Raw genomic sequence first — 57,080 nt, 5'->3', positions numbered from 1 at the left:
GCTTCCACATCTGGAACCTGACCGGGCATCCGATGAAAGTCGACAGCATCAAGGGCAACGCCCAGTATGAGGGACGCCCCGACGTCGGCCACATCCTTCAGCCTGGTCAGATGGACGACTGGGAGGTCCAGTTCGAAGACGATTACGACTCCACATCCATTGTCAGCTACTCCATCCTCAACAACGACGGCACCGTCGCCGGCTCCTACGTCCCGACGATGACCGTCGGATCGACCTATGGTTTCCCCAGCTACACCGCGACAGTGACCAACGGGTATGTAAAGTCCGGGCTGGGGATGGACCTGGTGGTGATCGGCCCAGACGGCGCCGTGACCAACCCGACGGCCCAGGCCTACATGCTGCGGTCACTGTGCAACAACGGTTTGGCCGCCTGCACATTCACGGACACCAAGCGGGAACAACTCTCGACCCCGAAACACCAAGTGTGGCAAGGCACGACCGTGGGCGCGGACGGTCCGGGCACAGTACCGATCGCGGTATCGGACACCACGAACATCACCACCAATGTCAACACGCCGGTGACCGTGGACGGCCCGCTGTTCAAGGCGATCGCGAACGGAATCAAGGCGCAGTACAAGCAGGACTTGACCGGCACGCGCACCCAGACCGCGAACGTGAATGTTCCCATCAACGCCACGTCGGTGATCTCGGCGGTCGCTCCTCTCTACCGCGACACCGGGACCATCACCATCAAGGCCGAAGGTCACACTTGGACCCTGCCCGGCGTGTCGTTCGACAGTCCGGACACCACACGCACGGGAACCTGGATCGTCGACACGAGCCCGGGGAGCTGAGCCGCAATCAAGTCGGGGCACAGTGTGCATGATTCGCAGAATCTGCCACACTGTGCCCCGACTCGACGTCGGTGGCACGGTGCCCGCATCGCCGGCCCACCGCATCCGGCTTGGAATTGCCGACGCACCGTACGCGGGACCGCCCTAACGACGAGCGACGAGAGTCATCGCGAACGCGTTGATAGCGGCAGCGACTACCTCTGGCCGATCGAGCCAAGGAAAGTGCGAACCGCCGTCGATCAGCGTTCGGTGGATATGAAGCCCGGCGTAGCTGGGATCAACCCAGATGGTTTGGTCGATCACGTGGTCGGCGGTGCCGCTGATGATCAGGGTGGGAAGGGCGGCAGGCCACCAGGTGGCCTCATACACGTCGTCAAAGTGTGCACCCGACCATTCCACCGCAGCATTATTGAACGGTAGACGCTCCAGCATTGTGGCCGCTGCGGGCAATGACTGAGCCCCGACATTCCAAGTCGCGGTAGCAAGGGTAAGTTCTCGCACGGTTTCGTCCGACGGATTCGAAGCATACCGTTGCTCGGCCGCACGGATCTGCGGTGACGTGTTCTTTGCCGCGAACTCCCCGAACTTTTCCCGCCACCCGGCATGGGGGGCGGACTCAATCAACACGAATCCGCACAGCAGAGGCTCGAGGCCTGACACCGACAACGCATACATACCCCCTGTTGAGTGGGCAACCAACACCGGGAACGCGACCGCTTGCGCTGCCTCGACAAGAACATCTGGCCACAACGCGTAGGGGTCTGCGGGTGCCCCAGGAGCGTCCCGATTAGAGCCGTCACCAGGCAGGTCAACCATCCAAAGGTTCCCGGGGACTTCCACCGCTTTGGCCAACCCGAGCAGGCTCTCCGATCCCAGACCGGGACCGCCGGGCAGCAGCAACCAATCCAGACCCTCACCGGCCGAATACCTGCGAAGGCGCACACCCGACGGCGTGTAGAACTCTTCGTTCCTGGCATCTCGCATAGCTCGAGGCTATCGAAGAAGGGTCGACAGGCCGCATGCAAACCGTGCCGTTCTGCATCCTGTCCACTGTCCACTGTCCACGTCTCCGTCGGGTCAGGCAAATTGGGCGGCCGCGCGCATCCGTAACACTTCGCCCCGAACCGACGTTGCGCTCTCAGAGAGCGACCGCCATCCGCTACGCGATCGAGTACGACGAGGACGCCTGGGTCGAGGCCGACGGTAAAGTGGCCGGCCGGGTATGGATCACCACGACCCGACCGGGCGAAGCCGCCAGCCGCATCCAAGTCGTGCTCATCGCGGCCTTCGAGGACGGGCGAATCCGACGCCTGTGGGAGCTGACCTGGCCCAACTGGGCCGATCTTGACGCTTTCAAGAACTACAGCACCGACGGATAAGCCAGACACGGCAGCAGGCGGCGGGCCTCGGCCGCGGTCATCCGTGGCAGCCGCGTGTTACGGCCACGTGGCCTGAATTCGGCGCGCAAGCACGCACGTGTCCTCCGATTGGGGGATGCGCGCGTCATCCGCACGATCCGCCGATCGGCCGACGGGGCCAAACCCGGCCAGAGGCGAACCTTGAAGTGAGGCCGCAGATCGGCAGCCTCATCGAAGAGGAGGTTCTTGCGATGTTCACCACCCGCACGCACATCGAGCAGGTCAGGCCGTCGCGCGACCACAGCCGTCAGACTCAGCAGAGAACAGACGCAGTTGCCAGCACCGCGCACGTCTCGCGCAACTTCCACATCTGGAACCTCACCCGTCACCGGATGATGGTCGACAACGTGAGAGGCAATGCGACTTTCGACGGCCGCCCGCCCGCCGTCGGCACCATCCTGAAGCCGGGTCAGATCCACGAGTGGCGACTGCAATTCGACTTTCTGAACGCTGTCGATGCCATCGTCGATTACATGATCCTCGGCGATGACAACTCGCTGGCCGGCCGCTATTCGACACTGATGCACATCGACGCGCTGACCACCGTTCCGCGCTGGAGCGCCACAGCCGACCATGGCTTCGTCGGGTCTGGCATCGGGATGGACCAGATCGTCATGGATCCCGACGCCATTGTCACCGACACTCAGTTGCGGGCTCAGGCGTCCATGCTGCGGGCGCTGGACAACGGCTGTCGCACTGCCTGACTGCGCTGGCGACTGCGTTCGCGACAGTGCTCGCGACATGGCCCGCTGCAGCGCCCGCTACAGCGCGCGCACCTGATTGTTGCGCGCGTCGTGCGTCAGCTCGACCAGCCCGAGCTCTTCGAGCAACGGCGGCAGATACATGCCGAACCGACCACGGTAGCCGTTGCGCAGGCCGTACCAGCCGCCGACCGGATTGGAAGCCGATCGGCCCCAGGCCTCGACGGTGCCCTCAACGACGGGCTTCTTCTCATCGGCAGCACCAAGCGGAACCCAGTCGCCCTGCTCGCGCAGCCAGGCGTGAAGATCGTCGATCGCTCGCAGGTCGTACTTCAACGTCGTCGACCCGACCTGGCAGACCAAAACCGGCGGATCAGCCTCGCGGTCCGCATACATCGTGTACTGCGACGACCCGGGGGCGGTCGTCAGCTCCCACGGGTCAGCTTTCGTTCCAGCAGCCATTTCTGCCTCCTTGCAGTGCGCTCAGTTTAGTGCGCGATCGTGGTGTGCACGCCGCCCTCAACGACCCGCTCGTGCGCTGGCACAAAGGAGTTCACACTGGAGAGTACGAGACGCTCGAGCGCAACCTTCGGGCTCAAATGAACTTTCCAGCCCGGCGCCTCGTGCAACTGGTGAACGCACCGCGTTCGCCGATGCTGAGGTGGGAGGAGGCGCGTATGGCCGACGACGAAGCCGCGCTGCTCCGCGCTCTCCACGACGAGCACGCCGCTCCGCTCTGGCGTTACGTCGTGCACCTCACCGGCGACCGAGCGCTGGCCGATGACATCGTGCAGGAGACGCTGCTGCGCGCGTGGCGCAAGCCGTCCGTGCTCGACCAGGGCGAGACATCCGCTCGGGCATGGTTGTTCACGGTGGCGCGCAACCTCGTGATCGACACTAAACGCAGCGCCCGCAACCGCCACGAGTTCGGCACGGACGAACTGCCCGAGCAAGCGACGGCGGATGAGACGGATGCCCTCCTCGACTCCTGGCTCGTCGCGGATGCTCTCGCCTCGCTCTCGCTCGAGCACCGCGCCGTGATCGTGCACGCATACTATGGCGGTCGCTCGGTGGCCGAGATCGCTCGTGAGCTGGATATTCCGGCAGGCACCGTGAAGTCGCGGATGCATTACGGCCTGCGCGCACTCAAGCTTGCCCTGCAAGAGAACGGGGTGACCCGATGATCGACCCGACCGCAGGCGCTCACGACGCCTATGCAGATCGCGACCGGTACGCGGAGTGGGATGCCGCATATGTGCTCGGCGCGCTGTCGCCGAACGAACGGCTCGAGTTCGAAGCCCACCTGAGCGGATGCGCCCGCTGCGCAAGCGCGGTCGCCGACCTCGCCGGTCTCCCCGGTTTGCTCAGCGCGCTCGACGACGACGAAGCGCTCGTAATGCTCGATGCGGGGCCGCGTGCACACGCTGTGCAGGGGCTGGATGGGCGCCGAGCGGATGCCCGCAGCGCAGATGTGCGCTGGGCGGATGCGCGCTGGGCGGCATCCGAATCGATGCCCGCCGATATTCTGGCAGGCCTGACCGCGCGGGTTCGGCTGCGCAGACGCCTGCGATCGGCGCTCGTCGGTGTGACCGGGGCCGTTGCAGCGGCCGTCGTAGCGGCGGCGATCATCGTGCCGCTCGCCGTCGGAGGCGGCGGCGGCACTGGCGGTGGTCCGGGGCCATCGGGCCTGCCGACCTTCGCGGCGCCAGCGCATCCGACGGTGTCTGCCGCGCTCGACGCGGTGGTGCCGAGCTCGATCACCGCGAGCGTCGGTCTGACCTCCACCAGCTGGGGAACGTCGATCGCACTCTCGTGCCAGTACAAAGACGTGTCGTCTGCGCAGACCGGCACCGGTTACGCGACGCCTGCGCAGTTCGCGCTGTACGTGACCGCCCGCGACGGAACGACTACAGAGGTCTCCAGCTGGAGCGCCGGCCCGGGCGACACTGTGCACGCATCCGCATCAATCGCCACACCGATTGCGGACATCGCCGGAGTTCAGTTGCGATCCGTGAGCCCGAATCAGACTCTGCTCGCGCACTCGTTCAGCTGATCGGATCGCGGGCACGCCTGATGCGATCGTGAGTGTGAGCAGGCGCGCATCGGGAGCGCTCCTCTATATGTACGGATATATCTACGCAGTCGTAGCGGCGAGCGCGTGGGCGACGTCGCGAGCGATGACCCGCTGACCCGTGGCAGTGGGGTGCACATCGTCTGCCTGTATGAGCTGCGGATGCCCTTCCAACGGCTGCCCGATGCTCAGAGAGACCGCACCGATCGAGGCGGCAACGTTCGCCACATCCTGGCCGAACGTGGCGAGCTCTTGCGGCTCGGCTGTTTCGTTCCAGACCGGGCTGACGACCACGATCTTCGCGTTCGGCAGGTCGGACCGCAGCTCCTGCATCGCGGTGGCGGTCGCGGTGGCGACGGTCGGTTCGGGGTCACCGAGGTCGTTGCTGCTTGCTGAGATCAGCACGATGGAAGGGTGCAGCCGGACTGCCACGGCGACCTGGTCGACGAACGTATCGTCGTTGTTGCCGACGGTGACAAAGCCAGACCCGTCACTTGCGAGGTTGGTGAGGTCCCAGCCGTACTGTTCCGCGACGACAGCGGGCCATGCCTGATCCGGTTGCAGGCCGTGGCCCTCCATGATGGAGTCGCCAATGGCGACGACGACCGGGCCGTTCGGAGCCGCATCTGTGACCCGTTGCACGATTACGGGCTGCGCACCGGCGGCCGCGGCGCCGGTGAGCGCCATGGTCAACCCCAAGGCCACACTCGCCGCCATCGCCAGCGCTTTCGGCATCTGCGAGAACATCATGCCGGCAGGCTAGGCGCGCAGTGCTTCAGTCTGCTGTGGCTGACCTATGCCTCGACTATGACCTCTCGGCGATGCCGTTAGGCGCGCGGCCGACGAGGCCGACGGCGCCGACGAGCCCCGCCCCCCCCCCCCCCCGCTGAGCCGGGACTGCCTGGGTGCGCTACTCAAAAGACACGAACCGCACTCCTTGTGGCGCCGACCGAATCATCCGCTGATCCAACGTCAGGATCGGTGCGTCGACGGCAAGCGCGCACGCGACGTAGAACGCATCGGCGACCCGAACGGAGTGCCTGAGCTGCCAGGCAAAATTCATGAGATCGTAGTGCGCAACCCGGTGCAGCGGCAGCTCGCGGTACAACGCCAGTGCGCGGTCGGTTTCCGCACTTGTGACGAGATTCGCACGCTCCAATCGCGCCATCGCGGAGCACACTTCGACATCGACGATCTCCGGCGCGATCAGGTCCTGACCGCGGATACGATCGAGCACAGCCGCTGAATTCGGCGAATCAGTGATCACATCGACGACGGCACTTGCGTCAACGAGGAGCATATTCCTGCCGCACCTCATCGAGGAGTGCGACGACATCCACGTCGATCCGCGGCAGTGCGGCCGCGTCGCGCTTTGCGATCCAGGCATTCAATCGGATGCGCGCAAGCTCGCGCTCGATCATTTCTGTCGCAAGGTGGCTCATGGTGACGTGCTCCTCGCGTGCCCGCTGGCGCAGCGCTGCGTGCATTTCGTCAGGAAAGTCCTTGATCTGCAGGTTGGCCACAGCATGATTTTAGCATGCTGATGTCATGCTAGTGCGAGAGTGCTGATGGTGAGTGCTGATGGTCATCGGTTGTACCACCCGCCGCCGACGCGTTCGGTGAGGCGCCAGCGGAGCACCTGCGCGAGCGAGCCGGTCGCATCCGCTGTGTGCTGCGCGATCTGTTGCGCGAGTTCCGCGTCATCCGCGGTGAAGCGCACTGTGACGCGCGCCGCCCCAGAGACCACGGCCACATCGGATGCCTCGACCGTCGTCAGCTGCGCCGCGGCGCGTTCCGCAGCGGGCACGACCTGGGTCGGCGCCACACCCGGTGCAAGCGCACCGATCGTCATCGTCACGCGAAAAGAAGGCACGGACTCAGCGTATGCGGTGGCGGCTCACAGCGCCGTTTGAGCCGGTCGGCGATGCCCACTCGACTGAAATCTGTTCAGCGAACATTCACGCGGCGGGCACGATCAACAGCGTGCACGCGCGCGATTCGTCTTGCAGCATCGGGTGCAGAGACGACGACTGGCTCGAGTACTTCGCCGAGTACGCGGCATCGACGGCGGCGATCGCCTCGTCGTCCGTTACGTGCTGAACATTGACGGCGACCTGTCGACCATGCAGAACAAATGCCGCTGCACCGCTGGCAACTGCGCGCCGATACCATGCACCACGCGGGCCGAGCACCGATCGCACGTACGGCTTACCTCCCGCCACCACCGACCAGATCGGGGTGCGTTTCTCCTCGCCGGTCTTCCGGGTGGTCACGATGGTGACCGTGTCCGTGGTGTCGAGATAGTCGGTGAGTGCCGCGAAAGCATCCGTGTCGGCATCGGCATCCGCGCCCGCGTCCATCGCATTGTCTGCATCTGCGTCCATTGTGTCCTCCGCATCCGTGTCCGTGGTGTTCGTGGGGTCGGCAGTTGTACTCGTCGCCGGATACGTTACCCGCGTTCCTTCGACGTGCGCGAACGAGGTGAGGGTGTGCGGCTTCGTCTGCGTCGCGGTCATGATGTCGTCGACTTCGATGCCGCGCACAAGCAGCGCGTCACCGATCAGCGAGCGGTGGCAGCGCCACGGCACCGCTTCAGCGCACATGATCGCGACGGCCTGCGACTTGGGCTGCGCCTGCGCCAACTCGATCAGCCCGGCGAGCGCTACGTCGAACGCCGGTGTCTGCATGTAGTCGGCGTAGCCGCGAAACGAGGCGTTGCGCCACGCACCGTTCGCCGACTTCTTCGTTGTGTGCCGCAGGCCGCCAAGGTTCTCGAGCCGCCTGTACTCGATGCCCGAGGCGGGCAGGCTGATCCGAAGCTCATCCTCTGCGAACTGCGGATTGTGACGTGACTTCGCGATCGTGCGCACATCGGCGACACACGCGACAGCGTTGGCCCGCAGCATCCGAATGAATTCCTCGATCGGATGCGTCGAATGCCCCACCGTCAAAACTCGCGTCGTGCCCATACTTCCGTTCTACTCGCTGCCGCAGCCATTGCTGCGTCTGCTCGCGAACGCTATGCAGACTGTCGCGGTTGCGCGCGGGCGGCCGGCTTATCGGCCCATTCATAGTGCGCGAGGTGTCGGAATGGCTCGGCAATTCGACACTTCGCGCACTATGAACAGCCTGAACACTCCACGCACCCGAGCGATCTCGGGCCGTGCAGCGCGGCGGACCATCGCGCACTCGGCGCTCGGCTTCACGCCCCCTGCGGCGGATGAACCAGCAACTCGACACGCTCGGCCAGGTAGCTCTCGAACGGCACCGTCGCCGCGTCGATTGACGCGGCCCAGCGCACCCGCGCTTCGCCGTCACGCAGCAGCAGCGGTCCGGACGACGAACGCAGGCTGGCAGCATCCATTTCGATCACCGTGGCGCCGAAATTGACCGTTTCGCCGCGCTCGAACGGCCCACGGAATGCGGCACCGCGGTAGTCGCGCCGGGTCTCGGCCGACACCGACTGGAAGCCCCGGTAGAGCGGATCAACCGCCCGCGTCGTCTGGCCGGTGGCATACAGCAGCACGCCGTCACCGGCGGGAACATCGGCAGGAGCACCCGCGCGACCACCCGCCGGACCACCCGCCGGATCACTGGCAGTCGCAGCATCCTCGGCCTTCGAAACGCCGAGCAGAAACACGCCCAGCCGCCAGACGCGGCCGATCGGAATCAACGCCGATTTTCGCATCAGCAGCAGTGCCTGCCGCCGTGCGGGCACGAACCGGGCGAGTGCCTCGTCGCGAGCGTGCACGGCTTCGAGGTCTTCGACTGCCCCACGAAGCAACGAGCGGATGCCTGCGACGGCCGCCTCATCGTCGCACTCTGCGCTCACACCGGCAGTCTACGGCGCACACTGCACAGTACGACGTCGACCAGGAATCGGCTGTCGCACCCCCGTGAGAGCATGGAGGAATGCCGACCGCTCTCGCCCCGCTGGTTGATGTCGCCGACATCCGCAGCCTCGTCGGACCCGGCGCGTTCGAGCGCGCCCGGCCCTATGCGCGAGGCAGTTCTGTGTTCGACCTCGGCTGGGATGAGGGCACTGCGCGGTTGACCTCTCGGGTGCAGGGAACGGATGCGCAGCCGTATCAGTGCAGCATCCAGCTTGCGCCAGGCAGCCCTGGGTATTGGCGCCCGACGCTGGGAATATGCAGCTGCCCGGTGCGCCAGGACTGCAAGCATGTCGCAGCGACTCTTCTGGCCGGGAACGTGGAAGCAGTCCGCGCACGCATTCCGAAGGCCGCCCCGGCCGCCCCGGCCACGCCCCAAGCGGCATGGAAGGTGGCTCTCGGGTTGCCGGCTGACGGTGGGCCGCACTCACCCGCGCGAAACGGCTCCGGGCCGTGGGCAGATCGCTTTGGCACGGGGGAAGCATTCGGCGGAGAGTCGCGACCGCCGGCACCGCTGGCGCTGCAGTTCGAATTGCGCGAAACGGCGCGCCAGTCGCGCGGACGTTGGCAGCGCACGTCGACCATCACCGTGGCCGCGCCCGCGGGCGCAACAGAAAATGTGCTCATCGCCGTCCGGCCAGTCGTGCGAAGTAGCCGCGGGCGGTGGGTGACCTCGAACGTCGGCTGGGGCTCCCTGCACTACCAGATCAATCGCTTGAATCTCGACGAGCGGCAGGTGCGCTGGTTCGGTCAGTTCTCCGCAGTGAGCAGGGCCGTGCACGGCGTCTATCTGGGTCAGGACCCGGAGAGGATCATCCTCAACGACTACACCAGTCCCCTGCTCTGGAACCTTCTCGACCAGGCGGCAAATCTTGGAATCGCTCTGGTCAGCTCGAAAAACGACGGCACGGTCAGCGTCGCGGCGACCGCCACGGTGAGCTTGGATGCGTCGACTGGCGCAGCTGCATCGACTGGCGCAACTGCATCGTCTGGCGCAGCTGCATCGTCTGGCGCAGCTGCATCGACTGGCGCAGCTGCATCGTCTGGCGCAGCTGCATCCGACGCGAGCGGGAGACTCACCCTCACGCCCATCGTGCGGTTCAGCGATCGGCCAGTCGATCCACGCGCGGTCGGCTCGATCGGCGATCACGGTCTCTACGCAGTGGAGTGGAGCACGGGCAGTTCCGGCACGCGCGCACCGACGATCACACTCGCGCCGACTGCCGAACCCTTGACTGCCGAACAGCGCAGGATGCTCGCTGCCGACCCACTTACGATCCCGGCCGACGACGTCGCCGAGTTCTTCGGCGATTTCTTTCCGCTGCTGCATCAGACGATCTCAATGACCAGTACGGATGCCTCCGTCGTCTTCCCGGAAATTGCGCCACCCATTCTCGTGCTCACCGCACGCTACGAACCGAATCAACTGCTTCGACTCGACTGGGATTGGGAGTACCGATTCGGGGAACACATCCTGCGCAGGCCGCTCGAAGCGGATTCGGCGGAGACCGGAACGCGTGACGCCAAGACAGAAGAGCTCGTTCGCACCGGCACGGCCACGGCGCTGGCCGACTACCTGGCCGGGATCGGCGGCGATGCCGCGCTGTCAGACAACGTGACGATCGTGTTGACGCACGCACCGGCATCCACAACGGTCACGCTGCTCGAGATCGATGCGGCGGAATTCACGGTACATGCCTTACCGGTTATACGTGCGCTGCAGGGCGTTCGTGTCGACGTCGTCGGCGAACAACCCGACTATCGCGAGTTGACCGGCACGCCATCACTGACTGTTTCGACCGTCGAAACGGACCAGCGCGACTGGTTCGATCTCGGAGTGCTCGTGCAACTCGACGGACGGAGCATTCCGTTCGGTCCGCTGTTCACCGCGCTGGTGCAGGGCAAGGCGAAGTTGAAGCTGATCGACAATTCGTACTTGTCACTCAGACAGCCCGTGTTCGACCGCTTGCGCGAACTGATCGCAGAAGCCGGCGATCTTGACGAGTGGGAGACCGGGCCGAGAATCAACCGCTACCAGGCGAGCCTTTGGGCCGACTTCGAAGACCTCGCCGACGAATCAGAGCCTGCCGTTGCCTGGCGGGCCGCCGTAGGCGGATTATTGGCACTCGCCGACGCGGATGCCGCACCCGCGCAGAATACACCGCTGCCCGACGGCTTGTGCGCGGCCCTGCGCCCGTACCAAGTCAGCGGCTACGAATGGCTTGTATTCCTCTGGCGGCATAGGCTCGGCGGCATCCTCGCTGACGATATGGGCCTCGGCAAGACCGTGCAGACCCTGGCGCTGATTGCGCATTCAGTCGCGCACGCTAGTCGAGACCAGCTCACACCACCCGCTGGTCGAGTAGCGCGCGAGGGACGAGCACGCGTATCGAGACCCCCGGAAATCGACTCTCCCGGTCTCGATACAGTCGCTAGCGCTCCTTACTCGACCACCGGCAGGGCGCCGTTCCTGGTCGTCGCCCCCACCTCGGTCGTATCCAACTGGGTGACCGAGGCCGCCCGCTTCACCCCCGACCTGGCCGTCACGGCCATCACGAAGACCCAAAAGAAGGCGGGCACCCCGCTCGCGCAGACCTGGGCCGGCGCCGATGTCGTGATCACCTCATACACCCTCTTCAGACTTGATTTCGAGCTGTATCAGGCGCAGGACTGGGCCGGCCTCATCCTCGACGAGGCCCAGTTCGTCAAGAATCACGCGGCGAAGGCCGCCCAGTGCGCCCGCGACTTGAACGCGCCCTTCAAGCTCGCAGTGACCGGCACGCCGCTCGAGAACAATCTCATGGAACTGTGGTCACTGCTGGCGATCACCGCACCCGGACTGTTCCCGTCGCTACGGCGCTTCACCGAACAATACGTGCGCCCGCTGCAGCACGAGAACAGTCGCGGCGACAGCGCAGTGCTGCTCGCGAGGCTGCGGCGACGCATCCGCCCACTGATGATGCGCCGTACGAAGGAGTTGGTGGCGCCCGAACTGCCCGCCAAGCAAGAGCAAGTGCTGCAGATCGAGTTGGCGCCGAAACACCGCAAGCTCTACGACACCTTCCTACAGCGCGAGCGGCAAAAGCTGCTAGGGCTGATCGAGGATCTCGATCGCAACCGCTTCATCGTCTTCCGCTCGCTCACCCTGTTGCGGATGCTCGCCCTCGACGCATCGCTCGTCGACGAACAATATGCGGCGGTGCCATCCAGCAAACTGGATGCCCTGTTCGAGCAACTCGAGGACGTCCTCGCCGAAGGCCACCGGGCCCTGATCTTCAGCCAGTTCACCTCATTCCTGCACAAGGCCAAGGAACGGCTTGAGGCGCGAGGAATCGAGTACGCGTACCTGGATGGGTCGACGCGGCGACGCGCATCCGTCATCAATGGGTTCAAAGACGGCAGCGCCCCGGTGTTCCTGATCAGCTTGAAGGCCGGCGGATTCGGCTTGAATCTCACAGAAGCGGACTACGTCTTTCTGCTCGACCCGTGGTGGAACCCGGCGACCGAGGCGCAGGCCGTGGACCGCACGCACCGCATCGGACAGCGCAAGAATGTGATGGTCTACCGGATGGTGTCCTCCGGCACCATCGAGGAGAAAGTCATGGCCCTCAAGGAGCAGAAGTCGCGACTGTTCGACGCGGTGCTCGATGACGATGCCGTATTCAGTACATCGCTGACAGCCGACGACATTCGCGGGCTGCTCGAAACCTGACCGCGCGCCTTGCCGGTTGCCCGGCCGGCGGCCGTTGCCCGACCCCTGGACTCTGCCCGATCGCGGGATGTTGCCAGGCCGTCGGACTTTGTTACGGCGCGTGACCCGGCAGATTGGCAGACGCGAAATGCGTTTCTAGTCTGGGACCCATCCGCTATCGCACATTCTTGCCAAGCATCCGGCCGCGCTGAAAGGTATCCACCATGTCATCACCCACAACAATTGCCACGGAGATCCCCAATGTGACGGCAGTCGAGCGCGCCGGCCGGCTCACGGAGGCCGGTGCCGCCTGGGGGCAGCGAATCACGACCAATCCGGCGAGTGCACAGTTGACTTATACGGTTGCCGGCCAGGGCGAGGGTTCCGTTGCGTCGGTCATCGCGGCCGGCCGCCACACGTTCGTCGTCGACGAACCGGGCGCACTCGCAGGCGATGATGTGGCGGCGAGCCCGGTCGAGTTCGCGCTGGGCGCCCTCATCTCCTGCCAGATCGTGGTGTACCGGCTGTATGCGCAGAACCTCGGCATCCGCGTCGACTCGATCTCGGCAACGGCGGAGGGCGACCTCAATGTCGAAGGGCTGTTCGGGATCGACGAGTCCGTACGCCCCGGCTTTTCTGCCGTGCGTCTGAAGATCAACGTGACGGGACCTGAGGACGCCGCGCGCTACGAGGACCTGCACCGCGCCGTCGACGCCCACTGCCCCGTTCTCGACCTGTTTGCCAATGCGACGCCGGTGAGCGTGGAGCTCATCGCGAACTGAGGCGCCGCCACAGGCGCGCGGGCGCGCCTAGAGCACCGCGCTCGAGGGCGCCCACAGGTTGATGTCGGCATCCGTCGCGTATTCGTCGATGGCGGTGAGTTCGGCATCGGTGATGGTCAGATTGTCAATCGCAGCGACGTTGGCCTCGAGTTGCGCCACCGATGACGCTCCGATCAACGCTGAGGTGACGGAACTGTTGCGCAGCGTCCATGCGATGGCAAGTTGTGCCAGCGTTTGCCCGCGGCTTGCCGCGATTTCGGTCAGACTCCGGATGCGCACCAGCGTGTCTTCGCTCAGCATCGACCGGTGCGCGGACCCTTCGCGTGCGACCCGGGAATCGCCGGGCACGCCGCCGAGGTAGCGATCCGTCAGCAGGCCCTGGGCGAGTGGTGAGAACGGGATGCAGCCGACGCCAAGTTCCGTCAGGGTGTCAAGCAGGCCATCTTCGATCCAGCGGTTGAACATCGAGTAGGAGGGCTGGTGGATCAGCAGCGGTGTGCCCAGGTCGGCCAGGATTTCGGCGGCACGCCGTGTGCGCTCGGGCGAATACGACGAGATGCCTGCGTACAGCGCTCGGCCGCTGGTGACGGCGGTATGCAGCGCCCCCATGGTCTCCTCCAGCGGAGTCTCCGGATCGGCACGGTGCGAGTAGAAGATGTCGACATAGTCAAGGCCCATGCGCTTCAGCGACTGGTCGAGGCTGGCCAGCATGTATTTGCGGGAGCCCCATTCGCCGTATGGGCCTGGCCACATGTCGTAACCGGCCTTTGACGAGATGATCAGCTCGTCGCGGTGCGGCGCGAAGTCGCGCCGCAGGTGTACGCCGAAGTTCTGCTCGGCGCTGCCGTAGGGCGGTCCGTAGTTGTTGGCCAAATCGAAGTGCGTCACACCGAGATCGAACGCGCGGCGCAGAATGGCCTGTTGTGTTTCCATCGGCTTGTCGTCGCCGAAGTTCTGCCACAGCCCCAGTGAGACAGCAGGCAATTTCAAGCCGCTGCGCCCGGTGCGGCGGTAGGGCATCGTGTTGTAGCGATCATCGGCAGGCAGATAGGTCATTCCGCCATTTTAGGATGCGTCTCGGCTCGTTGTTGAGCTCGCCCTACGGACGCGACTGCGCCGCGCAACGGGACTGAGCGCGACCGCGTCGCGTTCGCCTCTCAGGCACGACGACTTCGCGTCACGGTAGGGGCCGCGACTTGGTTATGTAGCAAGACCGGCCGACGTCACGTCCGGCCGAGGGCGCTTCGCCTGGACTTGCTGGCGCGATGTGCGCCCGCGCGTACCCACTGGCCGCTTCCGCGCATCCATGGAGGTGCCTTCACTTCTGGCATACCCTTGACCATTCGGATAAGCCAGCCTGAAGTCTCAATGGTGTGATGGTGATACCAGCACAAAAGTACGCCATTATCCACATCGGTGGCACCGTGACTCTGCCAGGGAATCACATGATGAATCTCAGCCCACCGGGCCGGAATGTTGCAGCCGGGAATAATGCAGGTCTCATCTCGGGCGCCGATCGCTCGGCGCTGCGCCGCAGTGAAGAAGCGCTCCTTGTCACCGAGGTGCAGAATTTCGCCGTCACCGCCGAGGACGATGGTCTGCATCCCGCCTGCGCAGATCAGTCGTTCGACCGTCTTCATCGATACCGGGGCTTCGACGCCTTCGACCCAGCCCACCCCGTCGTCATTGACGAGATCCACCGCGTTGACGTGAACCATAACCTGCGGGGCAGCTCCACCCATTTTCGGTGTGCTGGCGTCGCGACCTGCGCCGTCGAGGATGCAGCGAAGGATGTCCGCCCGCTTCTGATCGGTCGTCCGAGTGTCGCCGGGAATCCGACCATCAGGAACTCCACCATCGGCGTCCCCCGCGCCGGGCACAATTTCTCCGGATTCCATCCGGGCCTGCTCTTGCGCGCTCGGAAATTTCGTCGACGAATGCGCAGACAGGTAGGTGTCGAACAGCGTATCCATGACACCGCGGAACTCAGGCGTGGCACCGCCACGGAAGGGGTACACCCCATCTTTCAGTCGGCCGAATCCAAGACTGCTTCGTGGCTCGATTGCTTCGTCGCTTGGCGCAGCGCCATCGGGATTCAGGCGAGCCTTCCACATTTCCACCTGACCACGGATGAGGTCCGCGGCGAACGCGAGCCCGGCTCCGGGTAATCCGGCAGTTTCGTCTGTAATGGCACCCGTCGCGCTTGCGACCAAAGCGCGCTCCGCGACAGCCACCTCTGTCGGAGTGCAGAACGGAGGCAACGAGTCGAGGCCGGTGACAATGAAGTCTGCTGCATCGGCGCCTAACATTCCGCGCGCAAGCGCGTCGGCTACTACCGGGAATCGCGCGGGACGAACGCTGACGATGTCGACCTGGTCTGCAACCGCAGCGCCGAGCTTGATTCGCCTTACGGCCTCGCGGCCGGAAACACGTGTGACGCGAGTGACCAAGTCGTTTCCGTTGCGACAGCCTGTGCGCCACGCCAAACCGTCATGACCCAGTATCGGACGAGAGCGGTCTGCCGCCTCGCCTGCAGTTGCGATGCGCGCCGCATCGATCAGCCGACCCGCCTCCTCGATCGCATCCATTGTCGTCAGCAATTCATTGTCGGAGAGCCGCGCCGGATTCGCTTCTGCCATGGCCGCTCGCACTGCATCGGCTGCCACGCGGAACAAGGCAACCGCGGGCGCATCTGCTGCGACTTCGAGAAGGTCATCCATAGCTATGATTATGCCATGATTCGTACATAAATGCTAGTAGATTACCTCATTTTATGGACATAAGTTCGAATATCTCTTCGATTAGAAACTAGTCGAGCACTCGCTCGATCGCCTTCGCCATTGCGCGATAGCCGGCGGCGTTGGGGTGGAAGATATCCGGCCCCGAAGTCGTGATCCATGGCTCTTTGGTGCCGAATTCGTGCCCCGCAAAACTGATGGGCGCGTACGCAACATTGGCGCCGTTCTTCTTGAGTTTGCCGACGGCATCCCTAATCTGTTGATTCATGGATGCGGTCGCCGCATTGACGACGGCAAATGTGGAGAACTCGGGGTTGTCGGTCGGCGGGATCACGAACAGCAATGGATACCCGGTGATCACAATTCGGGCATGCGGCGCCGCCTGCACCACCTTGGCGTAGGTGGCAGCGAGTCGATCGGGCAGCACATTCAGCAGGGTCAGTGATTCCTGGAAGTCCGCCTGACATGACCGCGTGACGCCCTTCGCGCACGTATTAGCCAAGCCTGCGACGTCAAGATCGTTGCCGCCGATCGTCAGTGTGACCAGATCGTCTTCGGTGCTCAACGCATCCAGCTGATCGCGTTGCACGTCGGCCGTCGTGGCGCCGCTGCACGCCGCGGTCCGCGTGAGACGGATGTCTTCGGTCTGCGCCAGCACCTTCGGATAACTTTGCGGACTGCGTCGGCAACGCCCGGTCTCGTTACCTCCGCCCATTCCGGCAGCGTAGGAGTCGCCGATTGCGACGTAGTCGGCGAACTCCGGCGTCGGGGTGGGCGTCGCGGGTTTTGCGCTGCTGGTCGCGTTCGGCTGTGCCGTCTTCGATGCGGATGCGCTCGGTTGCGCCGTCGAGGCGGCATCCGGCGACGGGGCGTTCGGGTGTCGGTCTGCTCCCGCGGTGGATAGCAACGCGGCACCGATCCCGACCAGAACCCCGACCACGACGACGGCAAGGCCGGTCGCGAAAAGGGAACGAATACGCATCTGCTCGAAATTACCGCGTCAACCTGTGCGCCGGCAACGCGTCACGGTTGCTGTGCTCGCCCAGACTCAAGTGTGAGGCCTCGAAACAGAAGCGCGACGGGTTTTCAACTAGGCCTGCGGCGAACCCCTGACATCGCGAACGGACCCGACGAACGTGCTCGCCCACTTCGCCTACTCCGCAGCCACCCGCTTTTATGTGCGATCGTATTACAACCGGTGGCCAACCCGGGCAGTGTGTTCCAGCTGTCGACAGGAGTCACCACAACGACGATTGGAACAAGCCAATGGTGAACAACGATGACGCAATCGTTCAAGAACTGTTCAGCGGACCGGATTTCGTTGCAGGACTGAAAACAAGACGAGAAGTGCTCGGGGCCGCATATGTTGACGCTTCGGTGGCAAACACCGATGCATTCATGGCCGTTTTTCAAAAACTGACAACCGAATGGTGTTGGAATTATGCGTGGAATCGAGAGGGGCTCGACCGCAAGACACGAAGCATGCTGAACCTCGCGATGCTGACCGCAGCAGGCAAACCAGGCGAACTCGCGCTCCATGTCCGTGGCGCCCTCAACAACGGCGTCAGCGTTGCTGAAATACAAGAAATCCTGTTGCAAGCGACGATCTACTGTGGCATCCCGTCCGGCCTTGAGGCGTTCAAAACCGCACACCAGGTACTGCTCGAGGAAGGGCGCCTGAAAGACGCAAGCTCCACGAATGCGAGCGAATGACCGCGTGCCGATGTGAGGCCTTGGCTGGTCTGCTTGAATGCTCAGCTTCTTCGTCAATTTGATGTTGCACGGACGCGTGATCGAACGTGCGTAAGCGATGTTCTGATGCCTCCCGCCAGCACGCAGGCAGTAGTTGTGCTACACCGCGGCGCATGACGACAACGGGTCGGTCTCGTGCGACCATACGACCTGATGCAAAGGACCGCGCCGCACTCTCGTGGCCGCGCAACGCGTTGACCCCGCGCCACTCGACGCTTCTCGAATGATGTTTCTATTGCGTAATGTGAGAAAGCGTTTGTAACATGTGATGAGACGCTGAGTCCAGCGATGTGCCGAAACAGCGAAGGACACCACAGGATGAGTACTTCCAATGGACGCCGTGCGGAGATTTCCGGCGCGGGATTTGCTGGCCTCACCGCGGCTGTGGCCCTAGCCCAGCGTGGTTGGACCGTGCGAGTGCACGAGCGCGGCAAGAAGCTGCGCGAAGAGGGTGCCGGGATCGTCCTCTTTCAGAACAGTCTCAAAGTGCTCGATGCGCTCGGCGTAACGGATGAACTCATGACCGGCTCCATGACTCCTCCCTTCTATCAAACTCGGATGCAGAACCGGATCGTGTCAGACGAAGCATTCGAGGCTTTCAGTTGGCGGACCATGACGCGACCGCTGCTCCACTCCGTACTGCTGAATGCTGCCCGCAAGGCAGGCGCAACCGTAGTGGCCAGCTCGGAGGTGCAATCAGCCACCGCACTCGGGGAGTTGACACTCGGCGACGGCTCCAGCATTGGTGCCGACCTCATCATTGGTGCGGACGGCGTGGGTTCGAACGTGCGCAACTCCCTCGGCATCGAGTACCAACGCGAGCGCTCCGGTGACGGCATCAGCCGCTTTCTGGTATCACGCCACAAGGCCGAGCTGCAAGCGATAGAGCCCGACACGGAGTGGGACAACGTAATCGACTTTTGGAACTTCGAACCACGCGTTTTGCGCGTCCTTTATACACCGGCGAACGATTCCGAACTGTACCTGGCGCTCATGGCGCCTGCGGCGGACAAGGATGGCTCTCGCGTGCCGATCGACCTCGATCTCTGGACGTCGATCCATCCGCAGCTCACTCCCGTGCTTGAGGAGGTTGCGGGCAAGACGGGAAAGCACTACGGCTATCAAACAACGCGCGTCGCCGAATGGACAAGGGGTCGCGTTGCCCTTGTCGGCGATTCCGCGCACGCCATGTGCCCCGCTCTCGCGCAGGGTGCGGGTTGCGCAATGGTCAACGCGTACACGCTAGCCCAGGCAGTGTCCGACGCGGCGCAGAGCGATATACCCGATGCATTGAGTGAGTGGGAACGCCTCGAACGCCCTTACACCGACCGTTGCCAGGAACGTTCGCAGTACTTTGCAGAATCACGCGCAATGTCGAAAGGAAATCAGTTCGTCGGCGAGAACGTGGAAGCCGCCCTCTATGACGCCCTCGACCCACATCGACACGACGCTGTACTGCGGACAAACTGAACAAAGGAGCATCCGGTGTCAGAAGCTGAAGTCGACCCGTACTACCACGTACGCGAATGGTTCGGATTCGTGCAGGAGATCAACCACGAGGGCGGGCCTACGCACGCAGAGCCCTTGTTGAAGGCATCCGCCGGGGTCATCATCGAGAACCCCTTCGCCGGGCGCTGGGTCGAGGACCTTTCACCTCTGACCGCTCCCAGCGCGACTCTGGGGGCCGCGCTCGGCTCGCGCGCGGCGGCACTATTGGGTGGTCGTCCTGTCGAGAGTTACGGCAAGGGCGGAATCGCTGGGACAGCGGGCGAGCAGGACCACGTTGTTGCCTGTGTGACGACGGTGTTCGGAAATGCTTTTCGCGAAGCGGTCGGTGGAGGAGCAGCGTGGATCTCGTCAGCCACTAAGACAGCGGCGGCCGGCACCAGCATCGACATCCCGCTCGCCTTCAAGGACGAGCTTTACGTGCGTTCTCACTACGACGCACTCACCGTTTCCGTTCCGGATGCGCCGCGACCGAACGAACTGCTGATTTGCGTGGCAGTCGCCTCGCGCGGTCGTATTCATCACCGAGTCGGCGGACTCACCCGGCAAGAGGCACTCGCACGACAGTAACAAAGAGCCAGCGTCGATTGTCTCAGCGCCACGGTTAGTCCGGCGCCATCCCTAGTTCAACGGAGAGGTAGATATGAGTTACACCCCAGGTCAGTACCATCAGGACGAGTCGATCGGAAACGCGCTGTACGAGGTCGCTCGGGCACATCGCATCCTTGAACTGGAAGGCCACGGCGACATGTCGATGGGCCACCTTTCCTACCGTGACCCGTTCGGTCGCGGGCTCTGGCTCAAGCGTGGCAATCTCGCTCTATCGGAGGTCGGCGGCGACGACTTCATCCTCATCGACTTCGACGGAAATGTACTGGAGGGCCAAGGGCTGCGCCACATCGAGTGGCCGTTGCACGCCGAAATCATGCGGGCGCGTGCGGATGTGAACGTAGTCGGGCACTCGCACGCGCACTACTCCACCGTGTTTGGCGCTACCGACCTCACGCTCGGGCCTTACAACAACCACGGCGTGTGGTTCGCGAAAGACGGCGTGCCGCGATTCACCGAAACCAGCCATATCATCACGACGGTCGACCTCGGCGTCTCGGTTGCGCAGCAGCTCGGCTCAGCCGAAGCGATCCTGCTTGCACACCACGGCATTGCGTTCGTCGGGGGCGACGTGATCAGCGCCACGCTGGCCGGGATCTTCCTCGAGAAGGCAGCGAAGTTCCAACTCGACCTCATCGCCAGCGCCGCGAGCTTCGATCTTCCAGACCACGATGAAAGCATCGAAAAGTTCAGGCGAATCTACCCCCCGAAAGCACAGCGCAACTACTGGATGTACTTCAACCGCAAACTGGACCGTGTCGAAGCCATGCAAGGTTTCGGTATCGCATCGGTCTGACCGTCTGACGATTCGACTTACCCACCACGGTTCTTACCCAGAAGAGTTTCGTACCCACGACAGAAAGAGAGCAACATCATGAGTCTTCCCACAACCGCCACTGTTGTCGGATCGGGAACGATGGGACCCGGCATCGCGGCCACACTCAGCTACGCCGGCGTGCAGGTGCGCGTCTACGACATCAGCGCCGATGCGCTCGAGCGTGCGGAAAAGGCATGCGCAGTGGCCACCACTGTGCTCGAAAGCATCGGCGGCGACCGTACCGCCGGGGGTTCTGTGGCATTCCACACTGATATCACGCAGGCGCTTGACGGTACCGAGTTCGTCATAGAAGCGGTGCCGGAAATACCAGAACTGAAAAAAACCGTTCACGCACAGATCGAGGACCTCGTTGCCCCCGACGTTATCATCGCCACCAATACCTCTGGTATCCCGATCTCCACAATGGCAGAGTCCTTGAAGCATCCTGCCCGTTTCATCGGGATGCACTGGTCGAACCCACCGCATCTGATTCCGATGATCGAGGTCATCCCCGGCGTGAAGACCGAACAGGGCACGGCCACGCGTGTGCTCGAGATCGTGAAGGCGTTCGGCTACCACCCGGTGCTGGAGAACGAGATCGCCGGTTTCGTTGAGAACCGGGTGCTCTATGCAATCATGCGCGAGTGCCTCTCTCTGCTGCAGGCAGGCATCGTCACTCAGGACGCGCTCGACACCTGCGTCAAATGGGGCATCGGCTACAAGTTGTCTGTTGTCGGCCCAATGCGACTACTCGACATGGCGGGGCTCGACATTTACAAGAGCGTCTCGAGTTACCTCAACAAAGAACTTGACGCGAGCACGGACACCCCCCAAGTGATCACCGACCTGATCGCTGAGGACAAGCTCGGCTTCAAGTCTGGAGGAGGACTGTACCAGTACGGCCCCGGCGACGTCGACGCCACCCGCGCAGCGATCGGCGGAGGACTGGTGGCTGTTCGCAAGGCGCTCGCCACAACCACTCCAGTTTGATGATCGGCGTCACAGCGGACGAGAGCGGCCTCCGCCGCACACGCGGCGCCGAGGTCAATCTTGCATTCCGCACGGTCGGCGCAGGGCCGGCCGTGCTTCTCTTGCACGGTACCTCCGCCAACCACGCGGTGTGGGAGCCGATCGCCGACGCGCTCGCGTCTCGCGCCACAGTCATCTCGATCGATCAGCGCGGCCACGGCCGAAGCGACAAGCCCGAGGTCGGATACGACGGCGCATCATTCGCCGCCGACGTGATCACGGTGCTGGACGCGCTGGGGATCCAGCGCGCGATCGTTGCCGGTCATTCGCTGGGGGCCCGCAATGCATGGATCGCTGCCTCGAGGCATCCACAGCGCGTTTCGGCGGTTATGGCCGTCGACTACACTCCATACGTGGAATCGACTGTGCTCGATGCATTGGATGCGCGAGTCGCAGGTGGCGACCGACGTTTCACCGACATCGCCGCGATCGAGGAGTACCTTCACGGTCGCTACCCTCGAATGCCACCGGCGGCAGTCAGTCGTCGGGCGAAATGGGGCTACCGGCAGATGGAGGATAGCAATTGGGTGCCGTTGGCCCCCGCCTTCGCGATGCGGCAACTCGTTGCCGGTCTGCGCACACCGTGGGATCAGGAGTTTCGCGACGTATCGGTTCCGATGACCTGCCTGCGCGGCGTGGACAGCGCGATTGTCAGCGAGGCCGCCTGGCAGACTGCGCAAGACGCGCGCCCACAAGCCCGGTGGGTCGTCATCGACGACGCAGATCACTATGTCCCAGAAGAACAGCCGGATGCGGTCACAGCGGAACTCACGCGTATCCTCGACACGACCTGGCCATCTCGCTGACTGATGACCTGACGAAAGGAATACCACCATGGCACTCTTCATCGACAAACTCGCGATCGCGAGCCCGACGATCGCACCACTGCGGCGGATCCCCGACGAACACGCAGCCGATGGGAAAAACATCGCTCCCACCCTCACGATCTCCGGCGCACCGGAAGGCACAGTCGAATTGGCGGTCATCTGTCACGACCCCGACGCGCCATTGGCGCATGGTTTTACACATTGGGTGGTGTACGGACTTCCGAAAGGCTCATCCGTTGTCGATCTCACCGTCGATGGAGTGCGCACCGCACCGAACGGGACGGGCGGCTCCGAGTGGTTCGGTCCACAGCCGCCGGAGGGGCATGGACAACATCACTACTACTTCTGGGTGTACGCGCTCAGTCGAAGCGTTTCGGGTGAGCCTGATCGCGAAACTTTCCTCAGTCGGTATGCCGACGCCATCATCGAACAGGCCCGCCTGGTGGGTACATACAGTCGTTAGCCCAGAGCCACCAATACGCTCTCCAGCTTTGCGGCTGCCTCCCGTACGGCGTGGCCGATGGCTTCGCGCTTCTCGATTCCGACGCGGTATGCAGGCGCGACGACCGAAATAGCACCGATCTGCGTCTTACGCACGTACACGGAGGACGCGCACGCCCATACGCCGTCGTCGACCTCCCCCCGGCTTTCGGCGTATCCGCTGAGCCGGATCTGCTCGAGCTCTATGACCAGCTGCGATTGAACCTTTTTCGCAAGCGAAGGCTTGAGTCGGCTGAAATACAGCTCGCGCTTGGCCGGGCTCAGATCAGACAATAGCGTCTTGGCCGCTGCGCCTGCATGAAGCGGCATCATGTGCCCGGGGTTGAAGGAGATGCTAATAGCGTGGTCCGTCTCCTCGATGGCGATGCACACGGCGGCATCGTCGATCCGTCGAAGATACAGCGAGGTCTCGCCGGTTTGATCCGTCAATCGTTTGAGTATGGGCTGCGCTTCCACTTTGTAGTCGAGTGTGGCTTCCGCCGCACGAGCGAGTTGCAGAACCCGGGGGGACAACACGAACGTCCCCTTGTTGTGCTCTTCGATCAGATGCATCTCTCGTAAGAGAGAAATATATCTGTATGCGCTGGGTAGCGAGATATCGTGCGCTTCGAGAAGCCGGTCTATCGTCAATTCCGGCTTGCTGTCGGTGAACTGCAACAAGATTTCAAGTACGCGACGCGCGCTGTCAACACCCTTGGTGCGTTGGGCGACCACCATCATCCCACTTCCTCTTTGCCGGAACAGCTCTTACGAATGAAAAAGAGCGCGGTCGTCATTTCTGTGAACTCAAGACCTCCAGAGCGGCTGCGATCCCTGTGCCGATATCCACCGGCTGGCCGAGATCAACGAGTGCGCGACCGAGCGCGGACAATCCAACTATTGGGTACAGCCCGCTTGCGGTTGGGCCCATATGCGCGATTCTGATGAGATTACCGGCACCCTGACCGCTGGACAACATTACTCCGTAACGATCGCGGATATGGCTGCGCAACTGCAGGGCGTCGACCGCATCTGGCAGCCTGACCGAAGTGACGCACGTCGCGGCAATCTCGTCGGAGGTCGGCCATAACTTGAGCCCCATGCCTCGCACTCCCGCGCGCGTCACGAGTGCCGAATCACGGTGTCGAGCTATCGAGTTCTCCAGGCCCTCTTCCAGCAGCTGATCACAAACGGACTCGAGCCCGTGCATATCCGAGACGGATGGGGTGTACGGGAATGCTCCGCCCTCGAGCCATTTCTCCTTCCAGTCGATCAACGACAAATAAGACGCACGCGGGGCTGCAGCATTGCCGAGAATCGACTCCCACGCAGCGTCGCTGACCGAGATCAACGCGACACCGGGAGGCCCTCCCAAACATTTCTGGGCACCCGCCACACAGATATCGAGCCCCCAGGCATCCGTCTCGAACTCCATGCCGCCGATGCCGGAGACCGCGTCAACTAGCGTAAGCACACCATGCTTCTGTGCAATCGGGCCAAGTAGCGACACGTCGGAGATGGTGCCGGATGGCGTCTCGGACGCCACAATCGTCAACAGCTCGATCTCGGGATGCGCCGTTAAGTATTCATCCACGACGGCCGGGGACACCGCATCGTCATAGCCGACCTCGACCTCGTGCAGCACGGCCCCGAACTCGGTCAGCCAATATCCCATGCCTTTGCCGAAAACTCCCTGTACCAAGTTGAGCACGTGCATGCCCGGCCGGGTCAACGATCGCGCGGCGCCTTCAAGCCCGACGATTGCCTCACCCTGCATCAGGATGACATCGTTGGTCGTCTTGAAAATCTGCGCCACCTTTTCTTGTGTGCGTTGGAACACAGCAAGAAAGTCGGGGTCATAGTGATAGGTGATCGGAGAGCCAAGCGCGGCGAGCGTACGAGCGGAGGCCATCGTGGGACCCGCCGACAACGTGAAATCCAATTGCGACATCTGTGTGCCTTTCTCTTGTGTTCGACGAATAGGTCAGCGGCGTGAGAAGACAACGCGTCATCGAGCGCCGCGGGTGTACGGCGCGGCGAGCGCCGGTGAGATATACACGCTGCGGGCGAAGATGATCAGGACGATCATCACGACAATGTATGGAAGCATCCCGATGACGTCAGTCGGAATGTTCACGCTGGTTAGCTGCAGCACCGTCCCGAATGAGACCGTGAGGCCGAAAAGGAACGACATCGCTGCGACCCAGATAATGCGCCCATTCGCGACCATGGTGACGATGATCGCCACAAAACCCAGGCCATTCGTGATGACCGGTGTGAATGCGCCCGTGGAGATCAGAGAAAGATAAGCCCCGCCGAGACCGGCGAATGTACCGCCGAGCAGCACTGCCTGCGATCGAGTGCGCATGACGCTTCCACCTGCTGCGTCGAGGGAGGCAGGCATTTGACCAGCCGCTCGAATGCTCAGACTCCAATTGGTCTTCTTCAACGCCAAGGCCACAACGACGGCAAGCAGCAAGCCCACCCAGAAGATCGCAGACTGGCTGAAAATCGAATCGCCCAGAACAGGAATCTTTGACAACCCTGGTATCGCCCAATCAACCGGATTGGCAACGCGCGGGCTCTTGGCACCGTAAAACTGATCGTAGAGCACGCTCGTGATGCCTGTGCCGGCCAACGTGATCGCAATTCCGAGAACGATCTGATTCAATCCGAGCCAGACATTGAGCACGAGCATTACGAGCGAAAGGACGGCACCTGCGAACGCGCCTGCCAGCATCCCAAGCCACAGGGAATTGGTACCGAGAGCCACAACGTACCCGACGTACGCACCGACGAGCATCATTCCCTCGATGCCCAGGTTCAGAATGCCAGATTGCTCGCCAATGGTCTCCCCAAGGGCCGCAAGCATCAGGGGCATCGCACCCATAAGGCAGCCGACGATGAAGGTGGCCAGAAATGTGGGTGTCAGCAGATCAGTCATGACACGCTCTTTCTCGTGCGTAGACCTACGGGGTGGCGGAATGCGTTCTTCAACTCGTCAGGCAGGTAGCTTTGGCCAAGATCACGCTTGGTGCCCACATATTCGGTGAGCGTCATGAACACGAGGATCAGCGCTACGACAACCATGAGGAAGTCGACTGAAAGTCCAGCTTGCTGTGAGGCAATCGTTGCTCCCGTTGCAAACACCGAATAGAACGCGATAAATGGGATCGACGCCAGAGGGCTGAGCCGAGCCAGGAACACGAACGGCAATATCGCATTGCCATAGGAAGGGTTCCAGTTGGCCCGTAGGTAACCCCACTGTCCGAGCATGTCGATCGATGCTGCGAGCCCTATCAGCCCGCCGCTGATCAAGAACAGGACAACGACCATCCACCGCGAGTTGATGCCGATGTGCCGAGCGGCCTTGGGATTGGAGCCGTAGATGTCGAGTCGGAGGCCGAACGATGTGCGCGTCAGAATGAACTGGAATACGAGCGCGACCACAATGGCGACGATAAAGCCGATGTGCACCTGGGTTCCGGGGATATAGGGAAGCATCGAGTTCAGCGGGACTTCTGCTGTCTGGGGGGTGACCACCTTCGGATCCTGAAAGACACTCTTGATCAGAATATTGGCGATGCCGACACCGATTGTCGACATGACCAGAGTTGTGATGATCTCATTCGTACCGTATATCGCTTTTAACCAAGCCGGTATCAGTGTCCAGATCGCTCCCACGACGATTGCACCCACGCTCAATACCAAGTATGCAAGCACAAGCGGCATCTGCTGAGTCAGGTATGGTCCAAAGCCGGCGACAAAGACCGCCCCGAGCAGATACTGGCCGTCGTACCCGAGATTCCACAGTTGACCTCGGAACACCACAATCAGTGCAATCCCAATGATCAACAACGGTGACATCATTACAAGGCTGTTCTGCCAGTTGCCGTCGGCGAGACCGTTCTGCGCGATGTCGGCGTAGAAGACCCACGGATTCTTGCCGAGCGCCCACAAGATGATTGCACCGGCCAAGAGCGCTAATACTACTGGTAGGACCGATCGGATGAATAGGTTGACGCCGCGGCGGAATCGTGAAGCGTTATTCTGCGCCATCTTCACCACCACCGATCATGAGCTGGCCGACCCGTTCGGCCGTCTTCCTGTCGTCGTTGTCGACCGTCCCCACAATTCGGCCGCGCGAGATGACACCGATGCGGTGAGACAATTCGATCAGCTCGTCCAATTCGTTTGAGATCAGCAGCACCGCTCCTCCGTCCGCTGCAAAAGCGGTAAGCAGATCGTGCACAAGCTGAACTGTCTTCAGATCCAATCCATACGTCGGTTTGTTGGCCACCAAGACTTTGGCGCCGGTCTCGAGTTCACGTGCTAGAACGATCTTCTGGATATTCCCACCGGAAAGCGCCCCGGCGCGGGTGGCAAGAGTGGGTGTGTGAATCGCATACTCATTAACCAGACGCTGTGCCTCTGCGTCGATTGCGTGCATGTTCGTGCGACCCCAGCGCCAGAACGGCGCTTCTCCAATGCGCTTGAGCATGAAATTGAGTGCGACGCTCAGACCGCCAACGGTTCCCTCGTGCAGGCGATCATCTGTCGCATAGCGGAGCCCTAGTGCCTGGCGCCCACGAACACCGATTGCGGTCACGTCTACCCCGTCCAGGGACACCGTCCCGGACCTGGCAGTGCGCTGCCCCGCGACGACCTCCGCCAGCCCTGTCTGGCCATGACCGTCGATGCCCGCAATTCCGAATATCTCACCCTCACGGATGCGGAGGGTGACATCGCTGACCACAACATCCATCGTCTTGCCGACTGTCGCTATGTTCGACAACTCCAATCGCGTGGGTCTCTTGCTGAAGTCGATCGCCGCGGTTTCTCGCACACTCTCGGCCGCGCCCGCCAGATCCGCGGCGTTTTCAAGGCTGCCGGTCGAACCGAGGTCTTCCCCGAACATGGCAGCAAGAATCGTCGACTGCACTTCACTCTCGGAAAGTGAAGCCATCTGCTCCGGGGAGATGTATCCGACATTCTTGCCCGAGCGCAGCACCGTCACGCAGTCACCCATCATGTATGCCTCGCGTAGCTTGTGCGTGATGAAGACTACTGCCAGGCCTTCGGCCTTCAACCGAGAGATGCTCTCCGCAAGCGAGTCAATGGCCTGTGGTGTCAGCATCGACGTCGGCTCGTCCAAGATGAGGAGTCGAGAACCTGTCCACATCGCCTTGGCGATCTCCACCTGCTGCTGTTGCCCGAGGCCGAGCTCACCGGTACTGGCGTGCGGATCGATCGATGTGCCGAGCAGCCCCGAGAGCTCTTCAAGGCGGGCCGTCGCTCGCTTGACGTTCAACAGAAGCCCGGATTCACCGAGCATCAAGTTCTCGATGATCGAAAGGGTCGGCACAAGAGTCGAATGCTGATACACAACGCCGATGCCATAATTCATTGCCGCCTTGGGCGACCCGATGTGCACAACCTTGCCATCAATCTCAATGGAACCTGAGTCAGGCTGTTGCATGCCAGCGAGGATGCTGATGAGCGTGGACTTGCCTGCACCGTTCTCGCCGAGCAGACAGTGGACTTGCCCATTTCGGATATCCAAGGAGACGTTGTCGTTCGCGACGACGCCGGGGAACGTCTTCGTGATGTTCCTGAGGGATACGACACCGGTATTCGTGGAAATGCCCACCGAAATCCTCCATGTCATCCGCCGGCTCGAGGTGAACCATGCGATGGTTTCGGCAGCGTATCGAGGCGGAATTCTTCCCCGCCTCGATACGCCGCCTAGCAGCTACAGCCTGTAACACACCAGACGGTGCCTACTGATTGAGCAATTCGGTGACTGCGGCCTTGGTAGTCGACGTCTTCACCGTGATGGAGCCATCGATGATGCCCTGCTTTGCCTTGTCCACGGCGGACTTGATCTCGGGTGTCAGTTGCGGGGTGTCCTGCAACGTGAGGCCGCCGTTGGCGACTGTGAGGGTGTAGGGCTTTTTCCCAAAGGTGCCGTTCTCGGCATCCTTGATTGCCTGAACGAAGGAGTCCTGCATGTTCCACCGCACTGAGGTGAGCATGGTGCTCGGATCCTTCAGCAGATCCGTAACATCCCCAATGTCCGCAATGTATTTGACCGGTGTCGGCGCGCTTTCGACTGCAGCGATGTAGCCAACGGTTGAACCGTCACCCATACCGAACACGACATCTGCTCCCGCAGCGATGACCTGGCTGGCAACCTTCTTGCCACCCGCCGAATCGTCGTACGATGCCGCTCCGATGTACGCGATGACGATCTTCACGGCCGGGTCGACGCTGCGCACCCCCTGAATAAATCCACCAGACATGTTGAACCAGTTGATGTCATCGGCGGACACAACAACCCCGACCGTTTTCGTCTTTGTCGTCATGGCCGCCGCAATGCCGGCGAGATATGCGCCCTGCTGCGCCTCGAAAGTCACGACACCCACTTTTCCGGGGATGGCCGCGCTGGGGTTGTCAACCACAAGCATCGGGACTCCGGTCGCTGTCGACGCCCGAGCGGCAGCTGTGGTAAAGCCGCTGGCCCAGGCAATGACCATGTCATTCCCCTTCTTCGCGACCTGAGTCAATATGGTTTGTGTGTTGTCATAGCCGACATTCGTGTTCTTATCCAGCTTGAGATTCAGCTGTTTGGCCGCGCCCTCAGCAGCGGCAATGCCCTGCTGATTCCAGCCGTGGTCCGCTTCCGTTGCAGGAGTTACGACGGCGACTTGCGTGAACTTCTTCGCCGTGGCCCCACTACTTGAACCGGAATCGCTGGTGCGGGATGAACACGCTGCCATCCCGACCACCAGGGCCGCCATACCGGCAAACGCCACGATGCGTTTGAACGTGTGGCCTGCTGGACCTCTGAATTTTGTGTCGCTCATGATCGGGTACTTCCTCTCGGGACTGACCTCTCAGGACCTCACTGTCGCACCGCGATTCACGGTGCAGCGTTCCATACACTTCTTACAGTATGCAATTGTTGATCGATATTATGAGACGATTGGAGCAGTGTCAACGGGTCTGGCGTAATCTTCACACAGGTGAAACGTGGGGCGTCGAAATGTGGAAGTCTCGTGATCGACGCGGTCGATCTCTCACACAAGGAGGCGAAGACATCCGTCAATCGCACGCTCTAGCCGGACTCACCATTGTGATCGCCCTCACTCTCACCGGATGCGCCACGGGCGCACAATCGATGACGTCGCGAACTGCGACCGCCGGCCAGCTAGCCGCGTCGGTGCCCAACGACGCAAGAGATGTGGCGGCGTTGACGCAACTCCGCACGGTCGCGGCCTCGAGCGCGAAAGTCGATGGTTCCGTCACGGGTGTGGACTGCTGGATGCCCTCCGAACACATGGTCGGGGGCTCGGCGCCGGCATCGTTGTTCAGCGTGATCTGTCGTGTGCACTACAACCAGAAGTCGGCCAAACGGTACAAAGACATGCGGTGCATCGGCGACTTCGACAAGAGCCCGATGCTGACCTCGTGCTACCGCTGGGCCTATCACTCGCTCCAGCCGCGGTTCGAGGATGGAGACCGGCTCGCGTCACCCTCACCAACCCCGTAAAACACTTGACAGCGTCGCCATGGTTCTCATAATGTGATCATCAATTCACGGATGGTAAAAAGAAATACAGATCGCAAAAGAGCAACACGGATTGTAAAAAGCAACACTGGGAGGGCAACGTGGCAAACCCGAAAGTCTATTTACTAGACGGCGGAACTCTGGTCATCGACAATTCCGAAGTGTTCTGGCACATCGATCCCGGCAACCCGGTGAGATTTCCGGTTTACAGCGTGCTCGTCGAGCACCAAGACGCCCTGATCCTGTTCGACACCGGCTACGATCTCGAGCACGTCAACAAGGTGCTCCCATTCGAGCTGCCCGAGCAGACCCCCCAGCAGACAATCCCGGCCCAACTCGCATTGTGTGGGTACATGCCCGAGGACGTCGACTACGTCATCAATTCACATCTTCACTTCGATCACGTCGGCGGAAACAAATACCTGACGAACGCGACGACACTGGTGCACAAGGACGAGTTGCGGCACGCAAAAGTTCCCGAATCGTTTGAGCGTCTCGGCTATTCTGACTTGTCGTTCGATTATCCGGGCGTCAAATATCAGCAGATCTCGGGCGACTATGACGTCGTGCCCGGAGTACGACTGTTCGAGACGCCGGGACACACGAGCGGGCACTATTCAATGCTCGTGGAAATGCAGGATGGTCCGTCAATGCTGTTCGCCGGGGATGCCGCGTACACGAACAAGACGTTGGAGGCGGAGATCATCGGCGGATTTCACCTCGATCCGACCGATTCGGTCGAGTCGATTCGACGCCTCAACTACCTGGGTCGCACCCGCGGCGCGGACATCTACCCGTCGCACGAACTCGAACCGTTCCAGACGTGGAAGCTGGCACCCTCCTACTACGGCGGCAATTGACCGATCCGCAGTCGACGGCGACCGCACGACGACATTGCACGATGAAAGAGAGACGAGAACAATGACGGATGCAGCACAGCGCGTGGCGATCGTCACCGGAGCCGCCCAAGGCATCGGGGCCGCAATCGCCAAGCAACTCGCCAACGACGGCCACAAGGTTGTGGTGGCAGACATCAATTTCGAGGGCGCAAAAAAGGTCGCCGCTGAGATCGACGGCCATCCGATCGCGGTCGACGTGAGCAACCCGGAACAGGTTGCTGCGCTCACCGCCGAGGTCATGGCCACATTCGGGCGTATCGACATTCTCGTCAACGACGCGGCCCTCGTGCCTTTCGTCGCGTGGGAGGACATCACGTTCGAAGAGTGGCGTCGCGTCATGTCCGTGAATCTCGACGGCCTGTTCCTGATGACCCGTGCGGTCGGCGACGAAATGGCGAAGGCCGGCTACGGTCGCATCGTCAACATTGCATCGAACACGTTCGTCGCAGGTACCCCGAACTGCGCTCACTACGTGGCAACCAAGGGAGCCTCGATCGGGCTGACTCGTGCCCTGGCGGGTGAGATCGGCAAGAACGGCATCACTATCAACGCGGTCGCTCCTGGACTCACCGCAAGCGAAGGTGTGCTTGCCGGCCCGCATGCGGCGGGCTTTGACTATGTGCTGCCCGCCCAGGCGTTCAACCGTCGGGGGCTGCCACAAGATATCGCGCCGGCGGTCGCGTTCCTCGCATCCGAGGCGGCTGGCTGGATTACCGGCCAAACCCTGGTGGTCGACGGTGGACACACCCGCAACTGACCGACGATGAGCGGTGCCGACGTCTTGATCATCGGCGGCGGCTCCGCCGGTTCGATCCTCGCGAACCGACTGAGCGCCGATCCCGCACGCCGGGTCACGCTGCTAGAAGCAGGAAGGCAGGTCACAGATCCGGATGTCGCTCGGCCCGAGTTATGGCCGTTCATTCAAGGCCGCGACTACGACTGGGCGTACGCAACCGAACCACAGCAGCATCTCGCCGGGCGGACGCTTTCCTGGCCTCGGGGCAAAGGACTCGGCGGCTCGAGCAATCTCCATGCCATGGCGCACATGCGAGGCGCCCGCTCTGATTTCGCGGTGTGGGTCGAAGCGACAGGGTCTGACCGATGGTCATGGGACAGGATGCTCCCGCACTTCCGTGTGCTCGAAAGCTATTCAGGCGGCGCAGATGCCATACATGGCGCCGACGGGCCGATGCCGGTAATGTTGCCCGGTGCTGAGGTGAGTCCGGTCGTCGTCGACTACTTGGCCGCGTGGGAGAGCCTCGGGCTCCGTCGCATTTCGGACCACAACAGCGGTGAAATGATCGGCGCAACGCCCAACTCGCTCACCATCCGTAATGGAAAACGAGTAACAGTCGCCGACGCGTACCTCTTTCCTGTGAAGACCCGTCCGAACCTCACCGTAGTCGAGGGCACGCTCGTGCATCGCCTCCGCCTCATCGGCGATCGCGTGAGCTCTGTCGAAGTCTCCCGCGACGGGCACGACGAGATCTTTCACGCCGACACGGTCATCCTGGCGGCCGGCTCGATAGGCGATCCGCTTCTCCTGATGCGTTCTGGAGTCGGGGACAACGTCGTGCTCGCGGCCGCGGATGTGCCGACCGCCCTCAACCGCCCAGACGTCGGCCGCAACCTGCACGATCACCTACTCGGAGCCGGCAACCTCTACCGTTCGCGCAAGACGGTTCCTCCGACGCGCCTGCAGCTGTCCGAGTCGATGACCTATCTGTCTGCCGAGGGAACCGCCGTGACATCCGGTATCGCAGACGTCGTCGTGGGTTGCGTCGTCGCGCCAAGTGTTTCGGAACGATACCAGTCGGCTACCGTCGGGCTCGGTGCGGGCGACGCGTACACGCTCCTGTTCGGGGTGACCCACCCGACCAGTCGCGGCTCGATTCGCATCACAGGCCCCGATCCAAGCGACGCGCCGGTCATCGATCCTGCCTACCTCAGCACAGTGCACGACCGTGCGATGTTCCGGCGTGCGCTTGAGCTCGCCCGTCTCGTCGGAAACTCGGGCGCGATGGCGCCGTGGCGGGCCGAAGAATTGCTGCCGGGCTCTTCCATAGTGGGTCAGGACGCAGTCGACGCGTTCATCGCCCAGGCGGCCATCACCCACCATCACCCCGTAGGCACGTGTCGAATGGGCGCGGACGACGATGCCGTCGTAGACGGCGACCTACGCATGCGAGGAATTGACAACCTCTTTGTCGTCGACGCTTCGGTGTTCCCGGCCATTACGACGGGCCCGGTACACGCGGCAGTGATGGCCGTCGCGGAATCGTTTGCCGCTTCATTCGTCGGATGACGGCCCGGTGCCCCTCGAAAAGGGCTCTGTGCGATTGACGAGTCGCAGGCGCGATCATATACTGATACATCATTCGCAGAATGTAATACGAATAGGGCTCATGCCTGTACAGTGACGTGCGCGTGCCTCCAAACCACACTGCTCGTCAACAGCTCGGCCGGCCTCGAAAGCGTGGGAGTTGACATGGCGATACCGGATTGTGCCATCACGAGAGTCGGAGTCGCGCTCGCAGTCGTCGACGTCGCCCGGCTCACCGACTTCTACGTCGATCGACTCGGTTTCGGCTTGGAAACCTCGTTCGACGATCCCCCTTATGCCATTCTGACGCGTAACGGTATTCGTTTGTCACTCGCCGAGCAGGGCCACGCGGCCTCCGACCTACCGAGCCACGTGATGACGGTTCAGGCCGATCGCGCCCGACCGGCGACGATGCTCATTCTCGAGGTTGACGATTGCGACGCGGTCAGAGCTCGACTCGAAGACGCGGGTGTCAGCTTTCTATCTGACACTTTCCGTCCTCCGTGGGGAGGAGCTCGCTGCTTTATGGCAGACCCAGAAGGGAACCTGATCGAGCTGGAACAGGTCTCATCGGGGTCCGTCGAATAACGACGATGACGACAAGGACAAGGGATGCCCAGCGACAGCGATGTGCTTGACGCAGTAGATGCGCGGAAAGAAACCATTCAACAGGTGGTCGAGTTCGTACACGCGCATCCGGAACTCGGCCACGCAGAGTACGTGTCATCGGCATACCTCGCCGGCCGGCTCGAGGATGCTGGCCTAACCGTCGAGCGCGGCATCGGCGGAATGCAGACCGCGTTTCGTGCGACGCTGAGCGGAGCGATGCCTGGCAACACAGTTGGGCTCGTGATGCTTTACGACGCTGTGCCATCGGTACAGCCCGATGGCTCGATCGTGCCCGTGCACTCCTGCGGTCACGGCCCGATCTCCGGTGGTGTGATCGCCGCGGTGTCGGCGCTCGCAAGCCTCCGTGAGCAACTGGCCGGACAGGTCATTGTTCTCGGTTGTCCGGCGGATGAGATTCACGCTCCCGCCGCACTCACGCGCGGTGGAGGCAAAGCGATCTCTGCGGCAGCAGGCCTCTGGGACGACATGGACGCGGCGCTTTACGCGCATCCCGAATTCATCAACACGGTGTCGAAGAAGTCACTGTACATGCGTCGAGACACGCTTCACGTATTCGGGTCCCGATCTTTAGCCCGAGGTGTCGTTCAAACTCCGATCGTCGCGCTACGCCAATTGATGGCAGCACTTGACGAGAGCGATCCCGCGAGCGTCATGTTGGAACACGCTCGCCTCGACGGGGATGTCGAAGAAGCAACTGGCCTCGTTTTCGACGCGACGGTGCTCCATTTCGCCGGCACTGCGGCCGAGATCACTGCCGCGGCGGGACGGCTGCGCGAGCGGATGCAACTGGGAGAATGGTCGAGCGGTGAGCTCGTTCTCGGGATCCGGCCGAATGATGCCGTCACTTCGGCGGTCGCCGGGGCTTTCCGGGCGGCAGGTCGAGACTTTGTCTACGATCCACCGCCGCTCCCCTTCGCGACAGACTTCGGCAACATATCGCATAGAGTGCCTGCCGCACTTATCGGTGTGGGGCAACCCGGAGGGTGGAGCTACCACACAGAGGCCGGCGCTGCACAATTTGGCTCACGCGCCGGGCTAGAGGCTGCTCTGGACATCGCACGAGTTCTTGCACTATCGGCCACCCGATTGTCTGCGTGGCAAATTGATGCCGTGCTCTGAACCTAGCGAAAACCACGAGTGCATCGAGTTATTCGCGCGCGGTCTCATCGTGTCTTGGTCTCGATACGCTTGCTGACGCTCGCTACTCGACCACCGACACTTGCTGGCGCCGGCCACAGTCAGAACCAGAGACTCAGCGTCGGCGTGATGGGTGAGCGGAACGCGGTGTCGAAGACATCGGCAGATCCGGGCGCCAGCTCCGTGATTCGCCCGGCGCGCACGAGCGTGCGTGCCGACGCGCCGCCGAGGCTCAGACTGCTCAAATCGGTGATGGAAAGTGCCAGCCCAAACGGCGCAAAGTCCGCGAGGGCGGGGCCGCCCGAAGCATCCGCCGCCGATTCAAGCGCCGCATCCGGCAATGGCGCCACGCCGGCCCGCCCATCGGTTCCGATTGCGAGCAGAATACGTCCGTTCGCGTAGCCGAGCGGATCGGCGATGTCGAGCACGAGCTGCGCAGGCGCACTGTAGCTGCGTGCCTCGAGCATCGCTTTAACGTCGAGAATGCGCAACCACAGCTGATCGCTGAGGCCGCTGGTTGTCACCGCGCGCACATCCGAGAGCTGCCAGATCACCGGCTCGTCGACGGAACGCAGCGGCGCAACAACCGAGGTGACCAGGTCGAGGTCGACCAGAAAATGCCACAGGCCGGCGTATGCATCATCCGTTGCAGCGCACAGGTAGCGCACGGTGACGGTGTGCTGGCTGAAGTCCTCGTCGCCACCGCTGACACGATAGACGGTAAAACCCTGGGCGACGCCCGCGGCATCGTCGTAGCGCACCGCGCGCAGGTGCTTGAGCTCATCCTCGTCGTCGCCCATGACTCCGAGCAACTCAGCCCACAATGCGTCGTCGAGCGCAATCTCGCCGGGTTGCCTGCTTCGGGCGCGTTCGAAAACGGGCCGGCCGTCGGCCTGCAGCTGCTCCAACGTCACAAACCGAACCCGACCGGATGCCGTCGGCCCCGCCCAGCGCGCCCGTCGCGTATCGATCGTCAACTGCGCGGCACGCGCGGCCGGGCCGAACCCGTAGCGCGAGTAGATCGTCGCCTCCGACGCCGTCAGGATCGCCGCAGGAACACCAAGCGCGTGAGCGGTGCGCAATTCCGCCTCGAGCAAGGCACGCGCGATGCCGCGGCGCCGGTGCGTCGGTGCGACGGTGACCGAGCTGATGGCCCACGCCGACATATCGTTCTCGCCGGGCAATGCCAGCGGCGCAGGCCAGCTGGAGACGGTCGCGACCGGGGTTGCGGCATCCGTTTCTGTGTCGTCCCAGACTCCCGTCGTGCGCCGATACGCGGTGTGGGCGAGGAGTGCTTCGAGCTGTTTCGGCGACGTGTGCGGCTGGTAGAAGCCGCGGGCATCCGCGTGCAGCCAGGCGGTGAAGGCGGCACGGTCGGCGGTGTCGACGAGGCCGAGCCGCAAGCCGTGCTGCTCCAGTCGCTCAGCTGATTCCGCGTCGACTGCTGCATCTGCAAATGTCATCGTCCCAGGCTATCGGTGACGTGCGACAGCGCAACGGCACGGCCGGTCGAGCGCGGTGGAGCTCAGGCAATCGCGCCAGCGATTGTGCGACCCTTGTCGCCAGCGAGCCTGCGAGCGAGGATTGGAGCGCCAGCGAGAGTATCGAGACCCGGGTTCAGTTCGACAGGCAGCCAAAACGAACCCTGCAGCAGCATTGTTCGGTGCGGTTACGCGAGAAGCGCCGCCGTCAGCGTTGCGTCCATCCAGTGGACGAAGTCTTGCGTTGAGTAGCCGTTCCTCACCACGAGGAGTTCGTACGACTCGGGGCTGGCGATCACCCAGGCCGTATCGCGGGCGGCTTCACGACTGAGCCCCCGACGCAACGAGTCGTCAGGGATGTGCGCCACGATGGATTCCATGGTGCCTCGACGCAGGGATTGCAATTGATCCCAGTCGGCCGCGATCTCGGTGTCCGTCGCTGCGGCATCGCGATAGAGCTTCCAACCGGTTCCGGCCGCCTCAGCCGTCTTGCCCATCAGCGTGGCCAGCAGCGTAATGACCTCGCGTGCCGTCTTCCCTTCGAAAAGGCCGCCGATGCCCCCGGGGGGCCCAAGGTGCTCTGCCAGGCTGGAGGTCAAGGATGCGCGCAGCAGTTCACGCTTGCTGCCCCAGGCCAGGTAGAGGGTCTGCACGGTGACCCCGGCACGGTTGGCAATGCGACTGACGGTCGCGCCTGCGTATCCGTGTTCTTCGAACTCCTCGGACGCGGCCAGCCGCAACCGGTTCTGCGTCCCCAGCCGGGATGCGGCGCCGACCTTCGCCTGACGACTCAGCTCGCCGTCCCCCGTTGAGGTCATGTTCACTACACTATCGGATGCTATAGAGTGACAGTAAAATACATGCGGCTGCTCGACAACCTGTGACTCACATCGCGGACCCCAGCCCCGAAAGCAAGGTCGGCGCGATGTCGGTTGTTCGAGACGTTCCCTGGCGGCGGCCGGGCCGCGCCGCATACGCGCGCCGGCGCATCCGCAATGCCCTTCGCCCACCGGTAACGGTCGTGCCGGCGTCAGCGGAGGTTGCGCAGGAGCGCGATGTCGAGGTACGGATGTGTGACGGTGTCGTATTGCGGGTCAACATTTACCACCCACAGGGCAACGGGCCGTTCCCGGCGATCCTCTCGGTGCACCCGTATGGCAAGGATGCTCTGCCGACCAAGACGCGTCGCGGCACCCACTGCGCGATGCGTGGTGGGAGTCGTTGACGCCGAAACTCGAAGAGATCACCGTGCCGATGCTGGTGTGCGCCAGCTTCTCGGATGCGAACCTGCACAGCATTGGCTCGTTCCGCGCGTTCCAGAACGTCAGCTCGACCGATCGATTCGGGTATCTGCATCGCGGTCCGAAGTGGTCGACGTTCTATGGCGAGGAGGCCAATGCACCCTGCACTGGGATGCTGACCGCCCGGCACGCCTCGAGGTGCCGGTCATCCCTGGGGAAGTCGTTCCCCGAGAAAAGGAGAAAAGGTTATGAGAAGGCACTCATCAGTGGCGCGGCTGTTCACAGCAGGTCTGCTGGCGTTCACGCTGGCGGTGACCGTAACCGCCTGCACCGGTGAGTCGGCATCCACGTCGGCGACCACTACGTCGACAACTGCATCGCAGTCGGCCGAGTCTCAATCAGCCGAGGGCGCGGCGATCGCCTCGATCGTGCGCAAGGCGATGGAGACGTACCAGCTGCGCGCGGTGATCGTGCGGGTCACGACCGGCGACAAGGTCGTCACGACGCAGGCGTTCGGCGATTCGATGACCGGGGTGCCGGCCACCACGGACATGAACTTTCGCAATGGCGCCGTGGCATTCGCCTACATCGGCACGCTGCTGATGCAATACGTAGAACAACACAAGGTGAGCCTTGACGACACGATCGATCACTGGCTGCCCGACCTGCCCGAGTCCAACAAGGTCACCCTCAAGATGCTCACCAACCAGACGACCGGATATCCCGATTTCGAGACAGACCCCGGCTGGACGGCGGCGTTCAACACTAACCCGTTCCAGATCTTCACGTACGACGCGCGAGTGAAGTACGCGTTCGACCGGCCGATGCAGTTCGCTCCCGGCGCGAATTGGAGCTACGCCCACACGAACTTCATGATTCTCGGCAAAATTCTCTCGATGGTCGGCAAGGCTCCGCTTGACCAGTTGCTCAAGAAGAACGTGCTGGACCCGATGGGGCTGGCCCACACGGCCGCGTACACCAGCTCCTACATCCCAGAGCCGGTTCTGCACTCCTTCAGCTCGGAACGACGGGTGCAATTCGGAATTCCTGCGGGCAGCCCGTTCTACGAGGAGTCGACCTTCTTCAACCCGGCGTGGGGAACCCCGGACGGTGCAGCCGAGACGACGACGATCGCCGACATGACCACCACGGCGACGGCCGTCGGCACGGGCAGACTGTTGTCCCGATCCAGCTTCCATGCCATGACCGATCCGAACCTGCTCGGCTTCGGGTATAAGGAGCAGGTCTGCCTGCCGTCGTGCTTCACCCAGGTTGACGGCTACAACTACGGGCTCGGCATCGTGCGCTCCGGTTCGTGGATCCTGCAGAATCCACTGGTCGGCGGGTACAGTGCCACCGAGGCGTACCTTCCGTCGCAGAAAACATCGATCGCGGTGGTCACCACCTTCAAAGAGGGTGCGTTCGACTGCCAAGGGGTTGAGGCGAACTCCAGCGACACGCTCTTCCGGCTGATCGGTGCATACACGTCACCGAAAGACGCGCCGCCGGTTTCACCCACCATGCAGGCGCCGACCGGATGCCACTGAGCGGGCGTGCGAATTGGGCCTCGAGGCGTCAGTACGCGGTGTCAGTCCGGCTGACCGAAGACGTGCTTCATGAGCGCTTGAACGTCGCGATCGAGATAATCGAAACGCCTCTCAACCGCTTCGAACCGGGCATTCATCTCGCCGCGCAGGCCACCGATCTCACCGCGAAGGCCGCCGATCTCACCATGCAGGCCGCCGATTTCACCGCGCAATCCGTTGATCTCACTGCAAATCACGCGCACGAACAACGTCGACACGACCGTGATCATCCCGAAGACCGCAGCGGCGAAGACGCCGATCAGCGGCCACACCGGAGGTTCGGTCATCCCCAACACCCTTCCATTGTGCTCGATCGCTTGGTTCGATGGTAGAGACGGAGGCAGACCGGAGTGGCCCCGGCGGCAGCAGCAGAAGATGTGCACTCGACAACGAACCGCAACCTGTGGAGTACAGATAGTCAGGCTCCGGTGCTCGGTCGACGTGCCGTTAGCCCTTCTTCAGCTCTTCGGCGAACATCACGATGATGCCGCTGGGGCCGCGGACGTAGCTGAGCTTGTAGATATCCTCGTATGTGGCGACGCCGCGAAGCGGGCGGCATCCGTGCCTCGCGGCGATCTCGAGGGCCTCGTCGATGTCGTCGACGGAGAAGGCGACGCGGTGCATGCCAATCTCGTTGGGAAGCGTGGGCTCGGTTTCAATCGCGTCGGGATGGATGTACTCGAAGAGCTCCAGTCGACCGTGACCGTCCGGCGTCTGGAGCATCGCGATCTTCGCGTGGTTGCCATCAAGGCCGACGGCGGTGTCAGCCCACTCCCCACTGACTGTGTCACGGCCGACCACCGTGAGGCCGAGGTCGGTAAAAAAGGAGATCGTTGCTTCGAGGTCGCGAACGGCGATGCCGACGTTCTCAAGTGTGATGGACATACGTTGCATGCTAACCAGTTGGGCATTTCTGAACGTGCGGCGAATGCACGCCGATGTCGAACATTGTAGACAACGATCGACCGTCGGACGGAGGCGGTGGGTCAAGCCTGCGCGCCATGTCCGGTTCAGATTCGGAGCGCAACCAGACCCTGAGTGAATCCCACCGGTACACAACCGTCCCCGGCGACGGATGCTGCCGCAGAATTGTTGTGTACTGCGGCCAGACGATCGCGCCGATCGGAGGGCCGTCAGGATTCGGGCTTGCGATGCTCACTCCGGCAGCGTTTGCAATGTCGCGCACTCCGAGAAAGGGAAGCCCGGCGACCGCCTGCGGCAGCCGATTCTGCGTTTCCAGCCGCGATTCCGCCCCGACCTTCGCCGACGTCGCCCGGGCCACACAAGCACGACGCACGATCCAAGCTGGCTGATGGCCCGAACGGCACCGACGGCCCCTTACCCGGTCAGCCCGAAGCGCACCAGGCTCTCGGCGCTGGCCAGCACGGCATCCTCGTTCGAGCGCGGTGCCCAACCGAGCATCCGCACCGCCTTCTCGTGCGAGACCTGCTTCGCGTCCCCGAGCAGAGGCGCGACATCCCGAAGCGTCCGGTTGACCGGGGCGAGCGTGCGCACGATCCAGTTATGCAGCGTGCGTGTGGGAACACGCGATGCCTGTGCGCCGAGCCGGTCACGCAGTATCCGAGCCATCTCCGGCAGTTGCAGCGGATCCCCCGCGGCCGCGATGAATCGCTGACCCGCGGCATCCGGATGCGTCATCGCCCGCACGTGCAGGTCGGCGACATCGCGCACGTCGACGGCGGACATCTCAATGTGCGGCAGGGCGGGCACCTTGCCGGCCAGCATTCGCTGCAGGAGTTCGATCGAGGTGGACAGGTCGGGCGAGAGCACCGGGCCGAAGATGGCCACCGGGTTCACCACCGCCAACTGCAGGTCGCCGCGCTCGCTGTCGATGAAGTCCCACGCGGCACGTTCGGCGAGCGTCTTCGACTGGACGTATGGCGAGACATTCGGGCCGGTGAGGTCAGTCCAGTCCTCCTCGGTGAGGGTGTGGTCCAGCCGCCCGTGCCCGTAGCCAACCGCCGCGAACGAGGAAGTAAGCACAACCCGCTGCACCGCGGCATCCCGAGCGGCGCGCAGCACGCGCAATGCCCCGTCGCGGGCGGGCACGATCAACTCGTTCGCGTCCTTCGGCTGCGTGACCGGGAACGGGGATGCCACATGCAGCACGTAGGCGCAGCCGACCACCGCTTCGGGCCAGCCGGCATCATCGGTCAGGTCTGCCGCGACGACCTCAAGAGCGGATGCGTCGACGCCGGCCTCGGTCAGCATCGCGCGCAAGCCGCTCTCGCGGGTCAGCGATCGCACTGTGGTGCGCACCCGGTAACCCTGCTCGATCAGCAGGGCGATGCAGTGCACGCCGACGAATCCGGTGCCGCCGGTGACAAGGACCTGTTCTGTGGGCATGTGTGCCTCCTGGGCCGAGCGTAGACCTGATGCGGCCGGGAGCGGTGCCGCGGCACCGCATGACGATCGACGAGCAGCCCATGCCGTACCCGAGCGACTGATCCCTTAGCAACGCTTCGCACGACAACCCCACTAGTGTCGTCGATTTGCGAACGGAAGAGCCCCGTGCTCAGCCGAAAATGCGTGCAGGTAGGCAGACTCCACAACAGCGGGATCCTGGTCCTGCGTCTCCGCCCACGCGACGAGCAGTTCATCCGCATCTGCCAGCTGCCAGATGGACCGCCCGCCGCTGTGGTTTGGCGCCAGACTGCCGTACTGGCGCAAACGGGACCGCAACCCGCGCGTCGCGTTGGCCTTGCCAATGTATAGAACTTCTGCTTCTGCCAGCCACTTGGTCTGCAAATCCTCGACTGGATAAGACAGATCCAGACCGTCACGCTTGCCAATCCTGCTCAGCGCCATGAAGGTCGGCCCGGTTTTGCTGGTTCGCAGCACCACGTAGATTCCAGGCGTCTTCGGCGGCGGCGAAGTTGCCAATTGCGAGAACGGCCTGAACCCGGCGAACCCAGCATGTTCAAGCCCGGAGCGATTCCACGTGCTCGGCAGCGGCACTGGCTTCGCCGGCTCCACACCTCGCGCGGCTAACTCCAAATGGCTGACGTCGAAGCCGACGTCAGCAAACGCTCGTGCGATGGCCGGCCACGCAGACGATGAACGCATCGCGTCAGACGCTCCGGCCGCAAGCTGCAGTAGCCCTTCCGCCAACGCCTTGTCAGCCTGGTTCAGAACGCTCCGAAAGTCCGGGTCCAGCAGGTAGGTATGGTTGTCTGTCGAGAACGCAAGCAGCGCATCCAAAAAGATCTCGAGCATCCGCGAGGCTTCTTGTAGGCGCTCAGTGCCCGCCCCCATGGGGATCAAATCCAGGTGGCCACTCCAGAGCACCTTGTTGAGCGGATCATCGCCCAACGTCAACGCGGTTGCAATATCCGGTGAGTGCACCCCGCCGTCGGGCAGCGCTCGACGAACATCGTAGATGATTTGTTGAAAGTGGTCGTCAGCCAAACCGAAACCGACGAAGAGCAAGTGGTGCGTGATGAGCGTGGCCTTGACGATCGCGGAGAGCGCTTCGCGGTTGGAGTTGTATCCAAGATAGTCGTCTCGGGTCAGCACAATGCTGGCCGGATCATCCACCGACCCATGAAGTTTCAGCAACCATTTTTCACTGCTCGAGGAGGTGTCGTGCGGAATAATCGTGCGCGCGATGCCGGCATCCGCGGATGCCTGCTCGAAAAGCTCATCGTAGTTCAGCGTAATCGCCTGGTCGGTGCCAAGGCTCGCGAGAAGTGTCGGGGCGAGGCCGTATCGCGTCAGCCGCAATTCGTCGACGATCGCTTGAGAGAATCCGCCGTCCGCTTCAGAAGGATTCAGTTTCGACAACTGGAATTTCGCTCGGAGAAAAGCCGCTTGATCCAAGGCGCTGCGGCCCTCTTTCACGAGGCTGGCGCATTCACCCTCCGTGAGGGTGACTCGGGCAGCGAGCCGCTGAATAAGTTCACTCCAACTCGGGGCCCCTGCACTGACGCTGACGCCAGCCCCCATGAACGGCACGAGCTTGCCGCGACGGGCGAACTGCGCCAACTCCTTCGCCTTGTCAAAGAGTCCGGCGTCCGTTAGCTCGGGCCAGCCATCGGATGCGTCTCGCTTGCGCAGCTGTTGTGCCAGGGCGAACGTCTTCGGTTTCTTGTTGACAACAATCACAACATCGACACCGTGCATTGCTGCAGATCGCCGGGCGGTCGTCAGCAGATGAGTGAGCAGCTCACCCCGAATGCTGCCACCACCTCCACCGTCGGCTCCGAAAACCGGCATCGCCAGCAACGGCACCGCACGAGCCATCGCGGATTGCAAAGGTTCGGAAGCCGACGCACGCCGGCTCTTCGCCTGCGTCGCGCCGACCTCGATGAATTGTTCAACAGCCGAATCCAGATCATCGGCACGGGTTACGCCACCCACGGGAACAGCGGTCAGGACAGGTAGTGGCTTGTCATTCGGCCAATCGGCGACGGCGAGCGCGAGCACTTCACCGGAGGTGAACTCATTGCTGCGCATCTTTCGGGCTCGGAGACCAAGCTCGTTGTCTTCTTGCAGCCACTGCGACTTGATGCGATACTCGCGATCGGTGGGCAACATCCAGGCATCACAATTCACATGCCGCAGGTCGGCGAGAATCACGAATACGTGAGATGTCATCATGAGTGCAATGTGACGAATGTGGAACGAATGTGACGCTTTTGGGACAATACAGGGCTCGGCTTTAAGTTCGTTCTTACGCTGATTGCCACTATGCCACGCCTCGCTCGCGAACCTCGACCTTTCCGGTCACAGCCGCACGAGCGTCTTTCCGATGTTCGCACCGTGCATCATGCCGGTGAACGCGTCGAACGCACTGTCGATCCCGTCGTAAATCGTCTCGTCGTAAACGATCTTGCCTTCGGCAACCCAGCCGCGCATCGCCTCCGCGAACCGCGGGGCGAGATGCTGGTAGCTCGGCATCGTGAAGCCCTTGAGCGAGAGCCCGCGAGTGATGATATTCGACGTGTACCGAACACCGCGACCGGCATCGGTCGCGTTGTACCCGGAAATGGCACCGCAGAGCACCGCGCGCCCGCCACCGTTGAAACACCGCAGCGCCGCTTCGAGATGTTCGCCCCCGACGTTGTCAAAATACAGGTCGATACCGTCCGGAGCGACAGATTTCAGTTGGCCGGCGATGTCGCCGTCTCGGTAGTTGAAAGCCGCGTCGTAGCCGTATTTCGACGTCAGAGTTTCGACTTTCAAAGCTGTTCCCGCACTGCCGACTACCCGGGATGCGCCGAGCAGGCGGGCGATCTGCCCGACCATCGTGCCGACGCCGCCCGCAGCTCCGGACACGAAGACGACGTCTCCCTCCTTGATCCCGGCAATCTCACTCAGACCGACCCAGGCCGTAATCCCGGTCAGGCCGAGAACACTCAGGTAGAGCGACGGCGAGTGTCCGGGAATGGCTGGGACGGAGCGGAAGCTCTCCGCCGACCCCTGGGTGACATCGCGCCAGCCGTGTTGGTGCAACACCAGCGTGCCGACGGGCAGTGACCCGGATGTGGACGCCACAACTTCGCCGACAGCCGCGCCCTGCATCGTCACACCGAGGGCGAATGGCGGAACGTAGGAGCGTCCTTCGTTCATCCGCCCCCGCATGTACGGGTCGACGGAGAAGTAAGTGTTGAGCACGCGCACCTCGCCGTCCCTCAGCTCTGGCAGCTCGACCTGCACACGAGCAACGTTCTGGGCGGTCGGCTCACCCTTGGGACGGGAGACGAGTTGCCACTGGATACTGGAGTTCGTGCCGGTGTTCGAGGTGGGATCTGAGGCCATGCGTCCGATCCTACGTCGCGGCGCGGAGCCCAACGGCCGGCAGTATCACACCGTCGATCAGCGACAGCAGGAAGGCGCGGTCAACCGGCTTTCGCAGGATCATCACCCGATAGGTCGCCATCGACGGGCTGATCAGCGCCAGGGCATCCACGTCGGTGTCCGCCGGGATCTCACCGCGGTCGATCGCACGCTGCAGCAGGATGCGGTTCACCCTCGCCCGCGGTTCGACCAGAGCCGCATTCGCAGCGTCTGCCAGTTCGGGTGCACGCGACAACATCGAGATCACACCAGCCATCACCTGCAGCTTGCGTTTGGCATCGTCAATATTGTGCGGCTTGATCAGCGCGACCAAGTCACCACGCAGCGTTCCGGTGTCGGGCAGATGGTCGTAGTCAATGTCACTGGACTTCATGCACGAGACGGCGTCGAGCACCAACTCGGCCTTGGACGGCCAGCGCCGGTAGACCGTCGCCTTCCCGGCCTTCGCACGGGTGGCGACCATGTCCATGGTCATGCCGTCATAACCGATCTCCGCGAGCACATCGATCGCCGCATCGAGAATCTCGGGGTCACGAGTGTGATCCCGCTTGCGACCGAGCTTCGGCGTCGGCTCGGTGGCCGGCACCGCCGCCGACGCCGCCATCATCCCTGCTGCGGATTGGTCAAGGTCAAGCTGCGCCATTGCGGCCATCCCCTCCTTCAGTTGTCAAGCCCGATCATACCGCATTACGGATATAAAGAGTTTTGGAACTTTCTATATCCGAAACTACTTGGTCTCGTATATAGTAATCGTCATGTCTGAAACTTCCCCAACAACCGGCGACACCCAGGTCGCCGCCCCGCACCGCTGGTGGACCCTCGCCACGGTCGCCCTCGCACAGCTGATGGTGGTGCTCGACGCCACCGTCGTGAACATCGCACTGCCCTCCGCCCAGACCGACCTCGGATTCTCCAACGCCGACCGCCAATGGGTGGTCACCGCATACTCACTCGCCTTCGGCAGCCTCCTGCTTCTCGGCGGACGCGTCTCCGACCTGATCGGCCGCAAACGCACCTTCATCATTGGCCTGATCGGGTTCGCAGGTGCATCGGCCCTCGGCGGTGCCGCCACCTCGTTCGGGATGCTCGTGGGCGCCCGAGCCTTGCAAGGCGCCTTCGGAGCACTCCTGGCCCCGACCGCGCTCGCCGTGCTGACCACAACCTTCACCATCCCCAAGGAACGTGCCCGCGCTTTCGGAGTCTTCGGCGCGATCGCCGGAGCCGGCGGCGCAATCGGGCTGCTGCTCGGCGGTGTGCTCACCGAGAACTTCGACTGGCGCTGGAACCTGTACATCAACGTGATCATCGCGGTGGTCGCAGTCATCGCCGCCTCGTTCTTCGTGCGCAAGGCCAACCGCGTCGGGCCGCGTCCCAAGCTCGATGTACCCGGCACAGTCCTGGTCTCGGCCGCCCTGTTCTCGCTCGTCTTCGGATTCTCGAATGCCGAGACCGACGGCTGGAGTTCGCCTGCTTCGTGGGGCTTTCTGACGGCATCCGCAATTCTGTTGATCGCGTTCGTGACCTCACAGCGCCGGGCGGCGCATCCGCTTCTGCCGTTGTCGATCGTGCTCGACCGCAACCGTGCAGCGGCATACAGCGCCGTGCTGATCGCCGGCGTCGGCATGTTCGCCGTCTTCCTGTTCGTGACCTACTTCCTGCAGGTTTCGCTGCACTACACGCCGATCCAGACCGGCGTCGCGTTCCTGCCCATGATTGGCATGCTCATTCTCTTCGCGCAGCTGTCGACAAACATCTTCGTGCCGCGGTTCGGGCCGAAGATCATGGTTCCGATCGGAATGGTCATCGCGGCGACCGCCCTGGCCTACCTGACTCAGCTGGACCTGAACAGCACGTACGCCGCCGACATCCTGCCGCCCCTGATGATCATGGGCGCCGGCATGGGCACGATCATGCCCGCGTCGATCCAGACCGCGACCCTCGGTGTCGAACGCGGCTTCGCCGGGGTCGCCTCAGCGATGGTGAACACCAGCCAGCAGGTCGGCGGATCGATTGGAACCGCGCTGCTCAACACGATCGCTGCGAGCGCTGCGACCGCATATGCGACGGCACATCTTCCGAATACGCCGGGCGTCGTGGCGGATGCCGCGGTGCACAGCTACTCCGTCGTGTACCTGTGTGCGTCGGCGTTCTTCGCCTTCGGCGCAGTGCTGACCGCGCTGCTGTTCCGTCGACGCAACCAGGGACTGTCGCTGGCGAACGCTGCCGCTGCTGGTCCTGTGGCGCTGGCCGAACCTGTTGCGGTGCGTTAGCGGTTCGTTGGTCGAGCGGTGCGCTGGGCAGACCGCTCGCGGCCGTCTCGACGTGTAGCCCGTGAGGCGCGAGCCGGCGTATAGAGACCTGGCAACCCGGTCTCGATACAGCTGCTCGCCTCGCTCGCGGCCTACTCGGCCACCAGAGGTCGCTGTCGAAGCAACTCAACCACCGGCAGATCGGGCTGCGCCCATTCCAACTCTTGCAGCTGGTTTGGGCGGAGCCACCGCAACACGTCGTGATCCGTGCTGCCGGGCGGCGGCGCATCCGTCAAGCGCGCCTCGTAACTGCTCAAGTCGATGTGCGCAGTGCCGGTCGGCGTTGTGGCTCGATGGATCAGTTTGCCGACCTCGATTATTACGCCGAGCTCTTCGCGGATCTCCCGTGTGAGAGCGTCCTCGGGCGACTCGCCCGGCTCGACCTTGCCGCCCGGGAACTCCCACAGCCCGCCTGCGGACCGGTCCGGGTTTCGCCGACATGCCAGAACGCATCCGTCACGAATGATGACAGCCGCGACAACGCGCACCGGCTCGTCCTGCACCTCGTCTGAGAACACCACCGCGCGAGCCCCGCCTCGCAGTCAACCGAGCAGGTCGCGCAGGATGGCGATCGCCCGAGCGTCGTCATCGGACTGCCCGCCCTCATGGTTGTTGTAGGGCCAGACCGTGATCTCCTTCGGACCGGCATAGTTGTTGAACGCGCCGAACACCGTCGACGGTGGGCAGGTCTCATCCATCAGCGCCGTGGTGAACCAGGCCGGCGCATGCGCGCGCTTGGCGAAGTTGACGCCGTCGAAGTAGCTGAGCACCTCATGGGCGCTCGCGACCTCGTCGCGATGCACGGCGAGATAGTTGCCGATCTCCTTGTACGGATGGTTGTCCGTGATGACCGTGGCGCGTGGAAAGTCGCAGAGAAACGGCACGTATGCGAACGCGGCAGCGACATTCGGAATCAGCCCGGCGGCCGCGAGCGTGATCCCGCCGCCTTGGCTGCCGCCCATGATCACGACACGATCTGAGTCGACGATGTCAAGTGAGCGAGCGGCGTCGACCGCACGCACGGCATCCGTGAACACGCGCCGGTAATAGTAGGTCTCGCGACTGCCGATACCGCGGGTCATGAAGCCCGGAAACTGGGGGCCGGAACCGTCCGGGTCCGCGGTGTCGCCGCGCGACCAGACCGAACCTTGCCCGCGCGTGTCCATCATCACGTGAGCGAACCCAGCGGATGCCCACAGCAAGTTCTCGAGCGCGTGCCCTCGGCCGCCGCCATACCCCTGGTACTGCACGATCGTCGGCAGCGGGCCGCGTGCCCCGGCCGGCACTCGCAGCCACGCCTTGACGGGCTGGCCGGCGAAACCCGGGAACGCGACGTCGAAAACGTCGACGGTCGTTAGCCCGGTATCAACCGGCACGACACTGACGGGCGCGCCGACGCCTCGACTGCTCTGCAGCGTTTCAGCCCAGAATGCGTCGAAGTCCTCCGGATCGGTCTGGGCGCTTCGATAGCTTCGGAGCTCCGGCTCGGGAAGATCGGTGAACATGATGTTCAGCCTAGCTTTGCCGGGCTTTGCTTCATCGCGTCGGCCGCGGTGCGGAGCTCCGCAGCGACACCCGCGCTGCGCCGGACATGCCTGATCAGCACTAACCGGTGATTCTGTGGGACGGCCGGGAGGCAGACGCTACAGTACAGGAGTGGCACTCAGGGGGGCTTCGCCGCGCCGACACGCGCACAGCCGACGTCGAGGATGGTTGATCGGTGTTGCCATCACGCTGACCGTCTTGCTCATTGCCGCGCCGTTCGCCATCGCGTGGGGGGCATCCGGGCTGCTGCTCACGCCCCATCACAACCTGACGACCGCCGCTGGAACCGTCGTCAGCGTCGACGGTAGCCAGATCGTGCTACAGCGCCGCTCGAGCACGCTGCGGCCAGGCACCTACGGACTGGTTTACCCCGGCGGCCGGGCCATCATCGGCAACATCACCGCCACCACGAAGAACACGGTGACCCGCACCCTGACCTCCTCGACCGGTCAGCTGACAGCGGGCACGAAGGTACAGCTCGATCCGGATGTCTGGGGAGGCAACCCGAAATCCAGCCTCGGCATCCCCTATTCAAACGTCGAAATCGCCGGGCAGCTCGGCCCGATGCCGGCCTGGCAGGTGGCCGGAACGGGCAGCACCTGGCTGATCTTCGTGCACGGCATCGACGGAAAGCGGCAGGGCGGATTGCGCCCGATGCAGACGATCGCAAGCACAGGCATCCCCTCGCTGTACATCACCTACCGCAACGACGTCGGTGCGCCGAAGAGCCCGGACGGGCTGTTCCATCTCGGCGACACGGAATGGCATGACCTCGACTCGGCTGCGGCCTACGCCGCATCGCACGGGGCGAAGAAGTTCATTCTGTATGGCGATTCGATGGGCGGCAGCATTGTCACCCAGTTCATCCACCACTCGCGCTATGCGGCTGATGTGGTCGGCATGGTGCTGGACGCGCCGGTGCTCAACTGGTCTGGCGTGCTCACCTCGGTCGCGCACCGTGAGCAGTTGGGGCTCTTGACACCCCTCGTGCTCGACTTCGTGAGCGCTCGGGGGAACATCGATCTGGCGAGTCTCGATGAGTTGGACCAGACGAGCGACTTCACGATGCCGATCATCCTGTTCCAGGGGCTCAGCGACGGGTTGGTGCCGCCAGCCGAGAGCAAGGAGTTCGCCGCGAAGACACACGCGACATATGTGCCGGTGAAGGGTGCGGGGCACATCCAAAGTTGGAACGTTGACCCGGCATCCTACGAAGCGCACCTGAGTTCATTTCTGCATTCAGTGCTGCCGAATCCGTGAGTACCCCCGAGTGGGGGGTAGCCGCGCTCCGGTATATTGCCGCTAAAGTGGCAAGCAGAGTCATCCGCGGCGATCGCGCACTACTGCCGCCTCTCTGTGCACGACCGGTGCACACCTAGAAGTGATGGCAGCGCGATTCACGTGAAGAGGTACCGATGAAGACCCATGCCCTGCTCCGGCGCAGTGCTCTCATTCTCGGCGGCGGAGTCCTCGCCGCCGCGCTCGCGTTCGGCGTGGGGTCGGCCGCAACAGCCTCCCCTCCCACCAATTCGGGAACGCAGGGCCTGAACTATGTTGCGCTCGGCGACTCCTATGCGGCCGGCTTTGGACTCACGCCACCCACAGGCACGCCTGTGCCGGGGTGCTTCCAGGCTGCCGTCGACTATCCGCACCAAGTGGCCACGGCCCTCGGCCTCAACCTGACGGACGCCTCCTGCAGCGCCGCCGCAACGGCCAACATCACCGGCCAGCAGGTCACTGTAAGCGGCACGGCTCCTGCGCAGATCGACTCGATCACGTCGTCAACCAACGTCGTTACGATCATGATCGGCGGAAACGATCTTGGGTTCTCCACCATCCTCGGGGCGTGCAGCGCCGCCACCCCGAGCGGCCCGCTCCTTTTGCACCCCGCACTCAACAGCTGCAAGGCCTACTTCGACGCGGGCGGCGTCGATACTTTGCAGGCCGCGATCAGCGGCCCAGTGACGACCGCGCTGTCGAACACGTTCCACGCCGTTCGCGCGAAGGCGCCAAACGCGACCATTATCGTGGTCGGCTACCCCGCACTCTTCCCCGATGCGGCAAACACGCCCACCACCCCCACCGGTTGCTTCACCCCCGTCGTCGACCTGTCGACGACGCCGCCAACCCCGATTCCGAACGCGAACGGCTTCCCATTTACGAACGCTGATGTGCCCTACCTGTACCAGACTCAGGTGAGCCTGAACACGGCGATCCAGACACAGGCCGCAGACATCGGCGCGACTTTCGTACCGCTGATGTCGCAGACCGTGGCGAACACCCCGTGCGCATATAACCCGAACGAGCAGATCAACGGCCTGAGTCTCACACCGACCGGCCAGCTGGCCTTCGGAGCAATGCACCCGAACGCGGTCGGCGTCACGACCTTGACCAGCGGGGTGAGCGCCGCGATCACCGCTGCGTTCCCGGACACCACCCCAACGCCAACGCCGACCCCGATCGCAACTTCTACCGCTCAGGCGGCCCCCGCATTGGCCGAGTCCGGCTCGGACGCAACGCCGGCAATCGCTGTTGGGGCTCTCGCTCTGCTCCTCGGCGTCGGCTCGCTCATTCTGGTCTCGGTCCGCCGCCGCGCCACCAAGGGGCACTGATCCGGCAGACAAGGATTACCACGGCCGCTCCGCGCGCTCGTCAAGCGTGCGGCGGACTGACGCGGCTCGGCTAGCGAGCGTATCGAGACCCGAGGGGTGCGGGTCTCGATACGCGTACTCGCCCGTCGGCTGCGCTCAGGGACCGAAAGCTCGCGCGCTACTCGACCACCGGGACTGCTCGTCGAGTAGCGAGGAACGAGCGTATCGAGACGCGGCTCTGCCGCTCAGACTGCAAGCGCGATCGGCGGGGACAGTTCGGCGATCGACGTGCCGACGTGCACTGCATACGTGCCCGGCTCGGTATGCCACGCGTGCTCCTCGACCGACCAGTATTGCAACGCCCTTTGTTCGACGTCGATCTGCACATTCTGGGTCTGCCCCGGCCGCGCGTGCACGACCGCGAATCCGGCGAGCCAGATCGCGGGCCGGTCGATCTCCGACGCGGATGTCCGTGACAGATACACCTGCACGACCTGCTTTCCGACGCGGTCGCCGGTGTTCGTCACGGCAAGGCTGACACCGAATCCGGATGCCGCGCTCGAGTCGGCCGCGCTGGCGCCGCTCGTGTCAATGCGTGCCTCGCCGAGCTTCCACTCGGTGTACCCGAGACCGTGCCCGAACGGGATGGCAGGGGCCGGCCCGCCCAACGCGGCCCGACGCATCCATTCGCGATAGCCGACGTGCAGCCCCTCGCTGTAGTACAGCCGGCCGTCGACTGGTTCGACCTGCCACACCGGAACATCCTCTTCGTTCGCCGGCCAGGTCGTCGGGATGCGTCCGCCCGGCTCGCGCACACCGACCAGCACGTCGGCGATTGCGTCACCCATCTCCTGCCCGGGGAACCAACTGAGCAGCACGGCGGGCGCATCCGCCAACCACGGCATGATGACCGGGCCGCCGGAGTTGACCACGACGACCGTGCGCGGGTTTGCGGCGATGGTGCGCCGCACGAGCTCGTCGCTGCCCTCCGGCAGGCGCAGGCTGGAGCGGTCGAAGCCCTCGGACTCGAGACGATCCGTCGTGCCGACGACCACCACCGCAACGTCGGCGTCGGCCGCGAGTGCTACTGCCCGGTCCAGTTCCTCGGCCGGCTCGCCGAACGGCTGCTCATAACCGAGCGTGAACATGACGGCGCTCAAGCCTTCCTGCATTTGCGGGCGGTGTTCGAGCAACAGCTCGACGCTTTGGCCGGCACGCAGAGTGACTGGGAACGACTGTTTCGGCGGGTTGAGGAACGCCATGAACGGGTCAGTGCCCTCGGGAAAGAACAGCCCGTTACTGACGGTCTCACCGTCGAGGTTCAGCGTGAAGTAGCCGAGTCCGGTGCACCCGAGCGCGTAGCTGCCATCACTCGGTGCCGTGAACACCGAGCGCACTTCCACGACGGCTGTTTCGCCGAGTACCGGGTCTCCCAGCCAGACCAACATGCCGCCACCTCGATGCTCATCGAGCAGCACGGCACCGCTTGCATCGAGAAAGCGCACGTGCACACCGGGTGTGCCGTCGACGGGGTCTGTCGCCACGTCTGCTCCCAACGGCAACAGCGGGTCCGCCGCGGGAATGCCAGGCGCGAAACGCACATTGTCGGCACCGAACGCGCTGCGGATGCCATCCAACGGCGACACGACGTGGTCAGGAAATACCGTCGCCGATCCGCCGCCCTGGTTGCGGCCGCGCTGCGCGTGCTGGCCGATCACCGCGATCGACGGATGCCCGCCCTCGACGCTGCCGACCGCCACAGGAAGCACGCCGTCGTTGCGCACGAGTACCATGCCGTCCGCTGCGGCCTCGCGCAGGAGCGCTGAGACGTCGGCAGAATCCCAGGCGTGGGCGAGCGGCGCGGCAGGGGCAACACCCTCCAGCGCACCGAGTCGGCCGGCCAGGCGCAGCAGGCGCGCCAGTTTCGCGTCGATCGCCGCCTCGTGTACCTGCCCTGACTTCACGGCCTCCACCAAGGCATCACCCCACACGCCAACCGGGCCGGGCATCGCCAGGTCTTGCGCGGCCGCGCCGGCGCCGACGGTGTCGCGCACGCCCATCCAGTCGGAGACGACGACGCCGTCGAAGCCCCACTCGTCTTTCAGCGGCGAGGTGAGCAGCTCGTTCTCCGTCATTGTGACACCGTTCACCGCGTTGTACGAGGACATCACCAGCCACGCGTGCCCCTCGGTGACCATCCGCTCGAACGGGGCGAGGTAGACCTCGCGGAGGGTACGCTCGTCCACCTGCACGTCAACGGTCATCCGATCGGTCTCGCTGTCGTTGGCCACGAAGTGTTTCGCGGTCGCCCCAACTCCGGCCGACTGCACACCCTTCACGAATGCGGTGCCCACGACGCCGGAGAGCCACGGGTCTTCGCTGAAGCCTTCAAAATGACGCCCGCCACGCGGCGAGCGCTGAATGTTCACCGTCGGGCCGAGCACCACGCCGACGCCCTTGCGCCGCGCTTCCGCGGCGATGAGTTCACCCAGCCGATGCACTCGTTCGAGGTCCCAGCTGGCCGCGAGTGCGGTCGGCGACGGCAGGCTTGCGGATGCGTCGCGCTCGTCCCAGAGCTGGCCGCGCACTCCTGCGGGCCCGTCTGAGACGACGATGGTCTCCAGTCCGATCTCCGGTTCGTCGTGAAGCGTCCAGAACGACGCTCCCGTGAGCAGCCGCACCTTGCGCTCGAGCGGGAGTCTGCTGATCAGTTCTTCGACGGCCTCGTCGGTCAAGAGGTTGGCGGATGTGGTCGTCATGCTGTGCCCTTCGCGTTCGATTGTGTATGCAGAAACCAAATGCCAGCCCAGGGCATCCAGCGCGGACGCTGTGCTGTTGTGAGCTCCACCGCGCTACCTCACCGACTTGATCGGGATGACGGCGAAGGCGCCGAGCAAGGCGATGACAATGCCGACCGGGAACAGTGCCGCGTAGCCGCCGCCCAGGCCGACGACGATGACGCCGGCGACGGCGGGCGCCAGTGTCTGCGGCAGGGTTGCCGCGATGTTCAGCACCCCGAGATCCTTGGCGAAGTCGGATTTCGACGGCAACACCTCGCTCATCAGGGCCGTGTCGACCGCCTGGTACGCACCGAAGCCGAGGCCGGAGATGAACGAGTAGATCATCATGCCGGTGAGTGTCGGCATGATCCACGGAACCAGTAGCGCAACCGCGAGTACACAGCCGGCGATGATCGCAAGCAGCTTGCGGCGTCCGAGTTTGTCAGACAGCGGCCCGCCGATCGCGGTCGAGATCAGGATGCCGGCGAAGCTGATCAACCCGAGCAGTGGGATCACGGCGACAGCGTTGCCCTTGAGCCCGATATAGTCCTGCAGGATGAAGAGCTGGTAGCCGGTCACCAGAAAGTATCCGATGTAGAGCAGCAGGCGCCCGGTGAATCCCCAGAAGAAGTCGGGGTGCTTGATGGGGCTGACCCAGAAGGTTTTCAGGAACTCCGTGAAGTTGAACGGCGGCTTCAGTTCACTCTTATTGGACAGGTCCTTGTTGAAGAGCACGAACAACACGATCAGCACCAGCGCGAGCCCCGCGAAGAAGAGGTAGCCGGCCGGAATGTTCTTCGCAAAAAGCGAGCCGACAACCTGGCCGCCGAGAGCACCGAGCATCAGGCCGATCCCGGCCAGCGCCGAGAACGTACCACGCACGCCGCGAGGAACACGGTCCGGCATGATTGCGCTCAGCGGGCCCTGGGCGAAGTTGTATGCGACCTGCACGCACACCCACGCGATCGTGATCTGCACGAGTCCATTCGCCAGGGAGATTCCAATCAGGGAAAGACCGCCGACGATCGCGCCACCGACCATCCACGGGGCGCGACGCCCGAAGCGGCTGCGCGTGCGGTCCGAGACCATCCCGGCGATCGGCTGGGCGATCATCGCGGCAAATGCCCCGATCGTGGTGGCGATGGCCAAGTTGAGTGCCTTGTTCGCGGGGTCGACACCCTGAATCTGCAGCGGCAACAGGATGCCGGGAATCGCGCCCCAGAGCATGAAGATGCCGACGTTCGCGAACAGCATCCAGAGCATCAGGCGACGCAAGCGCCCGCGGATCTTGACCTTTTCGAGACTCTCCGGGTCATAGCCTTCTGGGCTGAGCACGACGGTCGGCGCGACGCTCGCGTCCATCGCCGCGCCAGCGGGTGCGGCTGTAGAACTGGCGGATTCAGTACGCTCGCGCGAATCCCCCGGCGTGTTCGATGACGTCGTCGTCACGGTGATGTCCTCTCATCGGGCAAACCTCGTTGGCTGCTTACTCGCGTAACCGTACGCGGTGTCGACCCCAAATGCAAGCATTGCACGGTATTTGGTTTACACGTGTTAGCACGCAGCCGACACCCACGACTAGAATCACCATTGACATGTTCACCCCTCAGGTCGTCAAGCCGCCGACCAGCAATGACGTCGCGCTGGCCGCGGGTGTTTCGCGCGCGACGGTGTCGTTCGTTCTGAATGACAAACCGAACGCCCGCATCTCTGACGACACCCGGCATCGCGTGCTCGAGGCCGCTCACCGGCTCAGCTACCGGCCGAACGTCACCGCGCAGTCGCTTGCCTCCAGCTCGGTCTCCGGCCTGCTGGTTGCCCCGCCGCGCACTGACCTCGGCAGCGCACTGGCCCGCACGCTCGAACTCGTCATCGCGGCCGCCGTCGACGACGGCTCTGCGGTGCTGCGCGACGGCGACACATATTCGTCCGGGGCGGACGCAGCGATGTCGTGGACACGCATCCGCCCGGAATCGGTGCTGGCGAGCGCGGATCGCTGCGACGCGAGCGCGACGAGTGTGTTGCGTCTGGCGGGAGTGCGG

55 protein-coding genes (2 of these 55 running past the window's edge) are annotated in these 57,080 nt (G+C 63.2%); 26 read left to right on the top strand and 29 right to left on the bottom strand.

Translation table 11 applies throughout. The features are described 5' to 3' along the window. On the top strand, positions 1 to 815 hold the 3' portion of the coding sequence (locus QU604_RS01385; protein ID WP_308467008.1) for a hypothetical protein. The gene continues 328 nt to the left of window position 1, outside the view; only the last 815 of its 1,143 coding nucleotides appear in the window; its start codon lies off the left edge, out of view; its stop codon occupies positions 813 to 815. Between the two features lie 144 nt (positions 816 to 959). Here the strand turns inward: QU604_RS01385 and QU604_RS01380 are convergent, their stop codons facing one another. Beyond that, a complete protein-coding gene (locus tag QU604_RS01380; protein WP_308467007.1) occupies positions 960 to 1,799 on the bottom strand; it encodes an alpha/beta fold hydrolase in 840 nt (279 codons plus the stop codon). Between the two features lie 146 nt (positions 1,800 to 1,945). Here QU604_RS01380 and QU604_RS01375 point away from each other — a divergent pair, with 146 nt between their 5' ends. Both QU604_RS01375 and QU604_RS01370 read left to right on the top strand, forming a co-directional pair. Next, positions 1,946 to 2,194: a hypothetical protein gene (locus QU604_RS01375; RefSeq protein WP_308467006.1), complete on the top strand. Its 249-nt coding sequence runs from the start codon at positions 1,946 to 1,948 to the stop codon at positions 2,192 to 2,194. A 185-nt stretch (positions 2,195 to 2,379) separates the two neighbouring features. After that, positions 2,380 to 2,937 carry a hypothetical protein gene (locus QU604_RS01370; RefSeq protein WP_308467005.1) on the top strand — a complete coding sequence of 186 codons (558 nt, stop codon included), beginning with the start codon at positions 2,380 to 2,382 and terminating at the stop codon, positions 2,935 to 2,937. A 57-nt stretch (positions 2,938 to 2,994) separates the two neighbouring features. Here QU604_RS01370 and QU604_RS01365 read toward each other — a convergent pair whose 3' ends face one another. Continuing rightward, the gene (locus QU604_RS01365; protein WP_308467004.1) at positions 2,995 to 3,396 is read right to left on the bottom strand and encodes a DUF6855 family protein; all 402 of its coding nucleotides are present in this window, start codon (positions 3,394 to 3,396) and stop codon (positions 2,995 to 2,997) included. Between the two features lie 215 nt (positions 3,397 to 3,611). On the opposite strand from QU604_RS01365, the gene QU604_RS01360 reads away from it, so the two are divergent. Beyond that, complete coding sequence (locus QU604_RS01360) at positions 3,612 to 4,118, top strand: sigma-70 family RNA polymerase sigma factor (RefSeq protein ID WP_308467003.1); 507 nt, start codon at positions 3,612 to 3,614, stop codon at positions 4,116 to 4,118. Beyond that, the gene (locus QU604_RS01355; RefSeq protein WP_308467002.1) at positions 4,115 to 4,987 is read left to right on the top strand and encodes an anti-sigma factor family protein; all 873 of its coding nucleotides are present in this window, start codon (positions 4,115 to 4,117) and stop codon (positions 4,985 to 4,987) included. The genes QU604_RS01360 and QU604_RS01355 overlap by 4 nt, the downstream gene beginning before the upstream one ends. 81 nt (positions 4,988 to 5,068) lie before the next feature. Here QU604_RS01355 and QU604_RS01350 read toward each other — a convergent pair whose 3' ends face one another. The 6 genes from QU604_RS01350 to QU604_RS01325 all read right to left on the bottom strand — a co-directional run bounded on the left by QU604_RS01350 (position 5,069) and on the right by QU604_RS01325 (position 8,837). Next, positions 5,069 to 5,755, bottom strand: a complete 687-nt coding sequence (locus tag QU604_RS01350) for an SGNH/GDSL hydrolase family protein (protein WP_308467001.1) — start codon at positions 5,753 to 5,755, stop codon at positions 5,069 to 5,071. A gap of 160 nt (positions 5,756 to 5,915) precedes the next feature. Further along, on the bottom strand, positions 5,916 to 6,305 hold the full coding sequence (locus tag QU604_RS01345) for a type II toxin-antitoxin system VapC family toxin (RefSeq protein ID WP_308467000.1): 390 nt from the start codon (positions 6,303 to 6,305) through the stop codon (positions 5,916 to 5,918). Continuing rightward, complete coding sequence (locus QU604_RS01340) at positions 6,292 to 6,528, bottom strand: FitA-like ribbon-helix-helix domain-containing protein (RefSeq protein WP_308466999.1); 237 nt, start codon at positions 6,526 to 6,528, stop codon at positions 6,292 to 6,294. The genes QU604_RS01345 and QU604_RS01340 overlap by 14 nt, the downstream gene beginning before the upstream one ends. Before the next feature lie 62 nt (positions 6,529 to 6,590). Further along, positions 6,591 to 6,878: a hypothetical protein gene (locus QU604_RS01335; protein WP_308466998.1), complete on the bottom strand. Its 288-nt coding sequence runs from the start codon at positions 6,876 to 6,878 to the stop codon at positions 6,591 to 6,593. 85 nt (positions 6,879 to 6,963) lie between these two features. Beyond that, positions 6,964 to 7,974 (bottom strand): DUF2255 family protein, encoded by a 1,011-nt coding sequence (locus tag QU604_RS01330; RefSeq protein ID WP_308466997.1) that lies wholly within the window; start codon positions 7,972 to 7,974, stop codon positions 6,964 to 6,966. A gap of 233 nt (positions 7,975 to 8,207) precedes the next feature. Further along, positions 8,208 to 8,837 (bottom strand): hypothetical protein, encoded by a 630-nt coding sequence (locus QU604_RS01325; protein ID WP_308466996.1) that lies wholly within the window; start codon positions 8,835 to 8,837, stop codon positions 8,208 to 8,210. An 80-nt stretch (positions 8,838 to 8,917) separates the two neighbouring features. Between QU604_RS01325 and QU604_RS01320 the strand changes: the two genes are divergently transcribed. Both QU604_RS01320 and QU604_RS01315 read left to right on the top strand, forming a co-directional pair. Further along, the gene (locus QU604_RS01320; protein ID WP_308466995.1) at positions 8,918 to 12,607 is read left to right on the top strand and encodes a DEAD/DEAH box helicase; all 3,690 of its coding nucleotides are present in this window, start codon (positions 8,918 to 8,920) and stop codon (positions 12,605 to 12,607) included. Positions 12,608 to 12,810: 203 nt separating this feature from the next. Further along, entirely contained in the window at positions 12,811 to 13,368 is a 558-nt protein-coding gene (locus QU604_RS01315) for an OsmC family protein (RefSeq protein WP_308466994.1), read from the top strand. A 27-nt stretch (positions 13,369 to 13,395) separates the two neighbouring features. On the opposite strand, the gene mgrA is transcribed toward QU604_RS01315, so the two are convergent. From mgrA to QU604_RS01300, 3 genes are all read right to left on the bottom strand, one after another. Beyond that, entirely contained in the window at positions 13,396 to 14,424 is a 1,029-nt protein-coding gene (gene mgrA, locus QU604_RS01310) for an L-glyceraldehyde 3-phosphate reductase (protein ID WP_308466993.1), read from the bottom strand. 167 nt (positions 14,425 to 14,591) lie between these two features. Next, complete coding sequence (locus QU604_RS01305; RefSeq protein WP_308466992.1) at positions 14,592 to 16,088, bottom strand: HNH endonuclease signature motif containing protein; 1,497 nt, start codon at positions 16,086 to 16,088, stop codon at positions 14,592 to 14,594. An 88-nt stretch (positions 16,089 to 16,176) separates the two neighbouring features. Further along, complete coding sequence (locus QU604_RS01300) at positions 16,177 to 17,088, bottom strand: SGNH/GDSL hydrolase family protein (protein ID WP_308466991.1); 912 nt, start codon at positions 17,086 to 17,088, stop codon at positions 16,177 to 16,179. A gap of 284 nt (positions 17,089 to 17,372) precedes the next feature. Between QU604_RS01300 and QU604_RS01295 the strand changes: the two genes are divergently transcribed. From QU604_RS01295 to QU604_RS01265, 7 genes are all read left to right on the top strand, one after another. Then, the gene (locus QU604_RS01295; protein WP_308466990.1) at positions 17,373 to 17,819 is read left to right on the top strand and encodes a carboxymuconolactone decarboxylase family protein; all 447 of its coding nucleotides are present in this window, start codon (positions 17,373 to 17,375) and stop codon (positions 17,817 to 17,819) included. A gap of 357 nt (positions 17,820 to 18,176) precedes the next feature. Next, the gene (locus QU604_RS01290; protein ID WP_308466989.1) at positions 18,177 to 19,328 is read left to right on the top strand and encodes an FAD-dependent oxidoreductase; all 1,152 of its coding nucleotides are present in this window, start codon (positions 18,177 to 18,179) and stop codon (positions 19,326 to 19,328) included. Positions 19,329 to 19,343: 15 nt separating this feature from the next. Continuing rightward, complete coding sequence (locus QU604_RS01285) at positions 19,344 to 19,934, top strand: amino acid synthesis family protein (RefSeq protein WP_308466988.1); 591 nt, start codon at positions 19,344 to 19,346, stop codon at positions 19,932 to 19,934. Between the two features lie 73 nt (positions 19,935 to 20,007). After that, positions 20,008 to 20,769: a class II aldolase/adducin family protein gene (locus QU604_RS01280; RefSeq protein ID WP_308466987.1), complete on the top strand. Its 762-nt coding sequence runs from the start codon at positions 20,008 to 20,010 to the stop codon at positions 20,767 to 20,769. Positions 20,770 to 20,847: 78 nt separating this feature from the next. Continuing rightward, positions 20,848 to 21,780, top strand: coding sequence for a 3-hydroxyacyl-CoA dehydrogenase NAD-binding domain-containing protein (locus tag QU604_RS01275; protein WP_308466986.1), 933 nt, complete (start codon positions 20,848 to 20,850; stop codon positions 21,778 to 21,780). Further along, positions 21,780 to 22,625, top strand: a complete 846-nt coding sequence (locus QU604_RS01270; RefSeq protein WP_308466985.1) for an alpha/beta fold hydrolase — start codon at positions 21,780 to 21,782, stop codon at positions 22,623 to 22,625. Before QU604_RS01275 ends, QU604_RS01270 begins: the two co-directional genes overlap by 1 nt. Positions 22,626 to 22,653: 28 nt before the next feature. Beyond that, positions 22,654 to 23,109, top strand: coding sequence for a YbhB/YbcL family Raf kinase inhibitor-like protein (locus QU604_RS01265; RefSeq protein ID WP_308466984.1), 456 nt, complete (start codon positions 22,654 to 22,656; stop codon positions 23,107 to 23,109). Here the strand turns inward: QU604_RS01265 and QU604_RS01260 are convergent. The 6 genes from QU604_RS01260 to QU604_RS01235 all read right to left on the bottom strand — a co-directional run bounded on the left by QU604_RS01260 (position 23,106) and on the right by QU604_RS01235 (position 29,992). Then, positions 23,106 to 23,867 carry an IclR family transcriptional regulator gene (locus QU604_RS01260; RefSeq protein ID WP_308466983.1) on the bottom strand — a complete coding sequence of 254 codons (762 nt, stop codon included), beginning with the start codon at positions 23,865 to 23,867 and terminating at the stop codon, positions 23,106 to 23,108. The two genes, QU604_RS01265 and QU604_RS01260, sit on opposite strands and share 4 nt — an antisense overlap. A 52-nt stretch (positions 23,868 to 23,919) precedes the next feature. Continuing rightward, positions 23,920 to 25,077 carry a pyridoxal-phosphate-dependent aminotransferase family protein gene (locus QU604_RS01255; protein WP_308466982.1) on the bottom strand — a complete coding sequence of 386 codons (1,158 nt, stop codon included), beginning with the start codon at positions 25,075 to 25,077 and terminating at the stop codon, positions 23,920 to 23,922. A gap of 57 nt (positions 25,078 to 25,134) precedes the next feature. Continuing rightward, positions 25,135 to 26,070 (bottom strand): ABC transporter permease, encoded by a 936-nt coding sequence (locus QU604_RS01250; protein ID WP_308466981.1) that lies wholly within the window; start codon positions 26,068 to 26,070, stop codon positions 25,135 to 25,137. Continuing rightward, on the bottom strand, positions 26,067 to 27,185 hold the full coding sequence (locus QU604_RS01245; protein WP_457852544.1) for a putative B6 ABC transporter permease subunit 2: 1,119 nt from the start codon (positions 27,183 to 27,185) through the stop codon (positions 26,067 to 26,069). The genes QU604_RS01250 and QU604_RS01245 overlap by 4 nt, the downstream gene beginning before the upstream one ends. Then, positions 27,172 to 28,776, bottom strand: a complete 1,605-nt coding sequence (locus tag QU604_RS01240) for a putative B6 ABC transporter ATP-binding protein (RefSeq protein WP_308466979.1) — start codon at positions 28,774 to 28,776, stop codon at positions 27,172 to 27,174. Before QU604_RS01240 ends, QU604_RS01245 begins: the two co-directional genes overlap by 14 nt. Positions 28,777 to 28,906: 130 nt before the next feature. Next, positions 28,907 to 29,992 (bottom strand): putative B6 ABC transporter substrate-binding protein, encoded by a 1,086-nt coding sequence (locus QU604_RS01235; protein ID WP_308466978.1) that lies wholly within the window; start codon positions 29,990 to 29,992, stop codon positions 28,907 to 28,909. Between the two features lie 314 nt (positions 29,993 to 30,306). On the opposite strand from QU604_RS01235, the gene QU604_RS01230 reads away from it, so the two are divergent. The 6 genes from QU604_RS01230 (at position 30,307) to QU604_RS01205 (ending at position 35,667) form a co-directional block, all read left to right on the top strand. Then, positions 30,307 to 30,678, top strand: coding sequence for a hypothetical protein (locus QU604_RS01230; RefSeq protein WP_308466977.1), 372 nt, complete (start codon positions 30,307 to 30,309; stop codon positions 30,676 to 30,678). A gap of 119 nt (positions 30,679 to 30,797) precedes the next feature. Next, complete coding sequence (pldA, locus tag QU604_RS01225) at positions 30,798 to 31,556, top strand: 4-pyridoxolactonase (RefSeq protein WP_308466976.1); 759 nt, start codon at positions 30,798 to 30,800, stop codon at positions 31,554 to 31,556. A 61-nt stretch (positions 31,557 to 31,617) separates the two neighbouring features. Beyond that, positions 31,618 to 32,352, top strand: a complete 735-nt coding sequence (gene pldH, locus QU604_RS01220; protein ID WP_308466975.1) for a pyridoxal 4-dehydrogenase, SDR-type — start codon at positions 31,618 to 31,620, stop codon at positions 32,350 to 32,352. Between the two features lie 6 nt (positions 32,353 to 32,358). Further along, positions 32,359 to 33,900, top strand: coding sequence for a GMC family oxidoreductase (locus QU604_RS01215; RefSeq protein ID WP_308466974.1), 1,542 nt, complete (start codon positions 32,359 to 32,361; stop codon positions 33,898 to 33,900). Positions 33,901 to 34,083: 183 nt separating this feature from the next. Next, positions 34,084 to 34,506 (top strand): VOC family protein, encoded by a 423-nt coding sequence (locus QU604_RS01210; RefSeq protein ID WP_308466973.1) that lies wholly within the window; start codon positions 34,084 to 34,086, stop codon positions 34,504 to 34,506. A 24-nt stretch (positions 34,507 to 34,530) separates the two neighbouring features. Next, positions 34,531 to 35,667: a M20/M25/M40 family metallo-hydrolase gene (locus tag QU604_RS01205; RefSeq protein WP_308466972.1), complete on the top strand. Its 1,137-nt coding sequence runs from the start codon at positions 34,531 to 34,533 to the stop codon at positions 35,665 to 35,667. A 119-nt stretch (positions 35,668 to 35,786) separates the two neighbouring features. On the opposite strand, the gene QU604_RS01200 is transcribed toward QU604_RS01205, so the two are convergent. Both QU604_RS01200 and QU604_RS01195 read right to left on the bottom strand, forming a co-directional pair. Then, positions 35,787 to 37,148 carry a GNAT family N-acetyltransferase gene (locus QU604_RS01200; RefSeq protein ID WP_308466971.1) on the bottom strand — a complete coding sequence of 454 codons (1,362 nt, stop codon included), beginning with the start codon at positions 37,146 to 37,148 and terminating at the stop codon, positions 35,787 to 35,789. Between the two features lie 206 nt (positions 37,149 to 37,354). Then, entirely contained in the window at positions 37,355 to 37,984 is a 630-nt protein-coding gene (locus QU604_RS01195; RefSeq protein ID WP_308466970.1) for a TetR/AcrR family transcriptional regulator, read from the bottom strand. Between the two features lie 107 nt (positions 37,985 to 38,091). Here QU604_RS01195 and QU604_RS01190 point away from each other — a divergent pair, with 107 nt between their 5' ends. Further along, a complete protein-coding gene (locus tag QU604_RS01190; RefSeq protein WP_308466969.1) occupies positions 38,092 to 38,391 on the top strand; it encodes a CocE/NonD family hydrolase in 300 nt (99 codons plus the stop codon). 264 nt (positions 38,392 to 38,655) lie between these two features. Continuing rightward, positions 38,656 to 39,954: a serine hydrolase domain-containing protein gene (locus QU604_RS01185; RefSeq protein ID WP_308466968.1), complete on the top strand. Its 1,299-nt coding sequence runs from the start codon at positions 38,656 to 38,658 to the stop codon at positions 39,952 to 39,954. A 41-nt stretch (positions 39,955 to 39,995) separates the two neighbouring features. Here the strand turns inward: QU604_RS01185 and QU604_RS01180 are convergent, their stop codons facing one another. The 6 genes from QU604_RS01180 to QU604_RS01155 form a co-directional block, all read right to left on the bottom strand. Next, the gene (locus QU604_RS01180) at positions 39,996 to 40,280 is read right to left on the bottom strand and encodes a hypothetical protein (RefSeq protein WP_308466967.1); all 285 of its coding nucleotides are present in this window, start codon (positions 40,278 to 40,280) and stop codon (positions 39,996 to 39,998) included. 160 nt (positions 40,281 to 40,440) lie between these two features. Further along, positions 40,441 to 40,878, bottom strand: a complete 438-nt coding sequence (locus QU604_RS01175; protein WP_308466966.1) for a VOC family protein — start codon at positions 40,876 to 40,878, stop codon at positions 40,441 to 40,443. A gap of 453 nt (positions 40,879 to 41,331) precedes the next feature. Continuing rightward, a complete protein-coding gene (locus QU604_RS01170) occupies positions 41,332 to 42,360 on the bottom strand; it encodes an SDR family oxidoreductase (protein ID WP_308466965.1) in 1,029 nt (342 codons plus the stop codon). 132 nt (positions 42,361 to 42,492) lie between these two features. After that, on the bottom strand, positions 42,493 to 44,613 hold the full coding sequence (locus QU604_RS01165) for an SIR2 family NAD-dependent protein deacylase (protein ID WP_308466964.1): 2,121 nt from the start codon (positions 44,611 to 44,613) through the stop codon (positions 42,493 to 42,495). A 126-nt stretch (positions 44,614 to 44,739) separates the two neighbouring features. After that, positions 44,740 to 45,774, bottom strand: coding sequence for an NADP-dependent oxidoreductase (locus QU604_RS01160; protein WP_308466963.1), 1,035 nt, complete (start codon positions 45,772 to 45,774; stop codon positions 44,740 to 44,742). A gap of 10 nt (positions 45,775 to 45,784) precedes the next feature. Next, positions 45,785 to 46,456 (bottom strand): TetR/AcrR family transcriptional regulator, encoded by a 672-nt coding sequence (locus QU604_RS01155; protein ID WP_308466962.1) that lies wholly within the window; start codon positions 46,454 to 46,456, stop codon positions 45,785 to 45,787. Between the two features lie 112 nt (positions 46,457 to 46,568). On the opposite strand from QU604_RS01155, the gene QU604_RS01150 reads away from it, so the two are divergent. After that, positions 46,569 to 48,083, top strand: a complete 1,515-nt coding sequence (locus QU604_RS01150; RefSeq protein WP_308466961.1) for an MFS transporter — start codon at positions 46,569 to 46,571, stop codon at positions 48,081 to 48,083. Between the two features lie 131 nt (positions 48,084 to 48,214). On the opposite strand, the gene QU604_RS01145 is transcribed toward QU604_RS01150, so the two are convergent. Further along, a complete protein-coding gene (locus QU604_RS01145) occupies positions 48,215 to 48,643 on the bottom strand; it encodes a (deoxy)nucleoside triphosphate pyrophosphohydrolase (RefSeq protein WP_308466960.1) in 429 nt (142 codons plus the stop codon). Positions 48,644 to 48,664: 21 nt separating this feature from the next. Next, on the bottom strand, positions 48,665 to 49,627 hold the full coding sequence (locus QU604_RS01140) for an acetylxylan esterase (protein WP_308466959.1): 963 nt from the start codon (positions 49,625 to 49,627) through the stop codon (positions 48,665 to 48,667). 151 nt (positions 49,628 to 49,778) lie between these two features. Here QU604_RS01140 and QU604_RS01135 point away from each other — a divergent pair, with 151 nt between their 5' ends. After that, a complete protein-coding gene (locus tag QU604_RS01135) occupies positions 49,779 to 50,927 on the top strand; it encodes an alpha/beta hydrolase family protein (RefSeq protein WP_308466958.1) in 1,149 nt (382 codons plus the stop codon). Positions 50,928 to 51,082: 155 nt separating this feature from the next. Beyond that, on the top strand, positions 51,083 to 52,279 hold the full coding sequence (locus QU604_RS01130; RefSeq protein ID WP_308466957.1) for an SGNH/GDSL hydrolase family protein: 1,197 nt from the start codon (positions 51,083 to 51,085) through the stop codon (positions 52,277 to 52,279). 224 nt (positions 52,280 to 52,503) lie between these two features. On the opposite strand, the gene QU604_RS01125 is transcribed toward QU604_RS01130, so the two are convergent. Together QU604_RS01125 and QU604_RS01120 are read right to left on the bottom strand one after the other, a co-directional pair. Beyond that, positions 52,504 to 55,017 (bottom strand): beta-glucosidase family protein, encoded by a 2,514-nt coding sequence (locus tag QU604_RS01125; RefSeq protein ID WP_308466956.1) that lies wholly within the window; start codon positions 55,015 to 55,017, stop codon positions 52,504 to 52,506. A 93-nt stretch (positions 55,018 to 55,110) separates the two neighbouring features. Further along, a complete protein-coding gene (locus QU604_RS01120; RefSeq protein WP_308466955.1) occupies positions 55,111 to 56,487 on the bottom strand; it encodes an MFS transporter in 1,377 nt (458 codons plus the stop codon). A gap of 146 nt (positions 56,488 to 56,633) precedes the next feature. Here QU604_RS01120 and QU604_RS01115 point away from each other — a divergent pair, with 146 nt between their 5' ends. Further along, positions 56,634 to 57,080, top strand: partial view of a LacI family DNA-binding transcriptional regulator gene (locus QU604_RS01115; RefSeq protein WP_308466954.1) — the 5' portion only. The gene runs 582 nt beyond the window's last position; only the first 447 of its 1,029 coding nucleotides appear in the window; it begins with the start codon at positions 56,634 to 56,636; its stop codon lies off the right edge, out of view.

The organism is Rathayibacter sp. SW19 (genome assembly GCF_030866825.1).
Taxonomy (GTDB): Bacteria; Actinomycetota; Actinomycetes; order Actinomycetales; family Microbacteriaceae; genus Rathayibacter_A; species Rathayibacter_A soli.
The sequence above is the reverse complement of the archived record's forward strand: the minus strand, read 5'-3'. Positions and strand labels throughout refer to the sequence as shown.

What these genes read in the sequence shown, in the direction of transcription:
- QU604_RS01380 (WP_308467007.1), bottom strand. Translation starts at nt 1,799, where the DNA reads ATGCGAGATGCCAGGAACGAAGAGTTCTACACGCCGTCGGGTGTGCGC.
- QU604_RS01365 (WP_308467004.1), bottom strand. Translation starts at nt 3,396, where the DNA reads ATGGCTGCTGGAACGAAAGCTGACCCGTGGGAGCTGACGACCGCCCCC.
- QU604_RS01360 (WP_308467003.1), top strand. Translation starts at nt 3,612, where the DNA reads ATGGCCGACGACGAAGCCGCGCTGCTCCGCGCTCTCCACGACGAGCAC.
- QU604_RS01355 (WP_308467002.1), top strand. Translation starts at nt 4,115, where the DNA reads ATGATCGACCCGACCGCAGGCGCTCACGACGCCTATGCAGATCGCGAC.
- QU604_RS01350 (WP_308467001.1), bottom strand. Translation starts at nt 5,755, where the DNA reads ATGATGTTCTCGCAGATGCCGAAAGCGCTGGCGATGGCGGCGAGTGTG.
- QU604_RS01345 (WP_308467000.1), bottom strand. Translation starts at nt 6,305, where the DNA reads ATGCTCCTCGTTGACGCAAGTGCCGTCGTCGATGTGATCACTGATTCG.
- QU604_RS01330 (WP_308466997.1), bottom strand. Translation starts at nt 7,974, where the DNA reads ATGGGCACGACGCGAGTTTTGACGGTGGGGCATTCGACGCATCCGATC.
- QU604_RS01320 (WP_308466995.1), top strand. Translation starts at nt 8,918, where the DNA reads ATGCCGACCGCTCTCGCCCCGCTGGTTGATGTCGCCGACATCCGCAGC.
- QU604_RS01315 (WP_308466994.1), top strand. Translation starts at nt 12,811, where the DNA reads ATGTCATCACCCACAACAATTGCCACGGAGATCCCCAATGTGACGGCA.
- mgrA (WP_308466993.1), bottom strand. Translation starts at nt 14,424, where the DNA reads ATGACCTATCTGCCTGCCGATGATCGCTACAACACGATGCCCTACCGC.
- QU604_RS01305 (WP_308466992.1), bottom strand. Translation starts at nt 16,088, where the DNA reads ATGGATGACCTTCTCGAAGTCGCAGCAGATGCGCCCGCGGTTGCCTTG.
- QU604_RS01300 (WP_308466991.1), bottom strand. Translation starts at nt 17,088, where the DNA reads ATGCGTATTCGTTCCCTTTTCGCGACCGGCCTTGCCGTCGTCGTGGTC.
- QU604_RS01295 (WP_308466990.1), top strand. Translation starts at nt 17,373, where the DNA reads ATGGTGAACAACGATGACGCAATCGTTCAAGAACTGTTCAGCGGACCG.
- QU604_RS01290 (WP_308466989.1), top strand. Translation starts at nt 18,177, where the DNA reads ATGAGTACTTCCAATGGACGCCGTGCGGAGATTTCCGGCGCGGGATTT.
- QU604_RS01280 (WP_308466987.1), top strand. Translation starts at nt 20,008, where the DNA reads ATGAGTTACACCCCAGGTCAGTACCATCAGGACGAGTCGATCGGAAAC.
- QU604_RS01275 (WP_308466986.1), top strand. Translation starts at nt 20,848, where the DNA reads ATGAGTCTTCCCACAACCGCCACTGTTGTCGGATCGGGAACGATGGGA.
- QU604_RS01270 (WP_308466985.1), top strand. Translation starts at nt 21,780, where the DNA reads ATGATCGGCGTCACAGCGGACGAGAGCGGCCTCCGCCGCACACGCGGC.
- QU604_RS01265 (WP_308466984.1), top strand. Translation starts at nt 22,654, where the DNA reads ATGGCACTCTTCATCGACAAACTCGCGATCGCGAGCCCGACGATCGCA.
- QU604_RS01260 (WP_308466983.1), bottom strand. Translation starts at nt 23,867, where the DNA reads ATGATGGTGGTCGCCCAACGCACCAAGGGTGTTGACAGCGCGCGTCGC.
- QU604_RS01255 (WP_308466982.1), bottom strand. Translation starts at nt 25,077, where the DNA reads ATGTCGCAATTGGATTTCACGTTGTCGGCGGGTCCCACGATGGCCTCC.
- QU604_RS01250 (WP_308466981.1), bottom strand. Translation starts at nt 26,070, where the DNA reads ATGACTGATCTGCTGACACCCACATTTCTGGCCACCTTCATCGTCGGC.
- QU604_RS01245 (WP_457852544.1), bottom strand. Translation starts at nt 27,185, where the DNA reads ATGGCGCAGAATAACGCTTCACGATTCCGCCGCGGCGTCAACCTATTC.
- QU604_RS01235 (WP_308466978.1), bottom strand. Translation starts at nt 29,992, where the DNA reads ATGAGCGACACAAAATTCAGAGGTCCAGCAGGCCACACGTTCAAACGC.
- QU604_RS01230 (WP_308466977.1), top strand. Translation starts at nt 30,307, where the DNA reads ATGACGTCGCGAACTGCGACCGCCGGCCAGCTAGCCGCGTCGGTGCCC.
- pldH (WP_308466975.1), top strand. Translation starts at nt 31,618, where the DNA reads ATGACGGATGCAGCACAGCGCGTGGCGATCGTCACCGGAGCCGCCCAA.
- QU604_RS01215 (WP_308466974.1), top strand. Translation starts at nt 32,359, where the DNA reads ATGAGCGGTGCCGACGTCTTGATCATCGGCGGCGGCTCCGCCGGTTCG.
- QU604_RS01210 (WP_308466973.1), top strand. Translation starts at nt 34,084, where the DNA reads ATGGCGATACCGGATTGTGCCATCACGAGAGTCGGAGTCGCGCTCGCA.
- QU604_RS01205 (WP_308466972.1), top strand. Translation starts at nt 34,531, where the DNA reads ATGCCCAGCGACAGCGATGTGCTTGACGCAGTAGATGCGCGGAAAGAA.
- QU604_RS01200 (WP_308466971.1), bottom strand. Translation starts at nt 37,148, where the DNA reads ATGACATTTGCAGATGCAGCAGTCGACGCGGAATCAGCTGAGCGACTG.
- QU604_RS01195 (WP_308466970.1), bottom strand. Translation starts at nt 37,984, where the DNA reads ATGACCTCAACGGGGGACGGCGAGCTGAGTCGTCAGGCGAAGGTCGGC.
- QU604_RS01190 (WP_308466969.1), top strand. Translation starts at nt 38,092, where the DNA reads ATGTCGGTTGTTCGAGACGTTCCCTGGCGGCGGCCGGGCCGCGCCGCA.
- QU604_RS01185 (WP_308466968.1), top strand. Translation starts at nt 38,656, where the DNA reads ATGAGAAGGCACTCATCAGTGGCGCGGCTGTTCACAGCAGGTCTGCTG.
- QU604_RS01180 (WP_308466967.1), bottom strand. Translation starts at nt 40,280, where the DNA reads ATGACCGAACCTCCGGTGTGGCCGCTGATCGGCGTCTTCGCCGCTGCG.
- QU604_RS01175 (WP_308466966.1), bottom strand. Translation starts at nt 40,878, where the DNA reads ATGTCCATCACACTTGAGAACGTCGGCATCGCCGTTCGCGACCTCGAA.
- QU604_RS01170 (WP_308466965.1), bottom strand. Translation starts at nt 42,360, where the DNA reads ATGCCCACAGAACAGGTCCTTGTCACCGGCGGCACCGGATTCGTCGGC.
- QU604_RS01165 (WP_308466964.1), bottom strand. Translation starts at nt 44,613, where the DNA reads ATGATGACATCTCACGTATTCGTGATTCTCGCCGACCTGCGGCATGTG.
- QU604_RS01160 (WP_308466963.1), bottom strand. Translation starts at nt 45,774, where the DNA reads ATGGCCTCAGATCCCACCTCGAACACCGGCACGAACTCCAGTATCCAG.
- QU604_RS01155 (WP_308466962.1), bottom strand. Translation starts at nt 46,456, where the DNA reads ATGGCGCAGCTTGACCTTGACCAATCCGCAGCAGGGATGATGGCGGCG.
- QU604_RS01150 (WP_308466961.1), top strand. Translation starts at nt 46,569, where the DNA reads ATGTCTGAAACTTCCCCAACAACCGGCGACACCCAGGTCGCCGCCCCG.
- QU604_RS01140 (WP_308466959.1), bottom strand. Translation starts at nt 49,627, where the DNA reads ATGTTCACCGATCTTCCCGAGCCGGAGCTCCGAAGCTATCGAAGCGCC.
- QU604_RS01130 (WP_308466957.1), top strand. Translation starts at nt 51,083, where the DNA reads ATGAAGACCCATGCCCTGCTCCGGCGCAGTGCTCTCATTCTCGGCGGC.
- QU604_RS01125 (WP_308466956.1), bottom strand. Translation starts at nt 55,017, where the DNA reads ATGACGACCACATCCGCCAACCTCTTGACCGACGAGGCCGTCGAAGAA.